This is a genomic window from Flectobacillus longus, assembly GCF_030056705.1.
Lineage (GTDB): Bacteria > Bacteroidota > Bacteroidia > Cytophagales > Spirosomataceae > Flectobacillus > Flectobacillus longus.
On record NZ_JASHIC010000012.1, the window covers coordinates 57,672 to 115,342 of the forward strand.

General features: G+C 36.8%; 45 protein-coding genes (2 of these 45 cut by a window edge). 20 read left to right on the plus strand and 25 right to left on the minus strand.

What is annotated here, in order from left to right; translation table 11 throughout:
* Nucleotides 1-791 carry the 5' portion of a DUF262 domain-containing protein gene (locus tag QM491_RS10090; RefSeq protein WP_283327371.1) on the minus strand. The gene continues 382 nt to the left of window position 1, outside the view, so only the first 791 of its 1,173 coding nucleotides appear in the window; the start codon lies at nucleotides 789-791; its stop codon lies off the left edge, out of view.
* Between the two features lie 197 nt (nucleotides 792-988).
* Between QM491_RS10090 and QM491_RS10095 the strand changes: the two genes are divergently transcribed.
* The 5 genes from QM491_RS10095 to yidC all read left to right on the plus strand — a co-directional run bounded on the left by QM491_RS10095 (nucleotide 989) and on the right by yidC (nucleotide 8,571).
* Nucleotides 989-1,756: a class I SAM-dependent methyltransferase gene (locus QM491_RS10095; protein ID WP_166552418.1), complete on the plus strand. Its 768-nt coding sequence runs from the start codon at nucleotides 989-991 to the stop codon at nucleotides 1,754-1,756.
* A gap of 18 nt (nucleotides 1,757-1,774) precedes the next feature.
* Complete coding sequence (locus QM491_RS10100; RefSeq protein ID WP_283327372.1) at nucleotides 1,775-3,064, plus strand: aminopeptidase P family protein; 1,290 nt, start codon at nucleotides 1,775-1,777, stop codon at nucleotides 3,062-3,064.
* 156 nt (nucleotides 3,065-3,220) lie between these two features.
* A complete protein-coding gene (locus tag QM491_RS10105; RefSeq protein WP_283327373.1) occupies nucleotides 3,221-4,435 on the plus strand; it encodes a glycosyltransferase in 1,215 nt (404 codons plus the stop codon).
* A 178-nt stretch (nucleotides 4,436-4,613) separates the two neighbouring features.
* On the plus strand, nucleotides 4,614-6,266 hold the full coding sequence (pyrG, locus tag QM491_RS10110; protein WP_283327374.1) for a CTP synthase: 1,653 nt from the start codon (nucleotides 4,614-4,616) through the stop codon (nucleotides 6,264-6,266).
* A 454-nt stretch (nucleotides 6,267-6,720) separates the two neighbouring features.
* Nucleotides 6,721-8,571, plus strand: a complete 1,851-nt coding sequence (yidC, locus tag QM491_RS10115; protein WP_283327375.1) for a membrane protein insertase YidC — start codon at nucleotides 6,721-6,723, stop codon at nucleotides 8,569-8,571.
* A gap of 140 nt (nucleotides 8,572-8,711) precedes the next feature.
* On the opposite strand, the gene QM491_RS10120 is transcribed toward yidC, so the two are convergent.
* The gene (locus tag QM491_RS10120) at nucleotides 8,712-9,161 is read right to left on the minus strand and encodes a GNAT family N-acetyltransferase (RefSeq protein WP_283327376.1); all 450 of its coding nucleotides are present in this window, start codon (nucleotides 9,159-9,161) and stop codon (nucleotides 8,712-8,714) included.
* Between the two features lie 131 nt (nucleotides 9,162-9,292).
* Here QM491_RS10120 and QM491_RS10125 point away from each other — a divergent pair, with 131 nt between their 5' ends.
* The 4 genes from QM491_RS10125 to QM491_RS10140 all read left to right on the plus strand — a co-directional run bounded on the left by QM491_RS10125 (nucleotide 9,293) and on the right by QM491_RS10140 (nucleotide 13,852).
* On the plus strand, nucleotides 9,293-10,900 hold the full coding sequence (locus QM491_RS10125; RefSeq protein WP_283327377.1) for an ABC transporter substrate-binding protein: 1,608 nt from the start codon (nucleotides 9,293-9,295) through the stop codon (nucleotides 10,898-10,900).
* Nucleotides 10,901-10,934: 34 nt separating this feature from the next.
* Entirely contained in the window at nucleotides 10,935-12,227 is a 1,293-nt protein-coding gene (gene hemL, locus QM491_RS10130) for a glutamate-1-semialdehyde 2,1-aminomutase (RefSeq protein WP_283327378.1), read from the plus strand.
* 126 nt (nucleotides 12,228-12,353) lie between these two features.
* A complete protein-coding gene (locus QM491_RS10135) occupies nucleotides 12,354-12,722 on the plus strand; it encodes a hypothetical protein (RefSeq protein ID WP_283327379.1) in 369 nt (122 codons plus the stop codon).
* Between the two features lie 119 nt (nucleotides 12,723-12,841).
* Nucleotides 12,842-13,852 (plus strand): glycosyltransferase family 2 protein, encoded by a 1,011-nt coding sequence (locus QM491_RS10140; protein ID WP_283327380.1) that lies wholly within the window; start codon nucleotides 12,842-12,844, stop codon nucleotides 13,850-13,852.
* A 252-nt stretch (nucleotides 13,853-14,104) separates the two neighbouring features.
* Here QM491_RS10140 and rfaD read toward each other — a convergent pair whose 3' ends face one another.
* A complete protein-coding gene (rfaD, locus tag QM491_RS10145) occupies nucleotides 14,105-15,070 on the minus strand; it encodes an ADP-glyceromanno-heptose 6-epimerase (RefSeq protein WP_283327381.1) in 966 nt (321 codons plus the stop codon).
* Nucleotides 15,071-15,870: 800 nt separating this feature from the next.
* Here rfaD and QM491_RS10150 point away from each other — a divergent pair.
* Together QM491_RS10150 and lpxB are read left to right on the plus strand one after the other, a co-directional pair.
* Nucleotides 15,871-16,290, plus strand: coding sequence for a 6-pyruvoyl trahydropterin synthase family protein (locus tag QM491_RS10150; RefSeq protein ID WP_283327382.1), 420 nt, complete (start codon nucleotides 15,871-15,873; stop codon nucleotides 16,288-16,290).
* A 76-nt stretch (nucleotides 16,291-16,366) separates the two neighbouring features.
* Nucleotides 16,367-17,473 (plus strand): lipid-A-disaccharide synthase, encoded by a 1,107-nt coding sequence (gene lpxB, locus QM491_RS10155; RefSeq protein WP_283327383.1) that lies wholly within the window; start codon nucleotides 16,367-16,369, stop codon nucleotides 17,471-17,473.
* Nucleotides 17,474-17,540: 67 nt separating this feature from the next.
* On the opposite strand, the gene QM491_RS10160 is transcribed toward lpxB, so the two are convergent.
* From QM491_RS10160 to QM491_RS10175, 4 genes are all read right to left on the minus strand, one after another.
* On the minus strand, nucleotides 17,541-18,107 hold the full coding sequence (locus QM491_RS10160; RefSeq protein WP_283327384.1) for a 1-acyl-sn-glycerol-3-phosphate acyltransferase: 567 nt from the start codon (nucleotides 18,105-18,107) through the stop codon (nucleotides 17,541-17,543).
* 171 nt (nucleotides 18,108-18,278) lie between these two features.
* Nucleotides 18,279-19,466 carry a site-2 protease family protein gene (locus tag QM491_RS10165; RefSeq protein WP_283327385.1) on the minus strand — a complete coding sequence of 396 codons (1,188 nt, stop codon included), beginning with the start codon at nucleotides 19,464-19,466 and terminating at the stop codon, nucleotides 18,279-18,281.
* Nucleotides 19,456-20,076: an HAD family hydrolase gene (locus tag QM491_RS10170; RefSeq protein ID WP_283327386.1), complete on the minus strand. Its 621-nt coding sequence runs from the start codon at nucleotides 20,074-20,076 to the stop codon at nucleotides 19,456-19,458. Before QM491_RS10170 ends, QM491_RS10165 begins: the two co-directional genes overlap by 11 nt.
* Before the next feature lie 119 nt (nucleotides 20,077-20,195).
* Complete coding sequence (locus tag QM491_RS10175; protein ID WP_283327387.1) at nucleotides 20,196-21,149, minus strand: acetyl-CoA carboxylase carboxyltransferase subunit alpha; 954 nt, start codon at nucleotides 21,147-21,149, stop codon at nucleotides 20,196-20,198.
* Nucleotides 21,150-21,618: 469 nt separating this feature from the next.
* Between QM491_RS10175 and QM491_RS10180 the strand changes: the two genes are divergently transcribed.
* Together QM491_RS10180 and QM491_RS10185 are read left to right on the plus strand one after the other, a co-directional pair.
* Nucleotides 21,619-22,938: a gluconate:H+ symporter gene (locus QM491_RS10180; protein WP_283327388.1), complete on the plus strand. Its 1,320-nt coding sequence runs from the start codon at nucleotides 21,619-21,621 to the stop codon at nucleotides 22,936-22,938.
* Nucleotides 22,939-23,428: 490 nt separating this feature from the next.
* On the plus strand, nucleotides 23,429-24,253 hold the full coding sequence (locus QM491_RS10185; RefSeq protein WP_283327389.1) for a glycine-rich domain-containing protein: 825 nt from the start codon (nucleotides 23,429-23,431) through the stop codon (nucleotides 24,251-24,253).
* A 125-nt stretch (nucleotides 24,254-24,378) separates the two neighbouring features.
* On the opposite strand, the gene QM491_RS10190 is transcribed toward QM491_RS10185, so the two are convergent.
* Together QM491_RS10190 and QM491_RS10195 are read right to left on the minus strand one after the other, a co-directional pair.
* Nucleotides 24,379-25,809: an MBL fold metallo-hydrolase RNA specificity domain-containing protein gene (locus QM491_RS10190; protein WP_166553815.1), complete on the minus strand. Its 1,431-nt coding sequence runs from the start codon at nucleotides 25,807-25,809 to the stop codon at nucleotides 24,379-24,381.
* A gap of 511 nt (nucleotides 25,810-26,320) precedes the next feature.
* On the minus strand, nucleotides 26,321-26,986 hold the full coding sequence (locus QM491_RS10195; protein WP_283327390.1) for a CAP domain-containing protein: 666 nt from the start codon (nucleotides 26,984-26,986) through the stop codon (nucleotides 26,321-26,323).
* Nucleotides 26,987-27,252: 266 nt separating this feature from the next.
* On the opposite strand from QM491_RS10195, the gene QM491_RS10200 reads away from it, so the two are divergent.
* From QM491_RS10200 to QM491_RS10215, 4 genes are all read left to right on the plus strand, one after another.
* Nucleotides 27,253-28,464, plus strand: coding sequence for a PepSY-associated TM helix domain-containing protein (locus QM491_RS10200; protein WP_283327391.1), 1,212 nt, complete (start codon nucleotides 27,253-27,255; stop codon nucleotides 28,462-28,464).
* Nucleotides 28,465-28,473: 9 nt separating this feature from the next.
* Nucleotides 28,474-30,888 carry a TonB-dependent receptor gene (locus tag QM491_RS10205; RefSeq protein WP_283327392.1) on the plus strand — a complete coding sequence of 805 codons (2,415 nt, stop codon included), beginning with the start codon at nucleotides 28,474-28,476 and terminating at the stop codon, nucleotides 30,886-30,888.
* Between the two features lie 107 nt (nucleotides 30,889-30,995).
* The gene (locus QM491_RS10210; RefSeq protein ID WP_283327393.1) at nucleotides 30,996-31,880 is read left to right on the plus strand and encodes a helix-turn-helix domain-containing protein; all 885 of its coding nucleotides are present in this window, start codon (nucleotides 30,996-30,998) and stop codon (nucleotides 31,878-31,880) included.
* Between the two features lie 384 nt (nucleotides 31,881-32,264).
* A complete protein-coding gene (locus tag QM491_RS10215; RefSeq protein WP_283327394.1) occupies nucleotides 32,265-33,119 on the plus strand; it encodes an SDR family oxidoreductase in 855 nt (284 codons plus the stop codon).
* A gap of 159 nt (nucleotides 33,120-33,278) precedes the next feature.
* Here QM491_RS10215 and QM491_RS10220 read toward each other — a convergent pair whose 3' ends face one another.
* The 15 genes from QM491_RS10220 to QM491_RS10290 all read right to left on the minus strand — a co-directional run bounded on the left by QM491_RS10220 (nucleotide 33,279) and on the right by QM491_RS10290 (nucleotide 50,586).
* Nucleotides 33,279-33,599 carry a Crp/Fnr family transcriptional regulator gene (locus QM491_RS10220; protein ID WP_283327395.1) on the minus strand — a complete coding sequence of 107 codons (321 nt, stop codon included), beginning with the start codon at nucleotides 33,597-33,599 and terminating at the stop codon, nucleotides 33,279-33,281.
* Between the two features lie 116 nt (nucleotides 33,600-33,715).
* Nucleotides 33,716-34,501, minus strand: coding sequence for a DUF4261 domain-containing protein (locus QM491_RS10225; protein ID WP_283327396.1), 786 nt, complete (start codon nucleotides 34,499-34,501; stop codon nucleotides 33,716-33,718).
* A 504-nt stretch (nucleotides 34,502-35,005) separates the two neighbouring features.
* Nucleotides 35,006-36,169: an exo-beta-N-acetylmuramidase NamZ family protein gene (locus QM491_RS10230; RefSeq protein WP_283327397.1), complete on the minus strand. Its 1,164-nt coding sequence runs from the start codon at nucleotides 36,167-36,169 to the stop codon at nucleotides 35,006-35,008.
* A 39-nt stretch (nucleotides 36,170-36,208) separates the two neighbouring features.
* Nucleotides 36,209-36,910, minus strand: coding sequence for a galactosamine-6-phosphate isomerase (locus QM491_RS10235; protein ID WP_283327398.1), 702 nt, complete (start codon nucleotides 36,908-36,910; stop codon nucleotides 36,209-36,211).
* Nucleotides 36,911-36,959: 49 nt separating this feature from the next.
* A complete protein-coding gene (locus tag QM491_RS10240; protein WP_283327399.1) occupies nucleotides 36,960-38,474 on the minus strand; it encodes a Gfo/Idh/MocA family protein in 1,515 nt (504 codons plus the stop codon).
* 22 nt (nucleotides 38,475-38,496) lie between these two features.
* Nucleotides 38,497-39,228 (minus strand): 3-keto-disaccharide hydrolase, encoded by a 732-nt coding sequence (locus QM491_RS10245; protein ID WP_283327400.1) that lies wholly within the window; start codon nucleotides 39,226-39,228, stop codon nucleotides 38,497-38,499.
* Nucleotides 39,229-39,415: 187 nt separating this feature from the next.
* Nucleotides 39,416-39,997 (minus strand): peptide deformylase, encoded by a 582-nt coding sequence (locus tag QM491_RS10250; protein WP_283327401.1) that lies wholly within the window; start codon nucleotides 39,995-39,997, stop codon nucleotides 39,416-39,418.
* A gap of 213 nt (nucleotides 39,998-40,210) precedes the next feature.
* Nucleotides 40,211-40,933, minus strand: coding sequence for a glycosyltransferase family 2 protein (locus QM491_RS10255; protein ID WP_283327402.1), 723 nt, complete (start codon nucleotides 40,931-40,933; stop codon nucleotides 40,211-40,213).
* A gap of 517 nt (nucleotides 40,934-41,450) precedes the next feature.
* Complete coding sequence (locus QM491_RS10260; protein ID WP_283327403.1) at nucleotides 41,451-42,119, minus strand: 3-keto-disaccharide hydrolase; 669 nt, start codon at nucleotides 42,117-42,119, stop codon at nucleotides 41,451-41,453.
* Nucleotides 42,120-42,252: 133 nt separating this feature from the next.
* Nucleotides 42,253-42,699 carry a lipocalin-like domain-containing protein gene (locus QM491_RS10265; protein ID WP_283327404.1) on the minus strand — a complete coding sequence of 149 codons (447 nt, stop codon included), beginning with the start codon at nucleotides 42,697-42,699 and terminating at the stop codon, nucleotides 42,253-42,255.
* A gap of 374 nt (nucleotides 42,700-43,073) precedes the next feature.
* Complete coding sequence (locus QM491_RS10270; protein WP_283327405.1) at nucleotides 43,074-44,114, minus strand: DUF6807 domain-containing protein; 1,041 nt, start codon at nucleotides 44,112-44,114, stop codon at nucleotides 43,074-43,076.
* Nucleotides 44,115-44,521: 407 nt separating this feature from the next.
* Nucleotides 44,522-46,201 (minus strand): RagB/SusD family nutrient uptake outer membrane protein, encoded by a 1,680-nt coding sequence (locus QM491_RS10275; RefSeq protein ID WP_283327406.1) that lies wholly within the window; start codon nucleotides 46,199-46,201, stop codon nucleotides 44,522-44,524.
* 58 nt (nucleotides 46,202-46,259) lie between these two features.
* Entirely contained in the window at nucleotides 46,260-49,304 is a 3,045-nt protein-coding gene (locus QM491_RS10280; RefSeq protein WP_283327487.1) for a SusC/RagA family TonB-linked outer membrane protein, read from the minus strand.
* 73 nt (nucleotides 49,305-49,377) lie between these two features.
* Nucleotides 49,378-49,644, minus strand: a complete 267-nt coding sequence (locus tag QM491_RS10285; protein WP_283327407.1) for a hypothetical protein — start codon at nucleotides 49,642-49,644, stop codon at nucleotides 49,378-49,380.
* A gap of 360 nt (nucleotides 49,645-50,004) precedes the next feature.
* Nucleotides 50,005-50,586, minus strand: a complete 582-nt coding sequence (locus QM491_RS10290) for an RNA polymerase sigma factor (RefSeq protein ID WP_205691039.1) — start codon at nucleotides 50,584-50,586, stop codon at nucleotides 50,005-50,007.
* A 324-nt stretch (nucleotides 50,587-50,910) separates the two neighbouring features.
* Between QM491_RS10290 and QM491_RS10295 the strand changes: the two genes are divergently transcribed.
* The 3 genes from QM491_RS10295 (at nucleotide 50,911) to QM491_RS10305 (ending at nucleotide 57,098) form a co-directional block, all read left to right on the plus strand.
* On the plus strand, nucleotides 50,911-53,985 hold the full coding sequence (locus tag QM491_RS10295; protein ID WP_283327408.1) for an amidohydrolase family protein: 3,075 nt from the start codon (nucleotides 50,911-50,913) through the stop codon (nucleotides 53,983-53,985).
* A 148-nt stretch (nucleotides 53,986-54,133) separates the two neighbouring features.
* The gene (locus QM491_RS10300) at nucleotides 54,134-55,438 is read left to right on the plus strand and encodes an amidohydrolase family protein (RefSeq protein WP_283327409.1); all 1,305 of its coding nucleotides are present in this window, start codon (nucleotides 54,134-54,136) and stop codon (nucleotides 55,436-55,438) included.
* Nucleotides 55,439-55,595: 157 nt separating this feature from the next.
* Nucleotides 55,596-57,098 (plus strand): L,D-transpeptidase family protein, encoded by a 1,503-nt coding sequence (locus tag QM491_RS10305; protein WP_283327410.1) that lies wholly within the window; start codon nucleotides 55,596-55,598, stop codon nucleotides 57,096-57,098.
* Nucleotides 57,099-57,248: 150 nt separating this feature from the next.
* Here QM491_RS10305 and QM491_RS10310 read toward each other — a convergent pair whose 3' ends face one another.
* Nucleotides 57,249-57,671, minus strand: partial view of a murein L,D-transpeptidase catalytic domain family protein gene (locus QM491_RS10310; protein WP_283327411.1) — the 3' portion only. The gene runs 159 nt beyond the window's last position; 423 of the gene's 582 nt are visible here — the last part of the coding sequence; its start codon lies off the right edge, out of view — the gene reads right to left on this strand; the stop codon is at nucleotides 57,249-57,251.

Here is a 57,671-nt window from a genome sequence, read left to right on the forward strand (position 1 = left end):
ATAATACGTGTTCCTTTTGTTATAAATCTATCTAAATCTGGCTCGTAGGTTGTAAAACCCAGTAAATAAAACGCTAAAAATCTTGAGACAAAATCTAAATCTTCTTGTCTTTTTGTTTTTACAGAATTATCTGTTGCTTTTCGAAAATATATCCCAGATTCTTGTTGTTGATCTAATAAAAACTCCAAAAAATCTACTCTGTATCCCTGAAAGAGGGCTGTACGAATTTCTTGCGCCTTAAGTGGTACATCTCCCTGATTTATTCGGCTAAAAATGGTGTATTTAACCTCGTCTGGTGTTCCCTTTCCAATTAGGTTGATAGTTACTTGATTTGAATTAATCCTCCGTTTCACATCTCTGGGTAGCTCCTCCCATTTATTACCATTGTACTGTGTTAGAAACTCCAAGTTCTCCAAAACTAAATGCGATTTATTTTTCCCAACCTCACCGCGACCTAGTATAAAATGCTCCAATGTGCTCATTCTTTGAAGACCATCAACCACGTACCATTTTTTGTCATCTGCCTCATCAAAATAGAATAATGGGATAGGTAAATCTAGCATTAAAGACTCAATAAAACGACTCTTCTTAGTATTACTCCATAGATTTGGTAATCTTTGATAACGAGGAACTAATATCTGATCATCCTCCATCAATTCTACCAGTTGTCCGATATTTCTAGGTATGATTTTAATATTTATCTCGGATGGGTTAAAAGGAATTGTAATACTTACATCCTCATTCCCTTCTTCTTTTTCAATGTCATCCCAGTCATCAGTAGATTGTAACATAGCTATATATTTAGTTTTACTAAATGTAAAAATACAACATTTACATTGAATATAAGTAATCGATAAAATCTCTTAATTTAAGAAATTCGTCATTTTAGAGAATATAATTGTATAAAACCGGGACAGTATTTCTCCCTCCTATTTTATTTCGGAATCATTTTTTACCTTTGCAAAAAATATATTTGACCATCATTTCCATGAAAAAAATTATTAGCTGGACACTCCGAAACATTCCTCGTAAGTATTTGCAATTAGTTAGTCACTTTGCCATGAACCTATATGCGTTCTTTTTGCGAGGTAATAAGGTGGAATGTACAGTTTGTGGCTCTACATTTTCGAAATTCGTTCCTTATGGTCGTCTCGAGCCTCGTGATAACGCTCTTTGTCCAAACTGCCTTGCGCTCGAACGTCACCGTTTGATGTATTTATACCTTCAACAAAAGACTAATTTCTTCAAAGCCGACCTTAAAGTTTTGCATGTGGCGCCTGAGTATTGTTTTATCGACCGTTTCGAAAAAATGAAAAACCTGGACTATATCACTGCTGATATTGAGTCGCCTTTGGCAAAAGTAAAAATGGACTTGCACAATATTCCTTTCGAAGACAATACTTTCGATGTAGTTTTCTGTAATCACGTATTGGAGCACGTCGACGATGATATTCGTTGTATGCAAGAAATGCGTCGTGTACTAAAACCAAACGGTTGGGGTATTATGCAATCACCACAAGACTGGAACTTGGAAACTACTTTTGAGGATAAAACCATCACCGACCCGAAAGAGCGTGAGCGTCTGTTCAAACAAGATGACCACTTCCGTATTTTTGGTCGTGACTACCACAAACGCCTCGAACAAGGTGGTTGGCATGTTACACAAGACCGTTTTGTGATGGAAATGCCCAAAGACAAAGTAGAACGCTATGCTCTTCCGAAGGAGGAGATTATTTATTTGTGCGAAAAAAAATAACACCAACAACACTCATCAATGAAATACTTACCGATAGATAGTCAACTGTTTGTAACAAACAGAGCTAGATTAAACCAGCTATTGAAACCAAAAGGTATAGCGATTTTCAACTCAAATGACATTATGCCGACCAATGCTGACGGTACAATGGGCTTCAGACAAAACTCTGATTTGTTTTATTTGAGTGGTATCGATCAAGAAGAAACGATTCTTTTGTTGTTTCCAGATGCTCCAGACCCACGTATGAGAGAAATTTTATTCTTACGTGAAACTTCTGATGTGATTGCAGTTTGGGAAGGATACAAATACACAAAAGAACACGCAAAAGAGGTTTCTGGCATTGAGACAATCTATTGGACTAGCCAATTCGAGCAAGTTTTGACTACCTTGGTATTTGAGGCAGAAGCCATTTATCTCAATACCAACGAACATATCCGTAATAGTTCTGAGGTACAAACACGCGATGCGAAGTTTATCAACTGGGTAAAAGACCGTTATCCTTTACACCGTCTTGAGCGTGTGGCTCCATTGATGCACCATCTACGTGTTATCAAAAATCCTGTAGAGATTGCGCAACTCAACGAAGCTATTCGTATTACAGAATTAGGTTTTAGAAAACTCTTGAATTTTGTAAAACCTGGTGTTACAGAATACGAAGTAGAAGCAGAACTTATCCATGAGTTTGTAAGAAATCGCTCAAAAGGATTTGCATATCAGCCAATTATCGCTTCAGGTGCCAATGCTTGTGTATTGCACTACATCGAAAACAGCCGTATTTGTAAAGATGGAGATTTGTTGTTGTTGGACGTAGCAGCCGAATATGCTAACTACAATGCGGACTTAACGCGTACTATTCCTGTCAATGGTCGTTATACAGCTCGTCAGCGTGCAGTATATGATGCTGTTCATCGTGCTTTCAAATTCGCTAAATCTATCATGCAGGTAGGTGTTTTATGGAGTGAATACCAACACGAAGTAGAAATGTTCATTGAATCTGAATTGATTGGACTAGGTTTATTTGATAAAACTGATGTAAAAAATCAAAATCCAGAATCTCCTTTATTCAAAAAATACTTTATGCACGGAACATCACACCACTTAGGTTTGGATGTGCATGATGTATGGAGTCGCTACCGTCGTTTTGAGGCTGGAATGGTATTTACAATTGAGCCTGGGATTTATATCCAAGAAGAAGGTCTGGGAGTTCGTCTCGAAAATAATATCCTTGTTACTGAGGATGGTAATCTCGATTTGATGGGAAGCATTCCAATGGAAGCTGACGAAATCGAAAGCTTAATGAATGCCTAAAAAGGCACCAAGTGGCAAAGGCACAAAGGTACAAAGTGTCTTTGCAATTTGGGATTTCAGATATTGGATTTCGGAAATGTTCGATTTTTTTCCGAAATCCAACATCCCAAATAAGTTAAAAACTCCTCACTCAAAACTCAGCACTCAGCACTCAAAATGCCTTTCCCGACTATTTTATTATTTGATTTAGATGCTTCTGGTCATCATTCTGAATATCTAGCACATTTGATTGAATATCAGTTAGAACATCGTCTTCCTATCAAATTAATAGCCTTGGTAAGTCCAAATTTTGCTTCGAAACACGTCAAGCTTACGCAAAGAACGTCGGTGGATGCTTCTGTTTTTGAGTGGAAATATATTTCTGAGGAAGAATTTCAGCAGTATCAAGCAGAAAGTAATATCATCAAACGTGGAGATTTTGAATGGGGATTATTCTGTAAATATGCTTCTCTATTTCAAGCCCAACATAGTGTTTTGATGTATCTTGACCATTTACAATTGGCGATTTTACAAAAAGGCAATCAAGCTCCTTGTACTTTTTCTGGCATATTTTTTAGAACTACACTGACCAATTATCGTCCCGACTCTTGGAAAGAACGTATCAATTTTATTCGTAAAAAATGGATGCTTCGTGGGTTACTTTTTTCTAAAAAGTTGACCAATCTTTATTGCCTTGACCCCTTTGCAGCAGAGTATATTCAAGAAAAATGGCATAGTAACAAAGCATTGTATTTGCCTGACCCAGTCAAAACCTATCCATTCCCAGCGGAAGCTCCCGCTTTGCTCCGACAACAGTTAGGTATTGAACCGCATCGTAAGGTATTTCTTATTTTTGGTTTTTTGGATGAAAGAAAAGGAATCATTCCAACGCTGGAGGCATTGCTTCAATTACCCCAAAAACAACAACAGGATGCTTGCTTACTGCTAGTAGGCGGCTGGACTGCCGAAGAAAAAAATCGTTTTGAGGAAAAATTAAAAGCGGTTGGAGCCGAAAACCACTTACAAATTGTTAAAGTTGATTATTTCGTAGAACCCGAACTAATTGAACAATTCTTTGCACTTTCTGATGTAATTATGGGCTTGTATCAAAAACATATTGGTATGAGTGGTATCATGGTGCGCTCAGCTTTTGCCCAAAAACCGCTCTTAACTTATAATTACGGTTTGATGGGAGAACTTACCCGAAGAAATCAACTGGGAATTACCGTAGAGCCAAATAATCAAGAAGAGTTACAAGAAAAAATACAATTTTTGTTAAGTCAATCAAAAACTGTCGGAAATCAGACCATGATGAAAGAGTTTTCTGACCATCATCAGGTAAAATTTTTCGCAGAATGTATCTTCAAAAAAAATAAAAAAATATTCTCCTGAAAATCAGGCACTTCAAAAAAACTTAGCCACTTTACACTTAGAGTTCTAAGGAATTTTCTTACCTTTGTATCCCGTAACCATAGTTTCGGATTTTCTAAAATGAAATCTTCTTTGGGAAATCTGAAACGTCCATGAACTTTCGTTCATCGGAAAATTCACAAATCAATCATTTCTTACAATGTCAGGTAAAGGGCAACCTAAAACCGCGAAATACATCTTTGTTACGGGCGGTGTGACTTCTTCATTAGGCAAAGGTATTATTGCCTCATCATTAGCAAAACTTCTGCAAGCCAGAGGATTATCGGTAACTATTCAAAAATTTGACCCGTATATCAATATCGATCCGGGTACACTTAACCCTTATGAGCATGGGGAGTGTTATGTAACCAACGATGGCGCTGAAACTGACCTTGACTTGGGTCACTATGAGCGTTTCTTGGGCGTACCAACTTCACAAGCAAACAACATTACAACTGGTCGTATTTACTACAATGTAATCACGAAAGAACGTCGTGGTGATTATTTGGGTAAAACCGTTCAAGTAGTTCCTCACATCACGGATGAAATCAAAAGAAGCATCTTGTTGTTGGGCGAAACTGGCGAATACGACGTCGTAATCACTGAAATCGGTGGTTGCGTGGGTGACATCGAGTCACTTCCATTTATTGAGGCTACTCGTCAATTAAAATGGGATTTAGGTGAGAAAAACACGTTGTTTATCCACCTAACATTGGTTCCATATTTGGCATCTGCGGGTGAGCTTAAAACAAAACCAACTCAACACTCAGTACGTCAATTGTCAGAATCTGGTATTCAGCCTGATATTTTGGTATGTCGTACAGAGCATCCTCTTCCACAAGATATGCGTCGCAAAATTGCCCTATTCTGCAACGTATCTGCCAACGATGTGATTGAGGCTATGGACGCTGAGACCATCTATGATGTACCTTTATTGATGCGTAAAGAAAAATTAGACGCAAGAGTATTGTACAAATTAGATATTTACAACGACCGTGATGCAGACTTAGACCAATGGAAAGCGTTCTTGGGTAAATTGAAAAACCCTACCGAACAAATCACTATCGGTTTGGTTGGTAAATACGTAGAATTGAAAGACTCGTATAAATCAATTGCTGAAGCTATTATTCATGCTGGAGCAGTTTGTGAAACTAAAGTAAATATTCGTTGGATTTCTTCTGAAACACTCATTGATACTGGTTACGAAAGCAAATTAGCCAACTTAGATGGTATCTTAGTAGCGCCAGGCTTTGGTGAGCGTGGTATTGAAGGAAAAATCAACGCTGTAAAATATGCCCGTGAACACAAAATTCCATTCTTTGGTATTTGTTTGGGTATGCAATGTGCAGTAATCGAGTTTTCTCGTAACGTATTGGGACTTGCTGAAGCACACTCTTCAGAAATGAATCCTGAAACGGCTCATCCTGTAATCGACATCATGGCCGACCAAAAGGATATTACCAACAAAGGTGGTACAATGCGTTTGGGTGCTTATGGTTGTAAAATCGAAAAAGGCTCATTGGCGCATAGCATCTATGGAAAACTAAATATCCAAGAGCGTCACCGTCACCGTTATGAGTTCAACAATAATTATTTTGAACAAATCAAAGCGGCTGGAATGGTTCCAACAGGTATCAATACAGACTCAGGTTTGGTTGAGATTGTTGAAATCAAAGATCATCCATTCTTTATTGGTGTTCAATTCCACCCAGAATATAAATCAACGGTTGTAAATCCTGCTCCGTTATTCGTACATTTTGTAAAGGCGGCTCTAAAAAATGCTTCTCCAGTAGCAAAAGGCACAAGTAAATAACCTTTTGTAAAAAAATACAGCTAAAAAGCCAAGTTCTTTGTAATTTTGCACCGCCAAAGTCGAGGCGGTGCATTTTTATTTCTTTACCATTCGATTTTGACGATTTTAAATATATTGAGGCTGTTTAAACTTTGGGAAATTGCTTGCGTAAGCAATGAATTTATACTGTTACTATTTGAGCGAATCGAGGTGGAACGCCACACCGATTATAAATTCTTGACTTTCTTTTGCTACTTTTCTTGTGTCAAGACAAGAAAAGTAGGGCTTTGCGAAGAGAAAAAATAGTATTTATATACAAACTAAACATTTATTTAACCTTATTCTCAATACGAAAAGACTAGCCAACAGTTACTTTTGTTTTTGCCACAAAATACCAAGGTCAAACTTTTAAATACTACAATTCCAAAAATAACTAGCCTTTTAAAAACGAAAGGCGCTTTTAAACAAATACCAAATGGATAGAAATCAAGTCACGGGGCTATTATTGCTGATGGGGATGTTGCTGGGGTACCAGTTTTTCTTTGCTCCGAAAGATGAACCAAAACAGGCGCAAAAAGCGCAAGTTGCTCAAACTACTATTCACAGATCTGCCGCTACAACAACTGTTGATACCGTTGCATTGAAAGCAGCAGCTGGTGATTTTGCGACGGCAGCTACTGGCGTGGCGCAAGAGGTAGTTCTTGAAAACAAAGACATCAAAGTTACTTTCTCTACTAAAGGTGGTAAAGTAAAACAAGTATTGCTTAAGCATTACAAAACATATAATGACTTTGCAGCTCATAAAGAAAACCCTTTGACGATTTATGATGAAGCATTCGACAAACTTTCTTTCGAACTAGCTACTACAAAAGGTAATGTAGACATCAACAAGTTGTTCTTCACTACCCAATCAAAAGGTGGTGTGGTAGCTGAGGGTCAAAAACAATCTGTAACGTTCACATTGGCTCTAGCAAATGGTCAGTCTATCGAACAAACTTATACTTTGGCTGGTGAAGGTTTCTTAGTGGACCAAAATACACAGATTAAAGGTTTGGATGGTTTGTTGAAAAGCCAAACAGCTAAAATCAACTGGATTGAAGAGGTTCGTCCTACAGAAAAAGACTTAAACGAAAACCGTAAGGCAACCGTAAATTATCTAATTGCTGAAGGTGAAGAGTTTGACCAACTGACCGAAAACCCTACAAGTGCCAATGATGCTACGCTTGAAAAGCCATTAAATTGGTTGACTTTCAAGAAAAAGTACTTCTTGTCAGGTTTTATTGCGAAAAATACGCCAATCTCAAAAGCACAAATTTGGGCAACACCAAATCCTCAGGATTCGGTAAATATCAAAACTTTGCGTGCTAACATGGAGGTTTCTTTGGCAGACATGAAAGCTGGTAAAGGACAATATCAATGGTATTTTGGTCCAAACGACTACAACAAAATCAAAGAAATTGCTCCTGCATTTGGTCGTAACGTAAAATTGAGTTACGATATTTTCTTGCCAATTACACGCTATGTCTTTGTGCCATTGTTCAATGTGCTTGAAACAGTGTTTAGCAACTATGGATTGTTGATTATTGCTTTGGTATTGGTGATTAAGTTTGCTTTGTTGCCATTGACTTACAAATCGTATGTAAGTATGGCAAAAATGCGTATTCTTCAACCAGAATTGAATGCTATCAAAGAAAAGATTGGTGACGATGCGGCTAAATTGCAACAAGCTCAAATGAAATTGTATGGTGAAGTAGGTGTAAGTCCACTAAGTGGTTGTGTGCCTGTATTAGCTACCATGCCAATTTTGATGGCGGTATTTATGCTGTTCCCTAACTTGATTAACCTTCGCCAAGAGGCTTTCTTGTGGGCAAATGACCTTTCAACTTATGACTCTGTATGGAATTTGCCATTTAGTATTCCTTTTTATGGTAACCATGTCAGTTTGTTTACATTGTTGATGACCCTATCGAGTATTGCATACGGTTATTACAACAATCAAAATACACCAGACCAAGTTGGTCAACCAATCGATATGAAGAAAATGGCTTATATCACGCCAGTTATCTTCATGTTTGTGATGAACTCACTTCCTGCTGGTATGAGTTTCTATTACTTTGTCTCTAACTTAGTGACGATTTTACAACAAATTGGTATTCGTAAGTTTGTTGACGAAGACAAAATCAAACAGATTTTGGAAGACAATCGTAAGAAAATCGCTGCTGGTGGAGGTAAAAAATCTCGTTTCTCAGAGTATTTGCAAAAGCAAATGAAAGCTGCTGAAGAAATGCAGAAACAGCAAAACGATGATAAGAAGAAGAAAAAATAATTATCTGATTTGATAATTTGAAAATTATTAACTAATATCAGAATGTCTTCATTGAGAACTAAATTGTTTCTCTATGAAGACATTCTTTTTTTCTTAAATTCTACAATTTTCAAATTTTCAAATCTTCAAATTAGAAAAATCTAATCTTTGAGCATTTCGATATGCTCGATACCATCTTCGAGATATATTTCACTAGTTTGGACAAAACCAAAGGATTCATAAAAACCTTTTAAGTACAGCTGTGCTCCTATCTTGATTGATGAACCGTAAAGTTCTTCAACCAATTCTATCGAATTTTTCATCAATTCTTTTCCTACACCAAATTTCCTCACCAAAGGCGATGTCACCACACGACCAATAGATGCCTCCTCATAAGAAAGTCCTGGAGGAACAATTCTCGTATAAGCAACAACTTTTTGTGTTTCGGTATCAAAACCCATCAAATGATGGCACTTAAAATCCTTATCATCAAGGTCTTGAAAGGCGCAATTCTGTTCTACAATAAAAACTTCGCAACGCAATTGTAGGATTTGATAGAGTTCGGTAGTGCTAAGATTTCTAAAGTGTTTATAGTACCAGTTCAAATTCATAAGAGGGTTATTAATAGTTTGTGATTTGATATTGATAACAGTAAATTTAATAATAATGTCATCAATTACCCCAACTTAATCGGCATTCGTCAAAGTTTATTATATTTGTACAATCACAAATTCCATGAATTATGAAGAAATTATTGTTAGGAATGTTACTTGTGGCATCATCCTACGGCTTCTGTCAAGCTCAAAACAATCTGTCGGAGTATGAAGCTCAATACCAAAAAGCCTTACTTTTCTATCAAAACAACGATTTTGACAAAGCTAGAATCGCCTTTAGCCAGCTAAGTAACCTTCGTTTTAATAATCCAATTGTTCCTTATTCTTATTATTTTCAAGCTTTGGCTGCCATCAAAGTTGGTAAATATGCCGAAGCAGAATCTAGTTTACAGAATCTTCAGTTGAGATACCCTAATTGGGAAAAAAACGAAGAAGTAGCTTATCTCTATGCAACTATCGCATTCGAGAATAAGGACTATGCCAAAGGTCTTCAAATTGCAAATGCAATTAGTGCTGAATCTCTCAAAAATGATTTAAAAGAATTGAAGAGAACTTTTCTTTCAGAAATCACAGATTCGAAGAAATTAACTTTATTGAGCGAACAATTTCCAGAAGAAATACTGCTAAAAGAACGTATCCAAGCCAAATCGTCTGAAATGTCTTCGACCAAAGACTTACAACAGTATCGCTTAAATAAGGGCTTTCTTAATTTTGCCTTTTTACTTCCAATAAATATCGATGAGCTATCGCCTGATCATCCAAGACGTACTAATCAATATGTTTTTGATATGTATCAAGGTGCAAAATTGGCAAAAACTCAATTACAAAAAGAAAAAATCAATATCAATCTCTTGGTGTATGATATTTCCAACGATGGCGACCAAATGCTTGAAGTATTGAACAATTCTTATTTTCAAACGACAGATTTACTGGTTGGACCTTTATATGCTGAAAGTAACAAATTGGCAAGTGCTTACTGTGAGAGCTACCAAATTCCGCTTATCAATCCTATTTCTAATAATGAAAAACTGTTAGATATCTTTGATAAGTCATTTTTAGCACAACCTTCTGTCAAAATGCAAGCTATCAAAGCTGCGGAATATGTGACAAAACAGGCATTTTTAGGACGCAATGCTGCTATTTACTATACTTCATCAAGCACAGATTCTCTGTTAGCAGAAGCATATAAACAAGTACTAGTTAAAAAGGGTTACGATATTGAAGCATTTGTGAAAGTAACCGCCAACTCAGAAGTGATTGCTAGCAAAATCCCTGATAAAAAATTAAGCCATGTTTTTTTAGCAACCTCTGATAAAAAAGCAGGCTTGGCTATGCTCACAGCTTTACAAAAAGATTTATCGACACCACTTGTAACTACTGCTGAGGCGTTTCATTCAAGTAATTTGAGTAGTACAACTGTAGCTGGAAGAGAAATCTACTGTATTGACCCTGAGTTTATCGACAACGAAAATCCAGAAGTAGATAAATTTAAAAAAGAATATTTTGCCAAATATGGAAGCATTCCTTCCTATTATTCGTTCTGTGGATATGATATGACTTTGTTTTGGGGTAGAGTTCTATCTAAATATGGTACAAACTTCAAAAAAGGTTTAGACGATTTAGATACCTATAAACAGCCTTTCTCAACGTCAGGATACGATTACACACAATCTCAGGATAACCAAGTAGTGCCTATTACTACTTTCCAAAATTATAAATTTGTATTAGCTAAATAGTGCATGGGCTACCATCGCATTAATTTTTGACAAAATGACTACTAAAAACAGCCAAGAACTTTTCGACAAAGCTAAAAACTACATCCCTGGCGGTGTAAACTCACCTGTAAGAGCTTTTAGAGCCGTTGGAGGAAACCCTCTTTTTATCAAATCGGCAAAAGGCGCTTATCTTTATGACGAAGATGGCAATGCTTTCATCGAACTAATCAACTCATGGGGACCTATGATTTTGGGTCACGCAAATGAGTTGGTTGAAAAAGCCGTTGCAGATGCTATTCAGCGAGGCTTTTCTTATGGAGCACCTACTCGTCGTGAAGTAGAAATGGCAGAATTAATTACTTCAATTGTGCCTTCTGTCGAGAAAGTACGTATGGTAAACTCTGGTACAGAAGCTACTATGTCGGCGATTCGTGTGGCACGTGGTTATACAGGTCGTGACAAAATCATCAAATTTGAGGGTTGTTATCACGGTCATGGTGATTCATTTTTGATTGCTGCGGGTTCGGGTGCGATTACTTTCGGTCATCCTGATAGTCCAGGTGTAACCAAAGGTGTTGCCAATGATACGCTAACTGCTCCTTATAACGATTTAGCTGCTGTACAAACCCTTGTTGATGCCAATAAAGGTCAAATTGCTTGTATCATTCTTGAGCCAGTAGTTGGTAATATGGGGCTCGTAAAACCAGCGGAGGGCTTCTTGGAGGGACTTCGCCAAATTTGCGATAAAGAAGGTATTGTATTGATTTTCGACGAAGTAATGACTGGCTTCCGCTTAGCAAAAGGCGGCTTTCAAGAACGTTGTGGTGTGACTCCAGATATGACTACCATGGGTAAAATCATCGGTGGTGGCATGCCAGTTGGTGCTTATGGTGGCAAAAAAGAAATCATGGATTGTGTTTCTCCTGCGGGTCCTGTGTATCAAGCAGGTACACTTTCAGGTAACCCCATTGCGATGGCAGCTGGTCAAGCCATGTTGACTTACTTGAACGAGCACCCAGAAGTATATGAGCGAATCGAAACGGTTGGTAATACCTTAACAGATGGTATTCGTGCCAATATGCAAAAACTTGGCTTGAACTATACACTCAACCATGTTGGTTCAATGTTTACTTTATTCTTTACGGATAAGCCTGTAAACAATTTTGAAGATGCTAAAACTTCAGATACCGCATTATTTGGTAAGTTTTTCAATGCTATGTTGAAAAGAGGTATCTATATGGCTCCTTCCCAATACGAAGCTATGTTTATTTCTACAGCGTTGACAGACGAACATGTAGCTCAAATCTTAGATGCGAGTTACGAAAGTTTCCAAGAAATCTTAGCATAAGTAAAAAGTGATTTGTTAATAGTATATTGGTTATTGGAATCCGCACATAATCAGAAGAATATTACCATAATTTTCCAGCAAAGGTCAGCAATGTTGCTGACCTTTTTTCAAACCTCTCCTTTCAATATGAAACCCTATCTCCTTTCCTTTTTTGTGTGTCTACTACTTTTTTCCTGTGGAAGTTCTGAAGTAGATAAACTTCGTGAAGAAAATCGTGCTTTGAAAGAGCAATTACGTACTGCTCAAAACGGTGGTGATTCGCATAAGTATATCCTCAAACTCCGTTTGAAACAATCACATATTTCATTGAGCATCAAAAAACATATTAAAGATGCCATAAATGCTGTGGATTTTGAAATCCCTGTTGATAAAGAGTTTTATGATAGTGTTGAAGAAGGACAAGAAATCATTGATAATTTCAGATTTGGCTCAATGGTATTATACGGAAGCTTTGGTGATTGGGAACTGAAAGTGAAGAAAAAATATGTAAAATGAGTAATTTTGTGGTCTGAAAAGTAAGGTTACTCAACTACTATACACTTGTTGAACTCCTGCTTTTCTTTTTTCAACACAAAAATTAAAAATAACTGTTGTTTGAGCACAGCGCTTTTTCCATGCGAAATTATTCCATTATTATTCCTGTATATAACCGTCCCGACGAATTAGATGAACTGCTAGCTTGTCTGACAAAACAAACCTACAAAATTTTTGAAGTGGTCGTAGTAGAGGACGGCTCTGCTATAAAAGCTGATAAAATTGTTGAGAAATATCAATCTCAACTAGAGATAAAATATATCCAACAACAAAACACAGGTCAAGGGTTTGCACGCAATACAGGTTTTAAGCATGCCAATGGCGATTATTTCATCATTCTAGACTCCGACGCGCTCATAGAACCTAACTATCTGGAAATCGTAGAAAAGCAACTCAATAGCAATTTTCTAGACCTATACGGTGGCCCCGACCGCGACCATCCTAATTTCACGCCTATCCAAAAAGCCATTAGCTATTCCATGACCTCACTATTTACCACAGGAGGAATACGAGGAAGCAAAAAAAATCTTGGAGGAACATTTCACCCACGAAGCTTTAATATGGGTATGTCGAAGGAAGTTTATCGCAAAACACAAGGCTTCATTATTACTCGTATGGGCGAAGATATTGAGTTTTCTATTCGTGCCATTAGTCTTGGTTTCAAGTCTGGGCTAATTCCAGAGGCATTTATTTATCATAAAAGAAGAACCAGTTTTCTGCAGTTTTATAAACAATTGAGATTTTTTGGAAAAGCAAGAATCAATATCAGTCGCTTTTTTCCTAAAGAACTCAAATTGGTGCATACTTTTCCAATGGTATTTACGCTTGCTTTGTTTAGTATTCCTTTATGGTGGTTGATTTTTAAACCATTTTTCTATCTAGCAATTGGCATTTTTACCCTATATACCTTGCTCAATTTTATTGATTCAACGCTTAAAAACAAAAGCATTCAGGTAGGACTACTCAGTATTATTGCCGTTTATGTCCAATTAGTAGGATATGGTATCGGCTTTATTACAGAAGGTTGGAAAAAACTTTTTGAAGAAAAAGGATACAAACAGTTAGGCGATAACATCGAATATCCATCCTGATTGAAGTGATGAGTTTTGAGTGTGGAGTTTTGAAAAATTTAGAGAATGAGTGAGTGGCGATTGAGTGATTATTTTTAAAATTTGTATTATGGTAGTAGAGACGCAATGATTGCGTCTTAAGCATATTGCAATATCAAAAAAGCGGTCAAAAATTGATTTTTGACCGCTTTTTAATATGTTTTCAAATGATACATTTTCAGAAGAAGCAAAGCATTGCACCTCTACAAATAAAAATAATCACTCAATTAATATCTAATAATACTTCTGATCTGCTAAATAATTCTTCACATAATCGGTTACGCCTTCTTCTAAAGTATGGAAAGGTTTTTCGTAACCAATCGACTTTAATTTTGACATATTTGCTTCGGTGAAATATTGATATTTATCACGAATATCTTCTGGAGTATCGATAAATGAGATATTTGGCTCAAGATTCAGAGCATAGAAGGTATTTTTTACCAAATCCAAGAATGTTCTTGCCTTGCCCGAACCTAAGTTGTAAATACCTGAGTTACGACGGTGGTGCATTAAGAATAAACAAACTTCTACAACATCTTTTACATACACAAAATCGCGCATTTGCTCGCCATCCTTAAATTCAGGATTATGAGAACGGAACAACTTCATAGCGCCAGTTTTCTGAATTTGGTTGAATGTATGCCAAATCACTGATGCCATGCGACCTTTGTGAAATTCGTTTGGTCCGTAAACATTAAAGAACTTCAAGCCAGCCCAGAAAAAAGGCTTTTCTTGTTGTTGTAATGCCCAAATATCGAAGTCATTTTTTGAATCGCCATAAGGGTTCAAAGGCTTCAATTGTGGAATCAAAGACTCATTGTCATCGTAGCCATGCTCGCCCAAACCATAGGTAGCAGCCGACGAAGCATACACCAATGGAATTTGGTAGTCATGACATTTTTTCCAAATCTTCTTTGAGTAATTCAAATTCAATTTATTGAAAATCTCGACATTGAACTCTGTCGTATCTGTACGAGCACCAATGTGGAAACAAAATTCAACCTCTTGATAGTTTGCATCCAACCACTCAAAAAAGTGTTCGCGGTCTACACGCTCTTGAATCTTTTTCCCTTCAAGATTTTTGTTCTTTTGCTCATCGGAAAAATCGTCAACAGCAATGATATAGTTGAAATTGTCCTCATTCAAGCGTTGAATAAGGCAACTTCCAATAAACCCAGCGGCACCTGTAACAATAATCATAAAATAGAAACTAAAATTGAGTGGTTCTGGAATATGTTATTTATGAAAAACTAATGATTCTATTCGTAAAATCGATGATAATCTACTCGGAAAAAATGTTTAAATCATTTGGATAATAAGTAATTCCGAAAGGTAGTATCTCGACTACATGGTTCTTTTATGAACCTGTCTATTTATTAAATCTATATTGTCAAAATCCAATATTGCAGATAAGGAGTAAAGTCGTTTTGTAGGAATTATTGGCACAAAAAATCTTTTACAAGTGTATGACAAAAATCATATATTGAACTTGATTAAAACAGACATAAAATCGCACTATTCCTAGAAAAAGTAAGCAAAAGTACCTAAAGCTTTGCGAAAAACCAATACACTTAACTTCGAAAAAATATAAACTTTTCAAGACTGCATTTGCGCAGTAATACCGAAGGCTATAGTAATAGGCTGATTAACAGAAATATCATATCTAAAAATAATGAAATAAATTGAACAAATTAAAGACTTTCGTAAAATGATTGTTTTCAGCTTTCTTTTTTGTGAAACTAAAAGCCATTAACTTTGTGTTCTTAATCCACAGATTGGTTTTGCTACGTTTTCCCAACTCCAATCACGGCGATTTTGCTGGTCATCACTCGTAGTTTTGTGCTTGTATAATCTAAGGTTGGCCTAAGGTTAGTTATTAGTAGTTTTTACTTAGAAAATGTAATTACTGTTTTCTATTTTCATTTTTCTCTGATAACTAACATCCCGCTAGCACACATTATCAAGATTTTACGCAAAACGAATAAATTAACTGAAAACAAATGGTTTACGTAGTTCGTAAAGAACACTTCAATGCCGCTCACAGGCTGTATAATCCTAACTGGACAGAGGAAAAGAATCGTGAGGTATTTGGTCCATGTGCAAATGTCAACTGGCACGGACATAATTTTGAGCTTATCGTTACTGTAAAAGGTATTCCAGATCCTGATACAGGCTTTGTAATTGATATGAAAGTGATGAGCCAAATTATCAAAGATGAAATCATCAAGCGTGTTGACCACAAAAACTTAAATCTCGATGTAGATTTTATGCAAGGTAAAATGGCAAGTTGCGAAATCTTTGCGATGGAAATTTGGAAAATTTTAGCTCCAAAACTCAACGCTCATATTCCTCATGGCCAATTGCATTGTATTGAGCTCATCGAAACGCCTAAAAACTCAGTGAAGTATTACGGCGAATAATTGTACTATGTGAAGCTTTGGGCTGATATTCTTGGCTCCTCAAGCAGCCTGAAGCTCTCAGCCTAAAGCCCACATCATGAAATACTATATCATAGCTGGCGAACGCTCTGGCGATTTGCATGGCTCTAATCTCATCAAAGCTATCCTTCAAAAGGATACCAACGCCCAAATTCGTGCTTGGGGCGGTGATATGATGCAGGATGCAGGCGCTACGCTTGTTAAACACTACAAGGACATTGCCTTTATGGGCTTTGCCGAGGTCATCAAAAATCTTCCTATTATTCTTGGACTTTTGTCGTTTTGCAAAAAAGACATTCAAGCTTACCAGCCTGATGTAGTCATTCTGATTGACTATGCTGGGTTTAATATGCGTGTGGCTAAATTTGTCAAGTCTATTGGTATCAAAACATTCTATTATATTTCGCCAAAAGTTTGGGCTTGGAACCAATCACGTGCGCTCAACATCAAAAAATTTGTTGACCGAATGTTTGTGATTTTTCCTTTCGAAAAAGACTTTTTCAAGAAATATGATTACGAGGTTGATTATGTAGGTAATCCATTATTTGATGCCATTGCAGACTTTCAGCCGAAACCTAATTTTAGAAAAGAAGCACGTGTAGGTCAAAAACCTATCATTGCCCTTCTTCCAGGTTCTCGCCAACAAGAAGTCGCTAAAATTTTACCATTGATGGTTGCACAAGCTTATAATTTTCCAGATTATCAGTTTGTCATTGCAGGGGTTTCCAACTTACCAAAAGAGCTTTATGCCCGTTGGCAGTCCATTTTTCCTATCAAAGTAGTGTATGATGATGCCTATAATTTGCTTTCTGTGGCTGATGCTGCTTTGGTGACATCTGGAACTGCAACTTTGGAGACTGCCTTGTTGAATGTTCCGCAGGTGGTATGCTACAAAACCAGTGGTATTTCATTTGCAATCGCCAAAATGGTTATTAAAGTACCGTATATCTCTTTGGTAAATTTGGTTGCTCAGAAAAAAATTGTTCCTGAATTAATTCAAAGCGATTTGAATAATATCACAGTTCAGGAAGAACTAAAGAAGATATTAGTTCCAGAGGGACGTCAAGCGCAACTAGAAGGATATGCTGAGGTAAGGGCTTTGTTAGGAGACAAAGGAGCTTCTGCAAAAGCTGGCAGTTTAATGGTTGATTATCTATTGAAATAGTTGGAGTTTATGCGCTTGAGTGATTGAGTCATTCTAAAAATTATTACTCAATCACTCATGCACTCAATTAGAGATTTTTCCCGTCCAAATAATTCTTAATCCACGATTTCTGGACACCTTGTATTTGACTAAAATATGTTGCTATTTCTTTGAAATCGGCTTCAACGTTGCTGGTAGGATAAAAAGGTTCTCGCACAAAAACAGTCTTTCTTGGATAATCAAATCCGACTAAAATAATTGGAATGTTAGCTCCTTTGGCGACATAATAAAATCCTGTTTTTAACTTCTCGACATCTTTCCGTGTTCCTTCTGGCGCTAATGCTACGTGTAAAGTCTCATTGTTATTAAAAACTTGGACTACTGCATCAACCAAATTGTTATTTTTAGACCTATCTACAGGCATTCCTCCCAAAGTCCTGAACAGCCAGCCAAATGGAGGCTTAAATAATTCTGCTTTGCCGAGATATACAATTTTTTTACCAATTACAGCCCTTGCTCCTAGCCCAACAGGAAAATCTACCCAACTTGCATGAGGCACTACCGCTACGATACTTTTCTTTAGCGTCACTGGAATGTGTCCTTCAACTTTCCAACCAGCCAGCCTGAATAGCATTATAAATATTTTATTTAGCATAATTTTAAGTGAATTAATATTTCAAGTGAAAATAAGTAAAAAACTATAACAGAAATAATTTCACTGTAAAAATTGCATAGGTCAGGAATATTGGAAGTAAAAAGGCACAAAGTATTTGTCTAAATCAGATTCAAACAAACACTTTGTGCCTTTGTGCCATTTCCTCTATGCTTACTTACTAATATCAATCAACATAAAAGGATGGGGTGTAAAGCAAATGATAAATATTCCTAAAGAAATCCACCCTAAAACTTTACGCTTAGTATCTAGTGGCGAATCCTCCTCTACATCTGGATGATAGATGCCTAAAAATCTTCCTAGTAAAAAAGCAAATGGGAAAAAACCAGAGAACCCTTGAAAATCCTTTACCACTGGCGTTGCACTCATGACAAATTGAACAACCACCATACTCAAGCTAATAACCCAAGGAGTTAGAGGGTTGGTAGATATTCGGGAGAGACAAGTTTTTAAGAAAAAGATATAAATACCCAACCACAAGAAGAAATCTAAATCAGAAGTATAGGCGCTTCCTTCAAATCCAATCGACTGAATGTCCTCAATGGTGTACATTCCTATACCCGCATAAAACAAAAATCCAACGAAGATTATCGGTGCTATGGTGTTAAACTTCTTTTTGCCAATAAGACCGTACAAAATATGTCCACCGTCTAATTGTCCAATTGGGAATAAATTTAGCGCAGTAAAAAACAAAGATAGATAACCAGCCCAAAGCAGTGGATAATGCAATAACTCAAAATTAGGTGGTAATAAAGCAGAATCGGCTACATAGTTTTTGAAAAAAAGCATCAGCAGATTGTCTCCTAATGTCATTTGTCCGTTAAGCAAATTTGCATTTTTTGACATCTCATGGGCATAGTTCGCTCCATATTTAACATATTCTGGATGAATTTTGTAGATATAATCCAAAGATGGTAAATGTGTGAAACCATACCAAAGGACTCCAAAACCTACCACAAAGCCAGCCAAAGGGCCTGCAATACCAATATCAAAGTACTGTTTGCGTGTTCTAGTTCTATCAAGAATGCGAATAACAGCACCTAATGTTCCAATACTCATGGCTAAAGCACTTAGCCACATCGGTATGTAATACGGGAGTGTAGTACGGATTTTGTAATACCTTGCCATAAAGAAATGACCAAATTCATGACAGGTGAGAATCGCTAAAAAAGGAATCGAGAACTCAAATCCCTGCCAAAAATCCTGAGGAAATTTAAGAATATCCTTTTCTGGTAAAAAGAAAAAAAAGCGTCCTGTCATTGCCTCCGCTCCTGCCAATGTTGTGGTTATTACTGTTACCACAAACAGCACCAACTGAATCGCTATGGTTTTATTCTTCATCTGCAAACATATCTAAAATCGTAAATTCATTCGGAATAATTTGTTTTACTTGGATACCCACTTTAGCGGCTCCTTCCAAATTTGGTAACATATCGTCTAAGAATAAGGTTTCGGCTGGATCGAGACCTGCCTCCGCCAGAACGGCTTCATAAATATCAGTATGAGGTTTGGCTTTGCCCATTTCGTACGAAAGAAACAGCTTAGTAAATAAATCCTCAAGGCGTTTTTCACCAGTACAACGCTCCAAAATTTTATTTACTTCGATAATGTGAATATTACTCGTATTGGATAAAACATAGGTATTATACTTTTGTCCTAAACGCTTAATCAAAGCAATTCTGTTTGGATCAATATCCAACAACAAAGCATTGAAAGCTTTATCGATCTCTTCATCAGAGGCTGAAATGTTCAACTCTTGTCTAAGTAAATCTCTAAATTCAGCGTCAGAATAATGCCCTCGTTCGTAGTTAGCCCAAATCTGCTTTTCTTTCAATAATCTTTCGCCATCTTCCCAAGAAAAGTCCTTTGAAAGCTTTGCTAATTCTTTGTATGTTTCGTTCAGGTTAATGTCGATAACAACGTTTCCTAAATCAAAAATGATGTTTTTCATATAATAAATAAAAGGTTGATTCGAAGTTTTGTAGACAAAAAAATAAGAGGTAAACGCTGTAATATCATCGTTTTACCTCTTATTTGTATGCTTATCTTATTTGCATTGTTGCTTACTGATTATTCTGTTACTACCCCCATCGAAGAGAACTTCTCAATTCTTTGGTCGATTCTTTCTTCTGGTGTTAGTTGAGAAAGCTCTTTGTAGGTTTCAAGAATTACGTTTTTCACGGTTTGTGTAGCCTGCTCAAAATCTAAATGAGCACCGCCAAGAGGTTCAGGAATAATACCATCTACCAACTTGTTGCCTTTCATATCTTCGGCAGTCAATTTCAATGCTTCGGCCGCTTGCTCTTTGAAATTCCATGTTCTCCAAAGGATTGTTGAACAGTTTTCTGGAGAAATTACAGAATACCAAGCATTTTCTAACATCAATACTCTGTCACCAATCGCAATACCCAAAGCACCACCAGATGCACCTTCACCGATGATGATACAAATAACAGGTACTTTCAACATAAACATATCACGGATGTTGCGAGCAATAGCCTCACCTTGTCCGCGCTCTTCTGCTTCAAGCCCTGGGAATGCCCCTGGCGTATCGATCAAAGTAACGATTGGCTTATTGAATTTCTCAGCCATTTTCATCAAACGCAACGCCTTGCGATAACCTTCAGGGTTTGGCATACCAAAGTTACGAAGCTGGCGTTGTTTGGTGTTACGACCTTTTTGCTGACCAATGATCATAAAGGTTTCCTCACCAATTCTACCAAAACCACCAACCATGGCTTTGTCATCTGCTACTGTACGGTCTCCGAACAACTCGATGAATTCATCACACATGTGCTCGATATAATCGAGAGTATAAGGGCGCTCAGGATGACGAGACAGCTGAACTCTTTGCCAGCGAGTCAAGTTTGAGAAAGTTTCTTTTTTGAGTTCTTCAATGCTAGCTTCCAATTGAGCCGCAGCTGTCGATACATCTACATTATTATCAATCGCCAATTTTTTCATTTCTGCCAATTTGGCTTCTAATTCGGCTATCGGTTTTTCAAAATCCAAGAGAGTTCGCATTTTGTTGTTGAATTTATCGCATACCCAAGTTTTGCTTGAGCATAGATTAAGTAATAACAATCCTTACGTTAGGAAGATTTTTAGCCCTCAAAGTTAGTCAAAAAGACCTTTCGCAACACGAAATAATCATATTTTTCAAGTAGCTAATCTAACTCAAACTATATTAACACCTCATAATGAAGTACTTATCTAGTATTTCACAAAATGTATTTTACTGATTTGTTTTTATTTTTTTGATAAATCGTTTGGGCAATTTAGGATAATTTCATGAAACAACCATTTTTTTCTCTAGTTTTTATACAATTCTCAAATAATGTGAAGAAGTGCTTTTTCTCAAAAATTAACATTTTTGGACAATTGGGGCTATTCGTCTAAGACTCTATTAAAAAAGTTCTATTTTTTAGAGAAAATACGCTACTTATGTTATTTTTGGCCTACTATCCCAGTAAATACATAAAACCCTTCAAACATGTCTATTTTAATCCTAGTATTAAGTATTTTATTACTTCTAATCCTCATTACTTTTGGAAAACTCAATGCGTTTCTTTCTTTAATTTTCTCAGCGATTTTGGTGGGTATTGCCAAACAAATGCCTTTGGCTGATATTCTAGCCTCTATCCAAAAAGGAATTGGAAGTACGCTAGGCTCACTGATTCTAATTCTTGGCTTAGGAGTCATGCTGGGTAGTTTACTTTCAGAAAGTGGGGCTGCTCAACAAATTAGTCAAGTACTTATTCAATATTTTGGAGCAAAAAGAGTCAAACTAGCGGTATTACTCACAGGTTTTGTGGTGGGTATTGCCATGTTTTATAATGCAGGATTCGTGATTTTGATGCCGATGGTATTCTCCGTAGCACTCAACACGGGACAACCAATGATATATGTGGGTATTGCTATGGCGTCGGCCTTATCAGTCACGCATGGTTTTTTACCTCCACATCCAGGACCAACCACTATTGCCGTATTATTTAAGGCCGATATTGGAAAAACCTTGATTTATGGACTTACAGTAGCAATTCCAACCTTAATCATGGCAGGTTTGATTTTTCCAGAATTTATTAAAAACATTTCCTCTAATCCTCCAAAGGGTTTGTTCGAAACCAAGCAGTTTAAAGATGAGGAAATGCCAAGTTTTGGCTTAAGTATCTTGACTGCGTTGATTCCTGTAGTGTTAATGGGAATGGCTACAGCAAGTGAGTTGAGCATGGATACAAACTCAGCTTTACATCATTATTTGAAATTTTTGGGAGATCCAAGTATTTCTATGTTGATTGCTGTAACTTTTGCATTAATATTTTTAGGGATTCGTCGTGGAAAAACGATGGAATATTTGATGGAAAAAACAGGAGGAGCTATTAGTTCGGCATCAATGATTATCATGATTATTGCTGCGGGTGGTGCCTTCAAACAAGTACTCACCGATAGTGGCATCGGAAGAGATATTGCTGCAGCCTTCCAAGGTTCAACGCTTTCGCCCTTGGTTCTGGGATGGCTTATTGCTACCATTATCCGAATAGCTTTAGGTTCGGCAACTATCGCAGGTTTAACAGCAGCAGGTATTATTCAGCCGTTGATGGCTACCACACAAGTAAGCCCTGAGTTGATGGTTCTGTCGATTGGCGCAGGAAGCTTGATGTGCTCGCATGTTAACGATACAGGATTTTGGATGTTCAAAGAATACTTTGGATTGAGCATTAAGGATACCTTCAAAACTTGGTCGGTAATGGAAACGATTGTTGGGATTATGGGTTTGATAGGTGTATTAGTTCTTAATTCTTTTGTAGTATAAAGCTTAACCTTTATTAATCAGACATAAGTCATTCTGAATTTTAAGGATTGGGTTATATTAAACATGAGTCATCCCGAATTTAGTGATTTAGCGAGTGAGTGATTATGTAAAAATTTGTATTCTAGCAGTAGAGACGCAATGATTGCGTCTTAAGCTGAGTAAAATCATGAATAGTAGCATCAAAAAAGCGGTTGAAAAATATTTTTCGACCGCTTTTTTGATAAAAACTTGGAGAATAATCCCAATACTAAAAATTTGGGATGACTCATGTTTTGATGCTATATTTTAAAATAACACTGCTTAAGACGCAATCATTGCGTCTCTACCGCTAGAATACAAATTTTCACCTAATCACACATCCGCTCAAGCACTAAATCGCTAAATGAGGAATGATTTATGCTTATTTCCCCTATACAAAAATTAAGTGAAATATTTGGAAATACCGAATATAGTCTATATATTTTATATAGAAATAAAACCTCTATTGTTTATGATTCCTCAACAAAACCTTGATTTATGGAAACGTATCCAACAATTTGAAATGGATATTCCAAATGTAGCTTTTCCCTTTTCAAAAAAGCTTGCACGGGAAAATGGTTGGACGCATGGCTATGCATTAAAAGTCATTGAAGAGTACAAAAAATTTATCTTTCTCTGTTGTATTAGTCCCACTCCTATTACCCCATCTGATGAAGTTGACCAAACTTGGCATTTACACCTGACCTACACGCAATCTTATTGGATAGATTTTTGTCAAAACATCCTACACAAACAAATACACCACAACCCTACAGAAGGTGGCAATCAAGAAGCCCACAAATTCGATAACTACTACAGTAAAAGTTTACAATTTTATCAAGAAATATTCGATATTGCTCCTCCACAAGATATTTGGCGACCACATCAAGAGCGATTTGGAAAACAACAATTCCAACGATTAGATACCAATAACTACTGGTTGATTCAAAAAAATACCTTCTTCAAGTCGATTAAACCTGTCCTTATTTCATTCTTCATAATTGGTTGTTTGTTCTTATTTGTTCGTGCATCAGGTTCTGGTATCTTTTGGGCAATTTCTGGTATCATAGGAATACTAGTAGCTATTGTTTTAGCCTCACAACAAGGCTCAAACACAAATCATGATGAAAGAGCGAAAGTAGACTCAGGATGTGGAGCTACATTTTTTACAGATGGTGGCGACGCTGGACATGCAGGTGATGGTGGACATGGTGGTGACAGTGGTGGGCACGGGTGCAGTGGCTGTGGTAGCGGATGTAGTGGTTGTAGTGGTGGATGTAGCGGTTGTGGCAGTTAATGCACCGCTAATAATTCAGCATGATTTTACTACAAAAAAGGCGATCGAAAAACCTATTTCGACCGCCTTATATAATTTTATATGTGTTATTATACTGATTCGACAACTCAAATCAAAAATTGATTTTATAGCTCGTAAGATTGTCCTTTTTCAGGCATTTCTACATTTGAATAACCTTTTTCTTCCAAAATTCCTTTAAAGGTCACCATACTTTCTTCTTCGCCGTGCACAAGGAAAACCTTTTTCACACGCTCTGGTTTATGCTTTCCAACAAACTTTAATAAATCATTCTGGTCGCCATGTCCACTAAACACATCGATTTTTTCGACAGTTGCCAAAACAGGCAATTCAACGTCTTTGATACGAAGTGTTTTTTGTCCGTGCATCAATTTCCATCCTAAAGTACCTTCAGAAGCAAAACCAACTAATAAAATGGTACAGTACACATTATTGATATTGGCAGCAATATGTTGTTCGACACGTCCCCCCGACACCATACCAGATGCCGAAATGATAATACAAGGCTCAGTATAATTCGAAATAGCTCTACTAGCTTTCTCAGATTGAATATACTGTAGGTTTTCGAAGTCAAACAAACCGTCGTTTTCTTCATAAAACTCTTGAGCAGCCTTATTCAACTGACGAACATTCTTCTGATAAATCTTTGTACTCGCATACGCCAAAGGCGAATCACTAAATACTTTGATAGGCTTGAAACCTCGTTCGGTATAAAGCTTATTGAGCGTGTAAAGCAAAGCTTGTGTACGTCCTACAGAAAATGCTGGGATAATCAAACGTCCTGGCAAATCGATACAAGCTCGTTGAATCACTTTAGCCAAAGCATCTTCTGGGCTGATTTTATCCTCGTGCAAACGCGCACCATAGGTTGTTTCACAAACCACATAATCAGTCTCAGGCAACTCGCTTGACGGGTCTAACAGAAGAGGGTAATTATCTCTACCGATATCTCCAGAAAAACAAATACTTTTCTTTACGCCGTTATCTAATGTCTCTAATATAATGTGAGCTGCTCCTAATAAATGTCCTGCAGGGACAAAGGTAATCCACACACCATCTTTGACTTTAAAGCGTCGGTTAAACTGAATCGTAACAAAATTACTCATCGTATCCTCGACATCTTTCTGTAGGTAAAGATCACCCTTTACCATCAAGCGGTCCATTTTTTTCTTCTTCTTCTTACTATCTCCTTCAGCTTGCTTTAGTTTTTTGTAGTTCAAACTCGCCGCATCGTACAAAAGAATCTCCGCTAATTCGGCCGTAGGAGGCGTACATAGCACTTGTCCTTCATAACCTTCACGGTATAACATGGGAATGTTTCCTGAATGGTCGATATGTGCATGAGTTAACAGAACCAAATTGACCTGAGCAGCTTCGAAGGGGAAGAACGGTTGATAACCAGTAACGGGTTGCGTAAAATCCAATTCACGCTCCATGTCCGTACCACAATCAATCAGAATCTTGTAATCGTCTTCGAGTTCAAGCAGGTACATACTACCTGTTACTTGTCTCGAAGCACCCCAAAATGTTAATTTCATTGGTCTATATTTCTGTCTTCGTATATCAAATCAATTTTGAGATATAACAAAATGACTTTTTTCCTTATTGGGCAAATATTTCTTTATCTCCTGCACAAATACATTTTAATTTTGCCAAAAGTCATTTTTATCTCGCACCAGTGGTTTACTTATTTTGATACAATTCTCTATAAATAACCCAAAAAGTTACGAATCAATAATTGCAATAAACAGAGGATGAGATAGATGGACTTATCAAACATTTGGTTCTTCGAATCCAACCACTAAATACCTCTCGATTTTTCTGTCAGCAAATGCCAACAATGAAGAACCTTTTATTCGTAATTTATGGGAAAGCGGGCTTTGCCAATATGCAGAGAAACTGTATTTTTATTGGTGCTATCTGACAAAGATACCTAAAAACAGGCATTTTTTGGTCACTTTTTCAAAAGATAGCACAACTTCCTGCAACTTAAGTCTATTTTTGGATAACACAAGAAATACCCGCATAGTTTGACACTACTTAAAGTTTTTATTCGGGTAAGGGTTCTGAAGCAAAATCTTGGGTGAGTCTAGCAAAAGGACCTTCTTCGGTCGAGTAGGGACGTTTACAGATTTGCACAGCACATCCAATAAGGCGCATTTCGGGGTGTAAAATATTACGTCTGTGCGGTTTTGACTCCATCCACAAACGAAGTGCTTCTTCAGCAAATGTCCCATAAGACATCATTTTGTAAGGTCGATGTGTACGACAATCCATATATCGATATTCGCCATTGGACATCCTTTCGGGGCAAAAATCATTTGGAGTATCTATCAAATCAATTTCAGCAATATTTTCGGCTAATTCAAAGTAGCGCCTGTCAAATTGTTCTACTCGGTCATCCAAATTTCGAAGACTTTTATTGTAAGGATTTTGATGGTCGTAAAAATCTTTATTAATCATTGCCTCCGAATGATTTCGGGCAGCACGATAAAGCCCCTCTCCTAGTTTGAATGGAGGTAAACCATATTTTTTCCGCATCAAATTAGTCTGATGAAAAATCGCTGCATCCAATAATTCATAATCTGGCGAAACAGGATTGATAGGCATTTGTAATTGGGGCAACTTACTGAAAGCCTCGGCAGATAGTTGGTAATATTGCGTTGGTTCCGTAAATAAAAAGTGAGTTAGGAAAAATGTGAGAAGGCTTATCATAATTCCGAATTAGTCGAGATAGTTAAAATAATTAGATATTTAATCTATTGTTTAACGCTATATTTTGTTAAAACTTATCATCCAGTCCAATTCTCCCCAATTTAGCTCATTATCAATAGAGCATTATTCATTGCAGAACTTAACTTCAAAGAATATTATTTATAATAATTCTAAATAATTATTGCTTTTTAAAAATTAGCACCTTTACTTTGTGCTATTATTTTAATGAGTCTAAATAAATACAATGCTTTTGAACTAAATCTATCATGTCTTTCAAAAAAACTATTGGGAAACTTCATCTTTGGCTTGGTCTAAGCACTGGTCTTATTGTGTTTATTGTAAGCATTACTGGAGCCATGTATGTATTTAAAGAGGAAATACAAGGCATCATTCGGAAGGAGTATATATATCACCATGAGCCAAACATTGCCCAAAAGCATACGCTCCAACTCCGTAAAATAGAAGCGCTTGTCAATCAGCAAACGCATGAAAGGTATCCTTTACATTGGGTCGAAATTCCACTGAATAAAGCACAGAGTTATAAGTTTGTCTATCATGAATCCAATAAGAATGGTTGGAATTACTTTGACAGATTAGTGATATATAAAACTGCATACGTCAACCCATTTACGGGAAAAGTACTGGCGGTCTTTGACGAGAAAAATGGATTTTTCAATATCGTAAAATTCATTCACTGGAGCTTATTATTGAGAAATGATTGGGGCAAATACATCATCGGTATTCCAGTATTAATCTTTATTATTTCCTTGATTTCGGGGATTATTTTGTGGTGGCCCAAAAACAAATCAGCCGCTAAACAGCGTTTTTGGTTTTCTTGGAAAAATGTTAAAAACTGGCGTCGCAAAAATTATGACTTGCACAATGTACTAGGATTTTATTCTTCCTTTTTTGCCTTAATTATCGCGATAACGGGTATTTTCTATTCATTCTTTTCAGTAAAAGCCTTAATCTATTTTACATTTTCGGGAGGACAAACCAAGTATCCTGATTTTTCAAATTACAAAACTTCGGCACCGATTGAGCAGAGAAGTGCTCAAACTATCGATAGAATTTCACAACAAGTTGAACAACGCTTTCCTCATGCTTATGGCTATCGTATTGATTTGGGGCAAGCCCATTTAGACGACCATAAACATGAAAATCTATCGGTTTTTGTGAAAGAATTATCCTACTCCTACCATAAAAATCATAATCTTATTTTCGACGAAAATTCTGGTAAACTCCTACATGTGCACAAACATCAAGACAAAAATCTAGGAGAAAAAGCCATTGCTGCCAATTACGATGTCCATGTAGGGTCAATTTTTGGAATATGGTCTAAAATATTGGCCTTTGTGGTAAGTCTGATTTGTGCGAGTCTACCCGTAAGCGGATTCCTCATTTGGTGGGGTCGTCGAAAGAAGAAAAATGTAACATCAAGCAAAAAACAAATTTTGACAGAAACTGTCACTCACTAATGTAACAAAATGATGAAAGTACTTTTAAATCTTTTGGTCTTAGGTATCCTAAGCCTTGGGCATTCTTTTGCCCAAAATGAACGTGCAAAACTCAGTGGCAATATCAAAACCTCTGATGGCAAGCCAGCAGCGTATGTAAGTGTCCAACTCATTGAAATCAACCGTGGTACTTTAACAGATGCGAGTGGCACGTATAGTATTGAGCGTATTAAACCCGGAAAATATACCTTGAAATTAAGTTTGATTGGTTTGGAAACGCAAGAACAAAAAATTGAACTTAAAGCTGGTCAACATTCAAGACTAAACTTTACCTTAAAAGAAAGCGCAGAGCAATTAGATGAAGTCATTGTTTCGGGAGGAGTGAATAAATTTGCGCAAAAAGAAACAGATTATATTGCGAGAATGCCACTTAAAAACTTGGAAAACCCTCAAGTGTACAACAGTATTGGAAAGGAATTATTAAAAGAGCAGATGATTGTAAGCTTTGATGATGCCCTTAAAAATGCCCCAGGAGTGAATCGTCTGTGGTCGGCAACAGGTCGTGGTGGCGATGGTGCTGGATACTTTTCGATGCGTGGTTTTGCTGTGCAGCCGACCATGGTGAATGGCGTAGCAGGACAAACCAATGGTGGTATTGACCCAGCTAATATCGAAAGAATCGAGAGTATTAAAGGTCCATCAGGAACGCTTTTTAGCAGTAGTTTGATTTCGTTTGGTGGTCTTCTAAATATCGTAACCAAAAAGCCTTATGAGACTTTTGGTGGAGAGGTATCCTATTCGATTGGTGGGTATGATTTGAGTAGACTCAGTTTGGATGTCAATACGCCACTCGATAAAGAAAATAAGCTGTTGATGCGTGTCAATGGTTCACATCAATATCAAGGAAGTTTTCAGGATGCTGGATTTAGAAAAAGTACTTTTGTAGCTCCTAGTTTAAGCTACAAGGTAAATGATAAATTAAATGTCAACATCACGGCCGAGTACATGACTCAAACGGGTACAAACCCTCTGATGATTTTCTTGAACCGCTCTCGTAAACTCATTGCTACCAATCCTAGTGAACTACAATTTGACTACAACCGCTCATACACAAGCAATGATATTACCATTACCAACAACACGCTGAATATCTTCGGTCAGGCGAATTATAAAATTTCTGATAAATGGACATCTCAAACCAATATTGCCAAAAGTGTAAGAGAGTCAGACGGGTATTATTCGTACATCATGTATTTGCAAGCCAATAACGACACCTTGGTAAGTAGATACATCGCAGACCTGACCTCAACGGTTACTACAACCAATTTACAGCAAAACTTTATTGGTGATTTCAATATTGGTAAAATCAGAAATAGATTCCTGTTTGGATTTGATTATTTACAACAAGTAGCACTCAACTACAACACTGCCTATATTCTATTTGACCAAGTAAATACGAGTAAAAGCAACGACCCTCGCTATCCTTTGTTGACCAAACAAGCTTTGGATGCCAAAATTGCTGCCAACAATGCACCAACCAAAACCAAGGCTGTGAGCAATACCTATGGGATTTATGCCTCTGATGTATTCAATCTCACAGAGCAATTGATGGTAATGGCAAGTTTGCGTTATGACCATTTTGAAACCGTCGGAACTACCAACTTTGCAACAGGCGTAACCTCAGGTAATTATAACCAAGATGCTTTTTCGCCAAAACTAGGAGTTGTTTATCAGGTAATCAAAGATAAAGTTGCTGTATTTGGAAACTACATGAATGGCTTCAGAAATGTGGCGCCAGTAACACAACCATTGGCAGACATTAGCGGAACCTTCAAGCCTCAGCAGGCTAACCAATTTGAAGGTGGTATTAAGGTTGATCTATGGCAAAACCGTATCAATTTTACAGCGAGCTACTATGATATTACAGTCAACAACATGACTCGTGCGGATGTACTTGTTCGTGATGGAAAAACTTACAATATCACTGTTCAAGATGGTACTCAGATTAGTAAAGGTGTCGAATTTGACTTGATTGCCAACCCAATACCAGGGCTGAATGTAATTGTCGGGTATTCACACAATGATAGCAAGCAAACAAAAGTTGCCGAAAGTTTACTCAACCGTCGTCCAGTAAGTGCAGGCCCAGCAGATTTGGCCAATTTCTGGGCGAGCTATACCTTACTGAATGGCAAAGCAAAAGGTTTAGGTTTTGGTTTTGGTGGAAACTACGCAAGCGAAAACCTCATTACCAACAGTTCGGTAACGGGCGTGTTTACGCTACCAAGCTATACCGTATTGAATGCCTCAGTATTTTATGGCATTTCAAAAATGCGTTTCGGACTCAAACTAGACAACCTTACCAACAAACAATATTTCAGCGGCTGGACCACCATCGAACCACAAATGCCAAGACGATTAATGGCAAATGTTAGTTTTAGTTTTTAAGTGCAAATCCCCTCTCACGAGGGGATTTTTGTTTTAGCTTTTGTTTAGCATCTTGAAATCAATTCTACTAAATTTGAGTTATTGAGTAAGATATTGACCAATTTCTAATGAAACCAAACATCCAACTTATCAATTACGATAACCGTCGCAATGCAAGTCAGTTTGACTTGTTAAATTTGGAATATCTACTTCAACTAGATGAAATTCGAGAATCTTTAATCAATTATCAGAAAAATAATTTTTATACTATTCTGATTTGTACTTCGGGTGTTGGTAAACATACGATTGACTTCGTGGATTATTCTTATCAGCAAGGGACGATTTTAACCATTCGAAAAGATCAAATTCATCGTTATCATTATTCTGACAGTACTGGATTTCTGTTTGTGTTTACCGAAGATTTCTTTATTCAGTTTTTCGAAAAATCAGAGGCTACTAAATGCTTACAGCTTTTTAATGAATTGATTACGGTCCCTCTCACTGAGTTAGATAGTGAGCAATATGAGCTTTTTGTTCCTTTAATTTCTGAAATTAAGCAAGAATATAATAGCTTACAAGACGAGTACGCCCTTCCTATCGTCAGTTCTTTATTACATATTTTTCTCAACAAATTACTTCGTCAAAAATCACTCTCTGCATTACAATTACAGAATCGAAAATATCTGCCAGAGTTTGTAAAATTGCAAGCCTTAGTGGAAGCGCATTGTTTGGAGACGAAGAAGGTAGAAGATTATGCACATAAAATGAATCTCAGTACCAAAACAATCAATAATATTACCCAAACAATCATTCATAAATCAGCGAAACAGTTTATAGATGAGATTGTGATTTTGCAAATCAAACGCCTACTGACAAATCCAAATTTGTCTATCAAAGAAATTGCCTACCAAGCTGGTTTTGAGGAAACCACTAATTTTTATAAGTATTTCAAAAAATATGTCCAAAACACGCCTGAATCTTTCAGAGGTGCTTGTAGTAAAGCTTTTTTATAAATTCTTATTTTAACACTAGTCTACCAGTTTGCTTGTGTATATTGAACCTTTCCATTTCCTTGGCTCCTTCAGATCTCTGCTTTTTCTAATACTAGAGCAAATATCATTTCAAATATCGTTCTTGATAATTTCTATCAAAAAATATTATTCTAAAATCTTTACAATTCACCATATAAATTTTGATTATTTATCCGTAGAAAAATTTAAAGATTATCTCAATTCAATCTGTCTCAAAATCAACTTTCCGATTTTTACACTATATACGCTTATTTTGATAATGAATACTATAGAGCGTCATACTACCTTTGTCATATCAATTCGGCAGTTGATTTGAAGAAAAATTTAAGTCAGTTGCTCATTTAAAACTTTAAACAGATTAAGAAAATGAAAATCGGAATTACAGCAGCTACAGGACAATTAGGTAAATTAGTTGTAGAGAGTTTAAAACAAAAAGTAGCTTCAGAAAATATCGTAGTATTGGTTCGTACACCTGAAAAAGCAAGCGATTTGGGCGTAGAAGCAAAAGCTTTTGATTACAGCAACAAAGAATCACAAGTGGAAGCATTGAGAGGTATTGATACACTTTTGTTGATTTCGGGAAGCGAAGTTGGACAACGTGAAGCACAACATGCCAATGTAATTGCTTCAGCTAAAGAAGCAGGTGTGAAAAAAATTGTTTATACAAGTGTTTTACACGCAGATACTTCAACGTTGAGTTTAGCTGTTGAACACATTGCTACAGAAAAGAACTTGAAAGAATCAGGCTTAACTTATACAATTCTTCGTAACGGTTGGTACACTGAAAATTATGCAGGTTCAATTGGTGGTGCTTTGGCAGGTGGTGCATTTATCGGTAGTGTAGGTGATGGCAAAATCTCTTCAGCAGCCCGTATCGATTTTGCAGAAGCAGCAGCTACCGTATTAGCAACAGAAGGTCATGACGGAAAAGTGTACGAATTGGCAGGTGATACATCTTATACATTGACAGACTTAGCGGCTGAAATTTCGGCACAAACTGGCAAAACACTTCCTTATGCTAATCTTCCTGAGGCAGAATATGCTAAGATTTTGACAAGCTTCGGTTTACCTGAGTTTTTGGCACAAGCTATTGCTAGTTGGGATTTAAGTGCATCGAAAGGAGATTTGTTTGATGACTCTAAAACGTTATCAGCCTTAATCGGTCGCCCAACGACTCCTTTGTCTGAGACAGTGAAATTGACATTGGCAAGTTTGTCATAAGGAAGAAGACGTTATTTGTTAATAGTATATTCGTTATTTGAAGATAATCAAATGGTTATAGCCAAATAGCACACGAGAGATAAACTATTATTTTAATCATTTTTGCTACTTAAGTTAGTGGATAATAATCAGCTTGAATACAAGGTAATTCTCGTGTATTCAAGCTGATTTTAGACGAATACTTAATTCTTCAATAAACTCTGTGGAAGGTTCACGAGCAATAAAACTAACAAGGGAGGTCAGAAAAGTATATTCAAAAGCCATAAAACCCGTTACGATTCCAAACTCTTCGGTATTATAATACAATCTTAAACAGCCTTTTTGAATAAAAAATAGTTGGTCAGCCACTTCACCTTGTTCCAGAAGATGCTCATGTTTGTTAACCTTTACCCATTTAAAGCACTTCAAGATAAAAGCAAGCTCCTCTTCGGTAAGTGCCGTTTTTCCCTGAATTAACCTAGAAAGCTCCGTTTTCATCATCTTTATTCTATTATGGGTTCAAAATAAAAAGAAATAAAATCGAAAAGCATTGACTTGGGTCAAAATCGATTATAGTATTAAAAAAGGGAAATCACTTTTAGATGATTTCCCTTCTTCTATTGCGAAATTACTTCTACTACTAGCCGTTCAGGTTCGACTCTAGCATTGGCAAATTGTGTTTTCCAAATCGGGTTTTTCCCAATACCCTCAACAGTCGTATTACTTCTTATGGTATCACCTGTTTCGAAGATATAATAAGCTAAATTTTGTAATACCTTAGCTATATCACTTGGGTCATAATCGGTAAACCTACATTCAAAATCAGTTAGCCCAAAAGCATGTAGTCCTAGCGTATCCATCAATAATTCTTTTTCACTACCGTTGGCTATACTGAACAACCTCACGTTTAGGGCAGCATGCAAAAAATCATTTTGGGCAATATCACAAGTTTGTAAAAAATCGGTAGGTTCGAGGAGTTTATCACTATTCCTAAAATACACCACTTGTGGATTAGTCGCTTTTACCACAGCAGACACAAACTTTTGAAAATACGCTAATCGAGCCATTGGAGGTAAAGACTTCGACATCAGATCGGTCAGGTTGATTTCATATTTACAACTAGCCATGTCCTTTTCTGCATTGTCCCAATGCCAAGATTGACGAAATGCAATAGTAAATCGATCTAAATTTGGCTGTTGATTCATAGTAATTATAGCACCTTGTGCTGGAACAGCACCATCTTGTAAGGGCACTAAATAGTCTGGAAAAAAGAAAACCAAAGGTGATTCTGGTAAATCGTCATCAACTGTTTCTACCTGTGTAAATCTGGCATTTAACTCTGATAAAATAGTTGCTTTATCCAGTAGAGGTTCGTTTTCAAAAAACAAACAAACCGTTTGCATTTCTGAGTTGTTGGGTGGAAATTCCTGTGTAGATTCTGAAGAAGAATCTTATGTTTTCTTTTTAAAAATATCGAATAATCCCATTAGTTATGAGTACAGATTTTAGCGTGACGGGGTGAATGTCAGATATGACTGAAATATTTTTCAATATTAATTTATTTTGCTTAAATAAAACAAAATTATTAATCAACAGTATATCAATTATTAGATTATCATCAGACTAATACTATCAAAAATCACCTCAGCTATAATATTTATCAATTCTTTCTTATTACTTAGAAGCATAAATTGCTAATAAAAATAAGCCATAGGGCAAAATAGGATTGAATTATTACCTAGTTCGAGAGTTTGTCTCAGACTAACTTTTGCTTCAGTTTATAAGCTGTATAAAATAAGTCCAAGACGAATTCTTGAACTAGGCAAGAAATACGATTCAACTTTTAGCCTAATGTATAAAGCTTAATGCGGTCAATATTAATTCAATTTTGCGCCCTAACTTCCTTCTCAATATAAAAGATATGGTAATACTTTCCGTTGCCACTCTGTGATTCGAGTAAAGTCTTTAATCTGCGTGAAGAAATCCACCCACGTCAGTTCAAAAAGTCTTTCTGATTGATAAATTCCTGTTAATAAATCCAAGTGGCGCAGACCTGTAGGATTCGCACGTGTAGGATATGGTTTCCAAGAAAAATAAGCTGGATATTGAGCTTTGATGAGTTTTATAAGGCACAACCCTAACAAGATTGATGGATAATGTTGGGCTTTTTTTACCCTAATTTTTAGCCCATAACATACTTCATTCATAAACTTGCCTTCAGATGGGACAAATTGGCAGTTTTCAAACACTACCTCTTCGGTTAGTCCTTGGAGTTTTGATAGATCAAATCCTTGTAACCAAGGGGCACCAATTTGTGCAAAGGGCGCATTGGTACCACGTCCATCACTTAGATTTGTTGCTTCAAGATATGCCGTAATAGGATATGCCAACATACATTCCCATGAAACAATTGCAGGCGAAGTTGGCTGAAATGGCATTCCATAATCTCTTAAAATAAGACTTCTATTCCAACCCTTACAGGAGATAACTTGTAAGTCAACCTGAAGATTTTTTTCTGCATTAAAAAACATGGCCAACTCCCCTAAGGTACAACCATGTCGCACAGGAATATTCCATCGTCCAATAAAAGATGAACAATACTGCTCCTCCAACATAGGCCCCTCAACGTTTCCAGAAAGAGGATTTGGTCTGTCCAAAATCACTAATTTCTTTTGATGAACTGCACATGCTTCCAATACATGAGTTAGGGTCCAGAGATAGGTGTAATATCTCAAGCCAATATCTGGAATATCAAAAAAAACAGTATCTATATCCGTTAAATCGGTTGAGTCGGGAGCTAATTTTTCTCCGTATAAACTTACAATTGGTAAAGCGGTAAGGCTGTCTACACCATTTGGAATAAACGCGCCATCTGGACCTGTAGCCGATAAACCATGTTCGGGTGAAAATAGTTTTTGAATTAAAAAACCTGCCTCTAACAAAGCTAAGCGAGATTGTTGCCCTATTGTAGTATATGCAGCGTCGTTGGTTACCAAACCAATACGACCATGTTGTTCTGGGCTTGCTTGTTGAATAAGTTGGTCTATGCCAAAAGATAAGTGAGGGTTCATTGATGAGTTTTAGTATAAATTCGGGTTAAAATAGTGGCTTCATAAAGCATTTGCTTCTATTAAGCAGGTCACATTGGGATGTAACCATAAAAATGAGGCGGGTAAATGAGTGCTTATTTCTCTCTTCAAAAAAGCCTTGGTGATTTCTTTTTTGTGCGCTCCGTTAATTAATAAAATGATTTTTTTAGCTTGTAAAATTTCTCCCATGCCCAAGGTTAAACCTTTAGTTGGCTTAATAGACAACTCTCCAATCATGGTATGTTGCTTGGTTTGCTCCTCTAGCTCTGCTACATGACAGGCCTGACTTAAAAAATCGTTGGGTTCATTAAAACCTAGATGTCCGTTGAGACCAATCCCTAAAATCATCATATCGATAGGTCCTTCTTGTTTCAAGCATACTTGCATACGCGAACACGCCTCCTCTGGGCTGTAAGTCTGAGAATCATATATAAAAAAACTTTCATCTGGAATTTGTAATGGTTCGACCAAATACTTCTGTAAAAAAGCATAGCAACTTCCCTCCTGTGTTTTGTCCAAACCATACCATTCATCTAACATAAGCAGACGAAGCGCTGTAGGTTTTTCCGAAAGTTTTTGTGCGAATAATTGATACGTTTTGAGCGGTGTATTTCCTGTCGCAGCACAGAGTAAAGTGTGAGGTTTTTCTTCAATTTGCTGAAGCATGAGGTCACAAGCACGTTCACTCATGGCTTGGTAATCCGAAAAATATTCGATTTGCATTTTCGCGTTTTTGGGATATTATTGTAGATACTGCTGTATCTCCAATAATTTATAATTTTAGTTCATTCCAGCCTTTTCTATATTCTCTCTTAATAAATTGGTTGGCTGCTTCAAAGTTGGTAATCCTCATATTAGCTCCATCCCATTTATAGTTTATGTATCTGCCAGGGAATGTAAATGCCTCCATATCGCCATACACAGGATCGTTTCTTTTTACTTTTTGACGAATATTAAAACTCCTAAAAATCAAATTTCCCATCAAAACAGTCTCGGTCAAAGGTCCAGCATATCCCTCGAAAGGCGAGCTTAATTCATTTTTCCCATAACCTGCTATACAAGCATCAATCCATTGCCAATAATGACCATCCATGTCGCCCACCACACGTGGATATTTTTTTGGCACATGTACTTCTTCATTTCTTGAAAGTGGTAATAAAATTGGACTTCTACCTCCCCATCCGCAAGCAGCTTTTCCTTTGGTTCCTACAAAAAGAGTTGCTCCCTCAAAATCGTTGAGTTTGGTAAAATCGCCCATGACATCATTCATGTTTTCCTTACTATCTAGCTCAATAGGTCTTTCGGGTGTGATTCCTCCATCCATCCAATAAAGCTCTAATTTCTTTCCGTTTTTTTGTTCATAAGTAAATTTCAACGAACTAGAAACGGGACCACTTTCTGGATAAATTCCTTCTTTAAAAATTCCATTATAAACTGTACTTGCACTACCAGAAACTTCTGTAGGATAGCCTAATTCAAGTAATTTGAAGGGAGGCCCAATAATATGACAACCCATATCACCCAAAGCTCCCGTTCCAAAATCCCACCAACCGCGCCAGTTAAATGGCACTAAATTATCGATATAGTTCACATTTTTAGCCGTTCCAAGCCATAAATCCCAACGCAACTCTTTAGGAATTTTGGCTGCTTTTTTAGGCCAAGCAATACCCTGAGGCCAAACGGGGCGGTCGGTCCAGCAATATACTTTTTCAATATCTCCTAAAATTCCCGCTTCTATCCATTCACGTAAGGTTTGTAAGCCTTCACTTGATGCCCCTTGATCGCCCATTTGAGCAACAATTTTATATTTTTTGGATGCCTCTGTCAAAATCCTAGCCTCGTGAATATCATGAGCAAGTGGTTTCTGTAAATACAAATGCTTGCCCAACTGCATCGCACCTAATCCTACAATAGCATGGTTATGGTCGGGAATTGCTACGGTAACAGCATCAAAGCTCTTGTGCTCTTTCTCGAACATTTCTCGCCAATCGTGAAAAAAGTGAGCCTTAGGAAAACGTTTACGCATCGGATTGGCCATACGGTCATCGACATCACATAAATGCGAAATCACGACATTTTTCTTGGGGGTTTTGGTATGAGCATCTATATCTGCCGCACCTTCGCCTCCACAGCCGATAGCAGCCAAATGCAATTTATCACTTGGTGCAACATGCCCTAGCCCCGAAATCACAGTACTAGGAACAATAGTTAACCCAAACAAAGCAGAGGAAGTCTGTCGGACAAAATCTCTTCGATTAGTGAGTTTTTTCTCTGTAGTCGTATCCATAGAAATCGTATTAATATCGTCTTTATTTACTTTTTCTACTTTTCAAATTACCAGTCTCACGGTCTTCTTGAGTGATTGGTCTTACCGCTACTTTTCTAAAGTAGACAATATCTTCTTTTCCATGGTTTTGTAATCCAAAATAACCCGAATCAGGTCTCGCTCCATGAAATGGCTCAAAATCAAATTTTCGTTTTGGCACAGGGTCTCCATCTTTAAAATCAGTAACCTTCACATCATTGACCATCACGACTGTTCGTAGACCATCTAGGTAAATATCCATTGAGTTCCATTCGGGACCAGGTTTTCCTGGCTTTGCCAGAGGTTTCGAAAATGAATATAAGGTGCCAGTATAATGGTATTCGTCCTCACCCGAAAGTTCTGGTTTGTTATCGATTTGTACCTCATTTCCATAAAACACAGGCATCATTTCCTCCAATGGTTCAATTGGGATACGGATAAAAACCCCTGAATTGCTATTTTCCTTTTGCATTTTCCATTCGATATGAAACACACAATTACCATATTTTTCACCTTCACGATATAGCAAACCCATGCCTCCTTCGCCATGAAGCATACCCTCTTCGACTACCATCGCACCTGGACCTACATGTTTCCAACCGCTTAAATCTTTGCCATTGAAAAGCTCTTTCCACGCTACTTTGGTTGATTCGTTCGAGCTTTCTTTGGGAGATTGACATTGATAGAAAAGGGAAGACATAATAAAAATGGCTAATATCAACAGAGGCTTTTTCATAATTAGATAGATAGTTTGAATTAAATATTTAAGCAGAATTGTGAGGTATCAAGCACATAAGAGGATTTTTCGTGCGAGACTTCAATGATGCGGCAATAAATGTTGAACTTTTTTTCTAAAAAACAAAACTTTACCATGTTCTGCTCTGTACAGAACCTGATAGAGGAAAAGGAGGCAAAAGGAAAAATTAGCGAGTAGAAATAGGATAAGATACTTTCACACGACCTTTTTTGATTGATTTAAGTTTGAAGTAAAGATACTTTTTGGTAAACACTCCCATGTGATTTATAAGCAAAATACCTTTGGTATGATCTAATTCATGTAGAATCATCCTTGCTGTCAGACCCGAAAACTCTTGTACGTGATGTTCTAATTGTTCGTTGTAGTAACTGATTTTGATTAGCCACGGTCTACTAACCTCTTTGATTAAACTTGGCAAACTGAGGCATCCCTCCTCTGCTTTCCACATTTTAGAAGACACTTCTAAAAGTTGAGGATTAATAAATATTTCTTGGATTCCTTTGTCTTCGGTATCAAAATATCTTTTCCGAAAACCTTTGCCAATAGCCTGAAAGGCATTTTGGCTATCTATGACAAATACATTGTAAGGCAAACCTATTTGTGGGGCTGACAATCCACAACCTTGAGCATTTCGCATGGTATCCCACAAATCAAGAATCAAATTTGGGAGTATTGGTAAATCATGGGGTATATCAAGACACTTTTGCACAAGTATCTGCTGATCATATACATAGATAGGCTGTATCATGTAGTAGGTTTTGAATGAAGTTATCTTGAAGTGTAATCTTACTTTTGCAAGATAGCACTCTATTTATTAACTACCTCATAATCAAAACCCTTTTAGAGGAGCAATAAGCACAATGCCGAATCAGAAAATTAATTTCCAATTCGGCATTGTGTTATAGCATTTAGTATTTTGCCACAATATTCTTCATTTTAAAGCATATTCAACACTTTAAAATTAATTCATTATCCCATATTTAACGATGCAATAAAGTGCTCTAAATCCATCTTTCCAGTTGATTTTTTTGCCCTCTTCATACGTTCTTCCGTAGTACGAAACTCCTACTTCGTAGATTCTTATCCCTTTGATTTTCGAAACTTTGGCTGTTACTTCAGGCTCAAAACCAAATCTCTTTTCTTTTAGAGTCAAAGACTGAATAATATCTGTTCTAAATAGCTTATAACACGTTTCCATATCTGTTAGGTTTAGATTAGAAAACATGTTAGACAAGAATGTCAAAAGTTTATTTCCGATTGTGTGCCAAAAAAATAAAATCCTGTGAGCATTTCCTCCCATGAATCTAGAACCATATACAACGTCTGCATGGCCATCGGTAATAGGTTTTATCAGTATATTAAACTCCTGAGGGTCATATTCCAAATCGGCATCTTGTACAATTAAATATTGTCCTGTAGCATTTTTGATACCAGTATGAAGTGCTGCACCTTTGCCTTTGTTTACTTCATGTTTGAAATATTTTATATCAACGGAAGGATTTTCTTTTATGAAAGATTCTACTTCTTTTTCGGTATTGTCTTTTGAACAATCATTTACAACAAGAAGCTCCATTTGGATATTTTCAATAAGTTCTACCGTGGAAAGCTTGGTTAGGACACTTTTAATCGTCTTCTCTTCGTTATAGGCAGGAATTACAACTGATAGTTTCTGAAAAAGATACATTTGACTGTTTAGTTTATCTATTTTTTTTCTTTTATCGCTCTATGTTCTAAGAGGTGATTTAGCTATTTGGACTGCAAGTAAAAGTTTTTGGGTAGAAATACCCCACTTTTATACATTGTTTTTGTATGAAAAGATTGTTTGAATTTACAAAAGTAAATACTCCAGAAGTGCGGAAATAGATTATATGCAAATGCTAAAACCCTGAAAAGTGCTACAAATTGGGTCTAATGGAGCGTGAATCTCAAAGGTTTAGTTTTCCTATTTTACGAATAATAACTTATTTCAAAATAGTTGCTATTATCGCTTAGGAGTTTTTGTTTCTTGATTACCTAGTCAATTCAGAAACAAATATAGAGCAATTTCTTACCAAGACAAAATACAATTGACCAACACAACTTTTGAAAACAGCAAATACAGACTTTAATTTGTGGTGTTTTTATGTTGGTATTTTATAAAAATACGAAAAGGTGTACATTGTTATATACACCTCTTCAAATCGTAGGTTTATTAGCAACTGCTATATTTTTTTAATAACAATTTTTGAAAAATCTATAGGATATCCTTCATATTGTAACAATATTCTACCTTCTCCGGTCTCTGTTAATGTCCCTTCATTTACTAATTTTCCATTTAATTCTTGTTTAACATTTCCGTTCATTACGGTAATCACAGCGGTATTCCATTCTCCTACAGGTTTTTCGGCATCCGAAAATCTTGCTGATGTCACACTTTTTCCTGGCTCTGTTTGTTTACCTTTTACCATCAAGGTTACTTCTTGTAGTAGTACAAAATCGCCTGTTCCTCCTTCTTTTACCTGATATTGAATTCCTTTTGGCCATAAAGTATCTTTGGTCGAGGTAGGTACTAAATACATAATGCCGCTATTTCTTTTGTTGCTCTTACGTGTTATTGTCGAATCGGTATTCCATCGAAACACTACCGTAAGTTGGAAATTACTAAAGGATTTTTCTGTCATCACATATCCAAGTTTGTCTCCATACAACCGAATCATTTTATTTTCAACATAAAAAATATCGCTAGCATTTGTATGCTTACCTGTTTTGGGTTCGTAAGCGTACCATCCTTTTAGATTTTTGCCATTAAAAAGCTTGCTTTGCGCATGAGAAATCAAACTTGTTGTAAGTAATAAAAAGAAGACAAAAGTGCATTTCAATTTTGTAACCATGAAAAGATAAGTTTAGTGTTTGATTGATTTGATTATTGTAGTAACAAAAGACGATGTTTCCTTCTTTTTACCTATCAAAAAAGCCGTACTAGCCACAATTTGATATGACTAATACGGCTTTTAACATTTTTGCTTATTTTTTCTTGAGATATTTTTCGATATTAATATGATTCACACCAAGTTTTTCTACCTTCTCGATTCCTTTGATTATTAAGGTATCACCCTTGACTTCATAATCAAATTCAAATTCGCCTCCTTCCCACTCTCGTACATTGAAATAGTCTAAATATTCTTTATACTTATTACCATCTATTTTAACTCTGCCTCCTCCTGCGCTATAATCTGCGGTGGAATCCTTGCCATGATTGAGGTCATGTCGCAAGAATGAAAAATGTGTAGGCGTGATTATTTTGATCATTTCTTGACCTTTGGTATAATCTGTAAAAGTTGTGTCTTTGTCTTTAATCGTCGTTCCAGAAATTAATTGCCAAGTACCAATAATTGGGGATGACTCTGGGGATTTTGTAGTGCAAGCTAAAGCGAAGAATCCCATTGAGATTCCGAAAAGGATTTTTTTCATGTTAAATAATTTAGATTTTTATAGAAATTGGTTTTTCGAAGTTATGAAAAAAAACTAAGCTGATAAAATCACGACCGTTTATACAATTACGGAAATAAGATATACGCTGTAAAACAAAAGCAGATATATTTGAAAAAAATAGCTTCCTCTATCTTATAAAACCAAAAATTTATACCTATCATGAAACGAAACGTCACTCTTAAGCTAGTAATCATGAGTTTACTGGCATTTTCATCCGTAATAATTTCTTATCTCTATGGATATTATTACGCCAAACAACGATTTTTAAAGACTGAAGTCAATCGGTTAAAATAAGAAAAGCTCAACTATCGTAAGATAGTTGAGCTTTTCTTATTTTCTAAGATTTACTACAATTATTGATTAGCAAAATCCTTTGCCAAATCATCGTATTCCTTATCTGTTACTTTTCCTGAAGTAATTACAGTACGATAACGGAAAGTCACAGATTGATTGGGAGCTAATTTATAGTTTAACGTTTCTTTTCCTTTCGAAAAAACATTTACACCTAAAGGATTCGCAGCAAACAAGCCGTATCCACGTGCATGCCAATAGGTTGGATAACTCACATTTTTGGGGTGGTCAATAATTACGATATTGATATCTTCATCTTTAATTTTACCAGAAAGATTCATCCAATTGCCACGAGTAGCCCAAACCTCTTCGCCATTTACGCCATTACTTCCATGATATTTACCAGAAATACCAGTATTATCTAGCTTGTCAACTTTGGTTTCAATCCCATTTGCATCTACAAAAACATCGGGTTTGTCGGAAGGGTGTTCTAATTCACGCGCTACACGAATAGCAAACATACCGTCTTTTACATCAGCAAAAGTCACTGGCTCAACAGCTGTAAGTGTTGTGATACGATCGATAATACGTTGGTTACCTTTTGCTGTGAAAATATAGGTTGTTTCTTCTTTTAGTAAAGTTTTACCTTTTCCGTCAGTATCAATCCAATCGGCAGTTACTTGCAATTCGCCTTTTCCATGACCTCCTGCGACTTTTTCAATACCTGTATGACGAATCGTTCCATATTTTGAGCGGTCTTTTATAGCAGTTGAGTTATTCCAAAAATCAAAACCATTCACTGATTCATAATTAAGCCACATACCTACATGATGCGGGTGGTCGACACGTTCGCCAGCTTTTTTGATAAAAGGATATCCACGTGTTATCATAGTACCTTGTGCTGTACGGATAGGGAATAAAACAGGTTTTTTCAAGATAGAATCACTCGGATAGAAGTACGAAGTAAATGGTTGACCATCGACAAGGACATCTACTTTTCTTTCATTTTTCTTTACTATCAACTGGACTTTATCTGTTTTTTGTTGAGCAAACATACTGGCACTCACCAGCATTATGCCCATCATCATCATACTTTTTTTCATAATTATTTTTCTAGTCGAATAGGATTGCTTCCACAATCGCATGCTTATTTTTGAGATAAAAGCTTTTAAAATCCAAAAGTTACTCAAAATTTTCAAAAAATGGCGACTGTGTCAAGCTGAATGAGTTGTTTGAATTGGATATTTAAAAAAAATAGGAGCGTCTCTTTCGAAACGCCCCCTTGGTTTGGTATTAGGATTAAGTATATAGTTATGCTTTTAGTGGTAATTGTAGGTAAATAAAATATGTTGTAAAGAGTTTGGAATGATGAATTTCAAGTTTAAAAAATTGTTTACCATTATTTTATTCCAACAATTGAATTAATCATCTGATAATTACAATAATAAATTCAAAATTCATCACTCTCAATTCTCAATTGATACATCTGTTTTCTATCAAAACTTAGCTATTAAAAACCAGGGTTTTGTGGGAATGTTGCATTGCCACCTTCAGTACGGTCAATCTGCGTTTGAGGAATTGGACGTAGGTTGTGGATATCTTTGATGTTAGCTGCTGCTTGTGGATTGTATTTTTTCACACGGTCAACCAAGATTCCCCAACGTTTTAAGTCCATCCAACGAGTTTGTTCGCCAGCAAGTTCTCTTGCTCTCTCTTCTACTACATAATCAAACGTAGCCTGATCAGTAGTAATCTCCATCGCAGATTGTTTTCCAGCCCAAGCCGCACGACGACGTACCATATTGATAGCATCAGCAGCAGCTTGTTTGTTGCCTAAACCTATCTGCGCCTCAGCCAACATCAAATACGTATCTGCCAAACGATACACAAAGAAATCGCGGCTACCTGATTCATAAGTCATATCTGGGCGTTTGGTATCAAAGAATTTTCTCAAAGTTGGGAACAAAGCTTCAGAATACTTACTTGGCACCAATACTTGATATTTCTTCTTAGCACGATCAGCTTTAGACATTTCGTAGCCTGGGATAAAGATAGCAGTATCACCAGCTACAAATGTTACAGACGTTTTTGAATCATCAAATGCAGTTGCATAAGTACCTGGTTTATTACTGTACCAAGTATCTTTGAAGGTTTTCTTGTAACGCGAATCGTTTACTCTTTCTCCAAATACTACATCTGTACAGTAAGTTGTAGGACGTAAGCGTTTGAAAGGACGACCATTCACAATATCACGTTGCATACCTGCTTGTACATCGTATTGCATACCAAAGAATAAGTGAAGGTTGTTACCACCATTTACTGCACCTGTATTGTTTGTAAGGTTTGTTAATGGGTCAGAAGTGTACTGAACAGCAAAAACTACTTCAGAATTTTTCTGGTTATTTTCATCAAAAACACTTGCAAAGTCATCTAACAATTTGAATCCATAATTAGAGATTACACTCGAACAAAGTGTTGCAGCCTTTGAAAAATCATCAGATGCTTTTACCGAAGAATAAGCTTTTGCTAGATACACTTTAGCCAAACACATTTCGGCGGCTGGTTTGATAGCACGGCCATATTGTGTAGACGAATTTGGCAAATCTGGAATAGCTTCTGTCAAGTCCTTGATAATAGCATTGTACATCTCAGCGTCTGAGGCTCTTTTTGTTTGCTTTGTAGGAGCCAGAGTTTCTGTCAATCTCAAATCTACACCACCGTATTGCTGAAATAAAATAAAGTAATAGTGTGCTCTCAAGAATTTTGCTTCAGCAATTCTGATTTTTTTTGTAGCATCTGCTAAGGTTACTTTTGGCGCACGCTCAATAATAGCATTACATGTGTTGATACCACGGTATAATTCATCCCAAATTTGGGCAAGATAATCTACAGTTGGGTTCAATTGTGTATCATAAAAATGAAACCCTTTATATGAACCATCTGCTCCTGTTGCATAAATATCGGTACCAAATTCGGTCATAGTAAGACCTGGCTGAGTCGCATAATAGTTACGAAGAGAAGAATAAGCTGCATTTACGGCATCTTCATACCCTTTGTTTGTATTCATATAGTCGTTACCGATACCCGATACAACTGTTTCGTTCAAGACATCAGAGCAAGACTGACCGGTCAACATCAATGCTGCTACCCCTAGTACTCTTGCATGTTTTAATATATTGTTAATCTTCATCTTATTAATCTGTTTTCGTTAAACTGTTTTTCGTTGAGAAATTTCTACTAAGTTGTGGTTAGAACTTAGCATTGATACCAACTGTAAATACTCTTGTAGATGGTGTAACACCATTGTTTACAGAAGTACCTGAAGTTTCAGGGTCTACGCCATTGTATTTAGAAATAAAGCTAGACCAGATGAAAGGTTGTTGGATACTTGAGAATAGTCTCAATGATTCCATGCCGAATTTTTTAGCAACAGTTGAATTGAAAGTATAACCAAAGTTGATGTTACGCATTTTGATAAATGAACCATCAAAATAAATCAACGTTTGTCTGTACTGAGGGAACTCTTGGTTACTAAATGGACGAGGGAACTCCGCATTAGGGTTGTTTGGAGTCCAGTAATCAACTTTGATTTGTTGGTAACGACCCGCCAAAGCATTGTTGTCTTGATGGAAACCACTTACAATCATTTGTCCAAAACGACCGAATAAGAAGAATGAAATGTCAAAGTTTTTATAAGAGAAACGGTTTGTGATACCCGCTTGGAATGTTGGTACATCTGAGCCTAACAATACACGGTCGTCAGCATTGATTACGCCATCGCCATTTGTATCTTGTACTTTGATTTGACCTACACCAGCACCCAATGCATTTGCATTATCACCAGGGTAATATTTTTTAGCTTGTTCTGCTTCACTTACTTGCCAGATACCTACTTTTTTGTAGTCAAAGAATGAGTTCAAAGGTTGTCCAATAAACCATTTGTTACCAATATCATCTTTTGCACCATTATAAAGTGAAACAATTGCTTCTTGGTTTTTAGTGAATTGGAAATCAGTTGTCCATTTAAAACCTCCTTTAGTGTCTACGTTTACAGTAGATACACTCAACTCGATACCTCTGTTACGAGTTTCTCCAACGTTTTTAGTTACAGCACTAAAGCCGATTGAACCTGGCAATTGGTCAGATAGCAATAAGTCTGTTGTGTTAGTTTGGTACAATTCTAATGAACCTTGAACACGTCCTTTCAAGAAACTGAAATCAAAACCAATGTTTTTCGTTGCAGAAGTTTCCCATCTCAAATCTGGGTTTCCGATAGTATTTGGACGATAACCAAATGCAGCAGTATTATCCCAAGCATAAGCAGTACGGTTCAACAAACCTTGTGTTTGGTAAGGAGATACCCCTTGGTTACCCACTGAACCCCAACCTGCTCTCACTTTTAATAAGTCTAACCATTGTACACTTTTCAAGAAAGGCTCATTGCTGATATTATAACCAACTGCAACTCCTGGGAAGTTACCGTATTTACTGTTTACACCAAAACGGCTAGAACCATCACGACGCATCGTCAATGTTACCAAGAATTTATCATTGTAATCATAGTTTACACGAGCCATTAATGAGTTGATAGTCCATTCAGTCAAGTTACTTCCAACACCCAATACAGACGAAGCGTTGCCCATATTATAAAATTGCTGAGTTTCTGCTGGAATACCCTGAACGTTTGCTGCATAGTTTTCATAACGGTCTCTTTGAATAGAGTGTAACAACGTTACGTTCAAATTATGCTTCTGAACTGTTTTCGAATAGTTGATAATATTTTCTAAAGTCCAGTTAAAACCAAAATTACTTTGGCTACTTGCTTGTGGATCACCACCTTTTCTTGCATTTGTTTGAGCTCCAATAAATCTACCCCAACGAGATAATGTAAAATCTGGACCAAAGTTTACACGGTATTTCAAACCTTCCATCAATTTTACTTCAGTATAAATACTGTTGAAAATACGGTATTTCTTCGTGTTATCTACCTGAGCACCTGGTACGATTTCAGCCAATGGGTTAGTTAACAAGGCATCGTTTGTTGGAGTAAAGTTGATCGAACCATCTGCTTTATAAGGTGCTCCCAATGGGTTTTGTTGAATTGTGAAACTATATGGGTTCAAGTTTTCACCATTACGATCGCTAAACATCATGTAAGACGAAATACCCACTTTCAACCACTTATTAATTTCATGGTCGATATTAGCACGTAAAGAATAACGAGAATAATCTAATCCTTCCGTTACCCCTTTATCTACATAGTAACCAGCAGAAATATAGAATTGAGTTCTGTCATTGCCACCTTGAATACCAATTGAATGGTTTTGTTGGAAGCCATTTTTCAAAAGCAAATCTTGGTAATCTGTACTTCTACCTTGAGCCAAACCTTCTACTACATTAGGGTCACCACCTAATACTGCTACCTTCGAATCTGCAACTGGATCTGATTGACCTGTTGGAACGATCGCTCCTGCTGCGTTTTTGTAAATACCTGTTGCTCTGTAAGCTTCACGTACATATTCCGCAAATTCGGTTCCATTAAACAATCTCAATTTGTTCAATACCTGCGACTCACCTACATACATATCATAAGTAACTGTTGTTTTTCCTTTTACAGCACCTCTTTTTGTTGTAATCAAAACAACACCATTGGCACCTCTAGCACCATAAATCGCTGTAGCTGTTGCATCTTTCAACACCTCCATTGATTGTACATCATTCGGGTTAAAATCTTCATAACCAGCCGACAATGGAATACCATCTACTACATATAGTGGGTCATTGCCAGCATTGAATGAACGACGACCACGAATCAAAATCTTAGCTGTTTGACCTGGTTTTGAACCTGACTGTGAAACGTCAACCCCAGCAGTTCTACCTTGAAGTGCCTGACCTAAGTTGGTAATAGGCATTTCCGAAATTTGCTTAGCTGATACTTGCGAAATAGCACCAGTCAACTGACTTTTCTTTTGAGTACCATAACCCACTACTACTACTTCAGAGAGTGCTTGGTTTTCAACATTTAAAACAACATTGATAGTATTTCTTGTACCAACAGCTAACTCAGATGTAGAGTATCCAATAGCAGAAAACACTAGAACATCCTTGGCTGTTGAAGAATTAATTTTAAAAGTACCATTTGCATCTGTGGTTGTACCTTTATTGGTACCTTTAATCATAACACTTACCCCTGGAATACCCTGTCCGTCTTCAGAAGAAGTCACTTTCCCTGTAATTGCTTGTTGGGCTAGTCCTGTGAAGCTTAACAACATAAATGTAAGCACCGCACACATTCCAAATAGCCCTCTTTTCAATAGTAAAGGTTTAATTAGCATAGTTTATTGGTTTTAAAATGAAACTGATTGATTAGGATAATAAAGATTTATTGATTTTTCGCCAGAGTTCTTCTTCTTCCAGTGGATTGAGGCCTTGACCTTGGTAGTTATTCAGAAGAATATCTTTTGCTATTTCTATTTCAATACATTTATCAGGATATATTTCTACTAGTTTGTTCCAAAACGCACTATATTCCCGATTGCTTGGTGAGGTTACCCATTCTAAAAAAAAGGTATCTGAGATAAAATCCTCAGCATGAAAAAACTCATATTTTAGAATGTTGTCGAGGCGTGCCATAAATTGAACTTTTGAAAGTATTTTTTGCAATTTTACTACACAAGGCACAATCTCTTTTTTTCTACTCTATTTTACAGACAAAAAAGGATGGTTTTTTTATTTTTATTTCAATACATTGGTTATCAAATATATAATTACATTTAATAGTCAATATTATAGGGATATAATGAGGTAATAGTAGGCTTAAGAATGGAAATTTTTCTTTGAGGTAGAGAAAAAAAGATATATGATTATTCAATTTATTTTTTGAACTTTAATAATATAAGTCATGGAATTCGTATTTCTACTGAAAAAAATAAAAAAAACCTGCACAATTTTCTGTGACAGGTTTTTGTAATCGTTATGTATTTAATCTAATCCCTATGCAAAAGCAATTTGTTCGGCGCCGATGTGCTGTTTTAAGGTCTTCAATGCGCCAAAAATAAGATTGTAAACCGACTGAGGATTGATATTCATTTTATTTGAAATCTGGTCGGTGTCCATATCATGGAAAAATTTCAAAGAAAGAGCTTCTCTTTGTCTTTTAGTCAAAAAACGAAAAGACTCATTTAGTACATGATTAAACTTTTGTTCTTCTTCAAAAGCGACCAAACGATTTTCGTGCGAACCAACAAAATCAGGATTTTCAACATAATATCCTTCATGATGCAAAGTCTGACGTTGTTGCGTTTCTAAATGACGAACCAACTTTCTTTTTATAGAAGCCATTAGATAATAACGAATAGAAGTCGTTTCGCCTAAATTTTGGTGATTTTTCCAAAGTTCTACAAATAAATCATGCAAACAGTCCTTGATTAACTCACGGTCTTGGGTAATACTAGTACTATAGTTATACAAGAGGTTTACATAGCTACGGTATATGAGTGTAAATGCGTCGTGATCCCCTCCACGAAATGCGTTCCACAAAGCTACTTCATCCGTAATTCTTTTTGCAGTCATCATAAAAATGAGTTGTTTTCTGAGATTCTTCCCTAAAGATATACAAACAAAATAGCACTTTTCAAGGGTTTTATTGAATATTTTTCCGTAAACGTTTACGGAAACGTTTACGAGAAAAATATTATAAAAACTATTTATTATCCTACTGTAAAAAATACCCTTTTGTATTTAGGCGCTAGAATTCCTGACTTGGTCTAAATTTGGTCAAAACTTGTTGGAAGTTCGAGATTATCGTACAATTTTTACATGATGTAATATTTCATTGGGCAAATTCTTTGGTTTGCCATATCACTTTACACAAACTACCTTTAATCTAAATTTCTTTTTATGAAGAAGATTCTTTACACGTTCATCAACATCATCATGTTTGGAACGGTGCTTAGAGCTCAAACCACTACGTTTCCTCGAAACGGCGTGCAAGATGAGCGTCCAAACACTTACGCATTTGTCAATGCAACAATCGTTTCAGATGCTAATACTGTTTTAGAAGGCGCAACCTTAGTAATCAAGGGTTCAGTAATTGAAGCAGTAGGCAAAAACATCACACTTCCTGCTGGCACACAAGTAATCGACCTCAAAGGCAAGCGCATCTATCCTTCTTTGGTAGAAGCGTATAGTAGCTACGGTATGCCTGAGCTCAAAAGAGAAGGTCGTAGCTTTAGAGGCGACCCTCAGTTCGAATCTAAAAAACAAGGAGCCTATAACTGGAATCAAGCCGTTTTGCCAGAAGTAAATGCGGCTACAATTTATACAGGCAATCCAACTGCTGCTGATGAATTGCGTAAAGCTGGTTTTGGTGCTGCCATCACGCACGTACAGGACGGTATCATTCGTGGTACTTCTGCATTAGTTGCCTTAATCGACGGTCGTGACCAAGAAGCTTTATTGAAAACCAATGTTTCGGCACACTACTCTCTTTCAAAAGGTTCGTCTACTCAAGACTATCCAAACTCACTAATGGGTTCGGTAGCCTTGTTACGTCAAACATACTTGGATGCTGATTGGTACAAAAAAAGTAAAAGTAAAACAGAATATAACATCTCTTTAGAGTCTTTCAACAACAGTCAATCGGTACCACAAGTATTTGAGGTATCTGATAAATTGGGTATTTTGAGAGCTAACAAAATCGGAAAAGAATTTGGTGTTAATTACATTATCAAAGGTGGTGGCGACGAATACCAACGTCTTGACGAAGTAAAAGCTGCTGGCGTTTCGTTGATTATTCCATTGAATTTTCCAACGACTCCTGACGTAGAAGACCCATTTGATGCGAGTGTTGTTTCGTTGTCAGATATGAAACACTGGGAAATGGCTCCTGCCAATCCTGCTATTTTGGCTAAAGCAGGTGTTCCGTTTGCTATCACAACTTCTAACGTAAGAAGCAAGTCTGATTTCTGGGCAAACTTGCGTAAAGCTGTAGAATATGGTTTGGATGAAAAAGTAGCTTTGGCAGCTTTGACTTCGGTTCCTGCTCAGTTCAACAAAGTAGATAACTTGGTAGGTAGCTTAAAGCCTGGTATGTTGGCCAACTTCTTGATTACATCAGATAATCTTTTCAAGGAAAGCAATGTAATTTATGAAAACTGGGTAAAAGGAAAGCGCTACGTTGTAAATAACATGAACATTACTGATATGCGTGCTACTTACGATTTGAGCGTAGCGGGCAAATCAGGCTTGAAATTAAATGTAACAGGTAAGGTAGATAAGCCAGAGTTCCAAATCCAAGTAACAGATTCGGTAAAGGTTTCTCCTAAAGTGACAAGAACTGGTGATTTGTTGACTTTATCTTTCAAATTGGATGCTAAAAAAGACAAAGGTGATACTCGTATTAGTGCCTATTACGATGGCAAAAATATCAAAGGCGATGGTTTTGATGCAGCAGGTACTCCTGTAAAATTTGATGCTATTTTCAAAGAAGCTTTCAAAGAAGCTGTGGCAAAGGCTGATACTACGAAAAAGCCTGTTCCAACTATTGGCAAAATCGTATATCCTTTCAATGGTTACGGTGCTGAAACCAAACCAAAAGCAGAGACTTTATTGATTAAAAATGCTACTGTTTGGACAAACGAGAAGGATGGCGTTTTGAAAAATACTGACGTATTATTGAAAGATGGTAAAATCGCTCAAGTGGGTAAAAACTTGTCAGCAACTGGTGCTAAAGTTGTTGATGGTACAGGTAAACACTTGACTAATGGTATTTTTGACGAACACTCTCATATTGCCTTACTTTCTGTAAACGAAGGTTCTCAATCGGTTACGGCTGAAGTTCGTATGGAAGATGTGGTAAACTCTGAGGACGTAAACATTTACCGTCAATTAGCGGGTGGAGTTACTTCTTCTCAATTATTACACGGTTCTGCTAACTGTATTGGTGGTCAGTCTGCAATTGTAAAGTTGAAATGGGGTGAAGCGCCAGAAGTAATGAAGATTCAAAATGCGGATGGATATATCAAATTTGCATTAGGTGAAAACGTAAAACAAGCTAACTGGGGTGACCGTGCTCGTATCCGTTTCCCTCAAACTCGTATGGGTGTTGAGCAAATCATGATGGATGCTTTCTTACGTGCTAAAGAATACGATAAAGCTTGGGCTGAATATAACAAAGCCGCTAACAAAGCTACTTTGACGCCTCCACGTCGTGATTTGGAATTGGATGCTTTATCTGAGATTTTGAACAAAAAACGTTTTATCACTTGTCACTCTTATGTGCAGTCTGAAATCAATATGTTGTTGAAAGTAGCTGATTCATTAGGTTTCAAAGTAAATACATTCACGCACATTTTGGAAGGCTATAAAGTAGCTGACAAAATGAAAGCACACGGAGCTAGTGGTTCTACTTTTGCTGACTGGTGGGCATACAAAATGGAAGTAAAAGAAGCAATTCCTTTCAATGCTGCTTTGATGACCAAAGTTGGGATCAATACTTCTATCAACTCAGATGATGCTGAAATGGCTCGTCGTTTGAATCAAGAGGCTGCAAAAACAGTCATGTATGGTGGTCTTACTGAAGAGGAAGCTTGGAAATTGGTTACATTGAACCCTGCTAAAATGATGCACCTTGACAACCGTTTGGGTAGTATTAAAGCTGGTAAAGATGCTGACGTTGTACTTTGGAACGAAAACCCACTTTCGGTTTACGCAAAACCAGAAAAAACGATCATTGAAGGTGCTGTTTATTTCGACATCGAAAAAGACAAAGAATTGCGTGCTAATATCGCTGCTGAACGTAATCGTTTGATTCAAAAAATGTTGAATTCAAAAGCAAGTGGTGCTCCTACTGCTAGACCAGAAATGCGCAAACCAAGATTGTTCGTTTGTAACTCTTTGGGCGGTTTAACTGAAGAAGAAGGTGAAACACGTGCATTTGGCACATTGCAGTTACAAGACAACTGTGACAAATAGAGTGTTGAATGGTGAGTTGTGAATGGTGAATATCGCACATTTACTACTCTGCTACGTTATCGAAGCATTATTTGTCTCAAATTCAGTACATGTTTTAAGATAAAATGTCCCCAAAGGCATTTTTCATGACTTAAAATTTTATTACAAAATGAAAAAATCAGCATTATTATATACGCTAGCTTTGTTTTTGGGTGTGAAGACTACCTTCGCTCAAAACCAAGCGGCTGCTACCCCTCAGTCTAAGCCTATTGCTTTGACGGGTGCCACTATACACACAGCAGCAGGTCCTGTGATTGAAAATGGTGTAATCGTTTTTGATAAAGGTGTTATCACTAAAGTTGGTCCTGCAGGAACTGCTTATGATAAAACTGGTACAGAAACAATCGATGTAACAGGAAAACACGTTTTCCCTGGCTTGATCGCTCCTGCCAACCAACTAGGTTTGGTAGAAATCGAAGCAGTTCGTGCTACAGTTGACCAACAAGAAGTTGGTGCAATCAACCCTCACGTTCGTGCTTTGATTGCTTATAACACTGACTCAGAATTGATTCCTACAGTTCGTGGTAATGGCGTTTTGATTACACAAGTGACACCAGTAGGTGAAATTATTTCTGGTATGTCTTCCATCATGAATTTGGATGGTTGGAACTGGGAAGATGCCGTTTTGAAGAAAGATGATGGTGTTCACCTTAACTGGGTTGGTTATTTCAAACGTGAATTCAACTTCGAAACGTTTTCTTCAACAACCAAGAAAAACGATAAAAAAGAAGAGCAAATTCGTGAATTAGCTCAGTTGTTCGACGACGCAACAGCTTATGCTCAAATCAAAAACCCTAATCCTATCAATGTAAAATTGGAGGCAATGAAAGGTCTTTTTGATGGTACTAAAAAATTGTATATCTCGGCTGATTATGGTAAAGAAATCATCGAAGCTGTTCAGTTTGCTAAATCAAAAGGCGTAAAAAGCGTAGTAATTATCGGTGGTGAAGAGTCTCTTTTAGCAGCAGACTTTTTGCGTGACAACAACGTTCCTGTGATTGTATCAGGTACACACCGTTTGCCAAATAGTATTGACGACGACACAGATTTGCCTTACAAATTGCCTCAATTATTGGCTCAAAAAGGTGTAACGGTTGGTTTAGCATATATTGGTATGCACTGGCGCACACGTAACTTGCCTTTCTTGGCTGGTACTGTTGCTGGACACGGTATGTCAAAAGACGATGCTTTGAAATTGGTAACTATCAACAATGCTAAAATCTTGGGCATCGACAAATATGTGGGTTCTTTGGAAGTTGGCAAACAAGCTACTTTGGTTGTATCACAAGGCGATTTGTTAGATATGCGTTCAGCAAAAGTTGAGCACGCATTCATTCAAGGTAAAAAAATCGACTTGGATGACAAACAAAAACGTTTGTACAAAAAGTATTCAGAAAAATACGGAACAAAATAAGCGCTGTATCATCTGCAAATAGTATACAAGCCATTCCTTCGGGGATGGCTTTTTTGATGAATGATAATTATCATTTTTTCTGCTTGAACTACTCAGTTTACTCCTCTCCTTTCCAAGCGACCTTTGTAAAAGTCTTCCACAACAAGCTATTTATTTTATGAAAAAGGTCTATTTCTCAATTATCTTACTTCTTGTTTCGGCAACTACTTTTGCCCAAGAAAACATTGAAAGCTTATTAAAACAATTGTGCGAAGACCCTGTTTTTGCCAAACAACTCAGTATTACTGAACCCTCGGAGTTACAGGCTTTTTATAAAGACAATAACTTCCAACCTATTTGGCATGAAAACAAGGCATTTCAAGAAAGTTTTATAGAAGAACTTCGCAAAGCCGTACAATATGGGCTAAACCCGCAAGAATATCACTTCGACTATCTTATTCAGCCAAACGTCAACCAGCTTGAATATGAGCTGTTATGCACTCATGCGATGCTGTCATATTTCAGTGATTTTACCGCTGGAATCAAGCCCAAAACATTAGCTTTTAATGGTATTGAATACCAAAATCAGCCTGTAAACACTCCTCAAGTCCTTCATCAAAATATCAAATATGGATCTTTCTCTAAACTTCTCGAAAAATATGAGGTAAAAAATCAACACTACAAGAAGGTATTAGAAACATACCAACGATTACTAAATGCGCCAGACAGTCTATTTATTCCCACAAAATTGACTAAATCATTAGTAGAAAATAAAAGTCTTCAACAAAAGTTAGTCTTCTGGAAATGTATAGAGTCGCTTACAATTTATGATAGCGAAATTATTTTGATAGAAGCATTAAAGAAATTTCAGGAAAAATTCAATCTTGAAGCAGATGGAAAATTAGGAAACAATACACTTAAAGCACTAAATACCAACAAGTTTCAGCTTCTTAATCAACTAAAGTACGACCTCAATTATATTCGTTTCTTGAGTGCATGGAATTATCCAACATATCTATGGGTCAATATTCCTTCTGCTGAGTTTTCGATGATTGAAGCACAAACCAAAGCCTTATCGATGCGTGTGATTGTTGGCAACCCCAAAACACCTACACCTAGCTTGATGAGTACGATTAAACAATGTATTTTTTTCCCTTATTGGTTTGTACCATCGAGCATTACTATCAATGAAATGTTGCCACAAATCCAAAAAGATGTCAATTATTTGAGCAATAACAGCATACAAGTACTTGACCAAAAATGGAATGTGTTAGATGAAACTACACTTCCTTGGTCGAGTTTCAATGCCAAAAACTTTCCTTACAAATTACGACAAGTGGCAGGATGCGATAATTCTTTGGGAATTGTGAAGTTTGATTTTGATAATCCATTTACAGTGTACTTGCATGATACAAATGCAAAAAAGCTTTTTCAGAAAAGTAATCGCTGGCTAAGTCACGGTTGCATTCGTTTAGAAAAACCAACAGAACTAGCCGAGAAACTATTAGGAAATCCTTCATTGATTCAGAAACTAGTTGTCCAGCAGCACGAACCAGATTTGAAGCCTATTTATTTTCAAGTTCAACCCAATGTACCGCTATTGATTAGCTATTTATGTTCTGGCATCAATGAAAAAGGCGATTTGGTTTTTTACTCAGATGTTTATCAGAAAGTGAGGTAGAGGAAGCTTTATATCGATACAAACATTTCCGTCACGGGTGAACGAATTCACCCGCTAAGTGGAATCTTTGGTCAAGAATTTGTCATATTTTAGCTTTAACAGTAAACCCGTATTAAGTTTGAGAAAGTATCATTTCTATTAACATCTTTCTCATTTAAAAGCCACAATCACTGCATCTGGTTGGTTGACTAATTTGACCAAAGGCTCAATCATTGTTGGCATGACGGCAAAACAACCAAACGAATTTCCTTGACGTTTGTAAAAACTTGCATTCTTTTCAGAAATATAGTCTGCGGCATGTACGATGATTCCTCTCTCTACTGCATTATCGTTGATTCCTTTATCCAAACCCTTAAGACGAATACTTAATCCATGCTTTCCATAAAATTGACCAATCGGCTCAAATACTCCTAAGCTAGAACACAAACTACCCGAATCATTTGAGAAGTATTCGGCCACAGCACTGCGTCCAGAGCCTTTTCCATGAGCTACCCACGTATTCATCAAACACACTTGTCTTTGCAGATCAATCACATACAATCGTTTTTCGAAAGAAGGTCGTGAAAAATCGAC

Bases quoted from the DNA above. Each gene is read 5' to 3' on its own strand.
- QM491_RS10095 (WP_166552418.1), top strand. From the start codon at position 989: ATGAAAAAAATTATTAGCTGGACACTCCGAAACATTCCTCGTAAGTAT.
- QM491_RS10100 (WP_283327372.1), top strand. From the start codon at position 1,775: ATGAAATACTTACCGATAGATAGTCAACTGTTTGTAACAAACAGAGCT.
- QM491_RS10105 (WP_283327373.1), top strand. From the start codon at position 3,221: ATGCCTTTCCCGACTATTTTATTATTTGATTTAGATGCTTCTGGTCAT.
- pyrG (WP_283327374.1), top strand. From the start codon at position 4,614: ATGTCAGGTAAAGGGCAACCTAAAACCGCGAAATACATCTTTGTTACG.
- yidC (WP_283327375.1), top strand. From the start codon at position 6,721: ATGGATAGAAATCAAGTCACGGGGCTATTATTGCTGATGGGGATGTTG.
- QM491_RS10120 (WP_283327376.1), bottom strand. From the start codon at position 9,161: ATGAATTTGAACTGGTACTATAAACACTTTAGAAATCTTAGCACTACC.
- QM491_RS10125 (WP_283327377.1), top strand. From the start codon at position 9,293: ATGAAGAAATTATTGTTAGGAATGTTACTTGTGGCATCATCCTACGGC.
- hemL (WP_283327378.1), top strand. From the start codon at position 10,935: ATGACTACTAAAAACAGCCAAGAACTTTTCGACAAAGCTAAAAACTAC.
- QM491_RS10135 (WP_283327379.1), top strand. From the start codon at position 12,354: ATGAAACCCTATCTCCTTTCCTTTTTTGTGTGTCTACTACTTTTTTCC.
- QM491_RS10140 (WP_283327380.1), top strand. From the start codon at position 12,842: ATGCGAAATTATTCCATTATTATTCCTGTATATAACCGTCCCGACGAA.
- rfaD (WP_283327381.1), bottom strand. From the start codon at position 15,070: ATGATTATTGTTACAGGTGCCGCTGGGTTTATTGGAAGTTGCCTTATT.
- QM491_RS10150 (WP_283327382.1), top strand. From the start codon at position 15,871: ATGGTTTACGTAGTTCGTAAAGAACACTTCAATGCCGCTCACAGGCTG.
- lpxB (WP_283327383.1), top strand. From the start codon at position 16,367: ATGAAATACTATATCATAGCTGGCGAACGCTCTGGCGATTTGCATGGC.
- QM491_RS10160 (WP_283327384.1), bottom strand. From the start codon at position 18,107: ATGCTAAATAAAATATTTATAATGCTATTCAGGCTGGCTGGTTGGAAA.
- QM491_RS10165 (WP_283327385.1), bottom strand. From the start codon at position 19,466: ATGAAGAATAAAACCATAGCGATTCAGTTGGTGCTGTTTGTGGTAACA.
- QM491_RS10170 (WP_283327386.1), bottom strand. From the start codon at position 20,076: ATGAAAAACATCATTTTTGATTTAGGAAACGTTGTTATCGACATTAAC.
- QM491_RS10175 (WP_283327387.1), bottom strand. From the start codon at position 21,149: ATGCGAACTCTCTTGGATTTTGAAAAACCGATAGCCGAATTAGAAGCC.
- QM491_RS10180 (WP_283327388.1), top strand. From the start codon at position 21,619: ATGTCTATTTTAATCCTAGTATTAAGTATTTTATTACTTCTAATCCTC.
- QM491_RS10185 (WP_283327389.1), top strand. From the start codon at position 23,429: ATGATTCCTCAACAAAACCTTGATTTATGGAAACGTATCCAACAATTT.
- QM491_RS10190 (WP_166553815.1), bottom strand. From the start codon at position 25,809: ATGAAATTAACATTTTGGGGTGCTTCGAGACAAGTAACAGGTAGTATG.
- QM491_RS10195 (WP_283327390.1), bottom strand. From the start codon at position 26,986: ATGATAAGCCTTCTCACATTTTTCCTAACTCACTTTTTATTTACGGAA.
- QM491_RS10200 (WP_283327391.1), top strand. From the start codon at position 27,253: ATGTCTTTCAAAAAAACTATTGGGAAACTTCATCTTTGGCTTGGTCTA.
- QM491_RS10205 (WP_283327392.1), top strand. From the start codon at position 28,474: ATGATGAAAGTACTTTTAAATCTTTTGGTCTTAGGTATCCTAAGCCTT.
- QM491_RS10210 (WP_283327393.1), top strand. From the start codon at position 30,996: ATGAAACCAAACATCCAACTTATCAATTACGATAACCGTCGCAATGCA.
- QM491_RS10215 (WP_283327394.1), top strand. From the start codon at position 32,265: ATGAAAATCGGAATTACAGCAGCTACAGGACAATTAGGTAAATTAGTT.
- QM491_RS10220 (WP_283327395.1), bottom strand. From the start codon at position 33,599: ATGATGAAAACGGAGCTTTCTAGGTTAATTCAGGGAAAAACGGCACTT.
- QM491_RS10225 (WP_283327396.1), bottom strand. From the start codon at position 34,501: ATGCAAACGGTTTGTTTGTTTTTTGAAAACGAACCTCTACTGGATAAA.
- QM491_RS10230 (WP_283327397.1), bottom strand. From the start codon at position 36,169: ATGAACCCTCACTTATCTTTTGGCATAGACCAACTTATTCAACAAGCA.
- QM491_RS10235 (WP_283327398.1), bottom strand. From the start codon at position 36,910: ATGCAAATCGAATATTTTTCGGATTACCAAGCCATGAGTGAACGTGCT.
- QM491_RS10240 (WP_283327399.1), bottom strand. From the start codon at position 38,474: ATGGATACGACTACAGAGAAAAAACTCACTAATCGAAGAGATTTTGTC.
- QM491_RS10245 (WP_283327400.1), bottom strand. From the start codon at position 39,228: ATGAAAAAGCCTCTGTTGATATTAGCCATTTTTATTATGTCTTCCCTT.
- QM491_RS10250 (WP_283327401.1), bottom strand. From the start codon at position 39,997: ATGATACAGCCTATCTATGTATATGATCAGCAGATACTTGTGCAAAAG.
- QM491_RS10255 (WP_283327402.1), bottom strand. From the start codon at position 40,933: ATGTATCTTTTTCAGAAACTATCAGTTGTAATTCCTGCCTATAACGAA.
- QM491_RS10260 (WP_283327403.1), bottom strand. From the start codon at position 42,119: ATGGTTACAAAATTGAAATGCACTTTTGTCTTCTTTTTATTACTTACA.
- QM491_RS10265 (WP_283327404.1), bottom strand. From the start codon at position 42,699: ATGAAAAAAATCCTTTTCGGAATCTCAATGGGATTCTTCGCTTTAGCT.
- QM491_RS10270 (WP_283327405.1), bottom strand. From the start codon at position 44,114: ATGAAAAAAAGTATGATGATGATGGGCATAATGCTGGTGAGTGCCAGT.
- QM491_RS10275 (WP_283327406.1), bottom strand. From the start codon at position 46,201: ATGAAGATTAACAATATATTAAAACATGCAAGAGTACTAGGGGTAGCA.
- QM491_RS10280 (WP_283327487.1), bottom strand. From the start codon at position 49,304: ATGTGTGCGGTGCTTACATTTATGTTGTTAAGCTTCACAGGACTAGCC.
- QM491_RS10285 (WP_283327407.1), bottom strand. From the start codon at position 49,644: ATGGCACGCCTCGACAACATTCTAAAATATGAGTTTTTTCATGCTGAG.
- QM491_RS10290 (WP_205691039.1), bottom strand. From the start codon at position 50,586: ATGATGACTGCAAAAAGAATTACGGATGAAGTAGCTTTGTGGAACGCA.
- QM491_RS10295 (WP_283327408.1), top strand. From the start codon at position 50,911: ATGAAGAAGATTCTTTACACGTTCATCAACATCATCATGTTTGGAACG.
- QM491_RS10300 (WP_283327409.1), top strand. From the start codon at position 54,134: ATGAAAAAATCAGCATTATTATATACGCTAGCTTTGTTTTTGGGTGTG.
- QM491_RS10305 (WP_283327410.1), top strand. From the start codon at position 55,596: ATGAAAAAGGTCTATTTCTCAATTATCTTACTTCTTGTTTCGGCAACT.